Below are 48,767 nucleotides of genomic sequence, written 5' to 3'. Positions count from 1 at the left end.
TGCCAGCCACCATCTGAGTACGGCGACTCGACGGCGTCATCGTCGTCCGGGGCGGCGTGCCGCCCGCCGCCGTCCGCCCGGCGCACCCCGGACTCCAGCGCCCAGCGGGGAAGATAGGCGTAGACCGGCTCGTCCTGGCCGCGCTCGATCGCGCGGCGGCGGCTCGGGGTGCCGTGACGGTCGGATGCGTACCGGTCTGCGGGGAACGGCTCGCCGGGGTCGTCCCACGGGGCGATCGGCTGGCGCTCGCGCGGGCTGCCCTCCCCGCTTCCCCAGTCCCGGTAACTCACGGCCGGAGCGTGACCCTTCTCAACCGAAAGTGCAATCCGCTGTCCAGGTGTAGCCGTTCGCAGAGATAGTACGGGACGAACAGCCCAGAGGCTTCACCCGAAATCTGTCGTCCACAGGGTGGGGATTGCGAAGCAGCAGCTCAGGGTGCTTGTGGACAGAACTGCCCAGCAGTTTTCCACACCTTGTGCACACCCTGCACACATGCCCGGCCCCCGGCGTCCACAGGTTGTCCCGAGGCTCGTCCACCGGCATTGTTGAGGGCCTGAGCTCGGGTTCCGTATCGTGGTCCCTCCGACCGTCCGGGCGGTGGCCCCCGATCGACCGGAGGGCCGCCGAAACCTGTCACACCCCGGCGGTAGAGCTGGATTCGATCCGACGCAGCGAGGGGGGACCCGTGTCGGTCACCGACGACCAGCGGACGGAGCGGACCGGGGGGCCGTCGTCCGCACCGCCGCAGCGGGACGCGCCGTTCGAGAAGACCCCGCCCCAGGACGTGGCCGCCGAGCAGTGCGTCCTCGGCGGCATGCTGCTCTCCAAGGACGCCATCGCCGACGTCGTCGAGATCCTGAAGTCCAACGACTTCTACCGCCCGGTGCACGCCACCGTCTTCGACGCGATCCTCGACATCTACGGCCGAGGCGAGCCCGCCGACCCGATCACCGTCGCGGCGGCCCTGGCCGACTCCGGCGACCTGGCCCGGATCGGTGGCGCACCGTACCTGCATACGCTGATCGCCAGCGTGCCCACCGCCGCCAACGCCGCCTACTACGCGCGCATCGTCGGCGAGCGTGCGGTGCTGCGCCGGCTGGTCGAGGCCGGCACGAAGATCGTCCAGCTCGGGTACGGCACCGGCCAGGGCGGCAGCCGGGACGTCGACGACGTGGTCGACCTGGCCCAGCAGGCCGTCTACGAGGTCACCGAGAAGCGGGTCAGCGAGGACTTCGCCGTGCTGGCCGACATGCTCCAGCCGACGCTGGACGAGATCGAGGCCGTGGGCGCCCAGGGCGGCGTGATGACCGGCGTGCCGACCGGCTTCAGCGACCTCGACCGGCTGCTGAACGGCCTGCACCCGGGCCAACTCATCATCGTGGCAGGCAGGCCTGGTCTGGGAAAATCGACCGCATCTATGGACTTTGCCCGAAATGCGTCGATTCGCTACAACCATGCGTCGGCGATCTTCTCGCTGGAAATGAGCAAGGTCGAGATCGTCATGCGACTCCTCTCGGCCGAGGCCCGCGTGCCGCTGCATGTGCTGCGCAGCGGCCAGCTCTCCGACGACGACTGGACCAAGCTGGCCCGCTGCATGGGCGAGATTAGCGAGGCGCCACTCTTCGTCGACGACACGCCGAGCATGAACCTGATGGAGATCCGGTCCAAGGCGCGGCGGCTCAAGCAGAAGCACGACCTCAAGCTGATCGTGGTCGACTATCTCCAGCTGATGACCTCACCGAAGCGCACCGAGAGCCGGCAGCAGGAGGTCGCCGACCTGTCCCGTGGCCTCAAGCTGCTGGCCAAGGAGGTCGAGTGCCCGGTGATCGCGGTGAGCCAGCTGAACCGCGGTCCCGAGCAACGCACCGACAAGCGCCCGCAGCTGTCCGACCTGCGGGAATCTGGCTCGATTGAGCAAGATGCCGACGTTGTCATCCTTCTCCATCGCGACGACTACTACGACAAGGAGTCGCCGCGTGCCGGAGAGGCGGACTTCATCGTGGCAAAACACCGGAACGGTCCGACCGACACCGTGACCGTGGCCGCCCAGCTGCACCTGTCCCGCTTCGTCGACATGGCCATCGTCTGACCCGTGTCGGGCGATGACTTTCCGGACCGGAAGCCGTCTCAAGGAGGACGACGAGACGGAGGGTGATCCGATGCGGGCGACGGGACGCACCGAGGACGAGGCCGTGGCGGCGGGCGACGAGGTCGCCTTCGCCCGGGTGACCGAGCGGCACCGCGGTGAGCTGCGGGTGCACTGCTACCGGATGCTCGGCTCGTACGACGAGTCGGAGGACCTGGTGCAGGAGACGTTCCTGCGGGCCTGGCGACGGCGGGAGACCTGGCAGGGGCGGGCCTCCCTCCGGGCCTGGCTCTACCGGATCGCCACCAACGCCTGCCTCGACCACCTGGAGCGGCAGTCCCGCCGGCCGGCCGGGTCGGCCGGGGTGCCGCCGCTCGTGGCGGTGCCGTGGTTGCAGCCGTACCCCGACCGGTTGCTGGAGCTGGTGTCGGCGGGGAGCCCGCTGGGCCGGGCGTTGACGGTGGCGGAGGTGGCCGAGGTGGCGGCGTTCCTGGCATCGGACCGGGCGAGCGGAATGACCGGCACGGTGGCCAATGTCAGCGGCGGTGCGGTACCGGACTGACCGGGCAGCAGGAGTCAGCCGAGCAGCGGGAACCAGCCGGCAGCCTCGCCCAGGTCGCGCCGGTCGCGGTCGCTGAGCGGCAGCCGGCCGGTGGCCTTGAGCAGGTATTCCGGGTCGTTCCAGCCGGCCGGTCGGACGGCGTCGTCGCTGAGCAGACCGTCCATGGTGGCCACCGCGACGCGGGTGGCGTCGCTGCTGCCGCCGGCGAAGGCCCGCCAGTAGCTGACGTCGTCCACGTCGGCCGGGCCCTCGGCCGGGCTGGCCAGCGCGACCAGGGCCCGCTGGGCGTCGCAGAGGACGTGGAAGAGGAGGTCGGCGACGAGCCAGCCGCGGCAGCGGGTCGGTCGTTGCAGGTCGGCGTCGTCCAGCCCGCTGACCACGGCGGTGATGCCGTCGTACGCCCCTCGTGCTGCCGGATCTCGGTCGTGGGTGCAGCCTGCCACGGCGGTGCCGGGCGGGCACCACGGTGGGCGGGCCGGGCCGGTGGTCGGCCCGGCCCGCCGCACCGGTCAGTCGAAGAGTTCGCCGAGGAAGCCGTGGTGCTTCTTCCGTCGGTAGTGACCGTGGTAGCCGTAGTGCTGGCCGTGCCCGTAGGCGGGCTGGGCGTAGCCGTGGCCGGGCGGCGGCGGAGGGGGCGGCGGAACGGTGCCGTACCCGGGCTGGTGCGGGGCGGCGGGCGGTGGCGGTGGCGGGGTGTAGCCGCCGGCCGCCTGGGCCCCCTGCGGCGGGCCGGCGTGCTGCTGGTTCCAGTTCGCCTCGGCCTCGAACAGCTTCTCGAGTTCGCCGCGGTCGAGGAAAATGCCGCGGCACTCGCCGCACTGGTCGATGATGACTCCGCTGCGCTCGTACTGGCGCATGTCTCCGTGACACTTCGGGCAGGTGAGCTGCATGGCACCGACGGTACCCGGTGGACTCACGCGGTGGCCTTGAGCGTTTCCGTCACCTCGTTGTCGGAGACCTCGTGGAAGTCCTCGTAGTACGCGCCGACCGCCATGAAGTCGGGCGGGGTCTCCAGGATGACCACCTGGTCGGCCTCGGCGGCGAGCATCTCGTACGCCTCCCGGGAGCCGACCGGCACGGCCACGATGACCCGGGCCGCGCCCAGGTGGCGGGCGACCTGCACGGCGGCCCGGGCGGTGGCACCGGTGGCCAGCCCGTCGTCGACGATGACCGCGGCCCGCCCGGTGAGGTCGAGCGGCGGGCGGCCGGCCCGGTAGAGGCTCTCGCGGCGGTCCAGTTCGGCCTGCTCCCGCTGCCGTACCTGGGTCTTGTCGGCGTCACTGAGCCGGTCGGCGACCATCGCGTTGAGCACCTGCACCCCGCCGGGGCCGAGCGCCCCGTACGCCACCTCGGGTGCGTACGGCACGCCGAGCTTGCGGACCACGAGCACGTCCATGGGCACGCCGAGCCGTTCGGCGATCACCCGGGCGACCTCCACGCCGCCGCGGACCAGGCCGAGAACGATGGCGTCCGGCCGTCCGGTGAGTTCGGTGAGGTGGTCGGCGAGCCGCTGGCCCGCCTCGGCCCGATCGCGGTAGGTGGTCATGTCCTCAGGTGTACGCCCTGCCGGCGGGCCGCGTCCGGGAGTTCCGGAAGCCGGTCGGGCCGGCACCGGCCGGCGGGCGCGGGTTTTCGGCGAGCGCCAGCGCGGGGGCCAGCACCAGCAGGGCGACCGGGTAGAGCAGGTAACCGAACCGGGTCGAGGGCATCAGCAGGATCGCCGCGAGCAGCCCGTACCCGCAGATCAGTGCGGTGGCGGCGGCGGTGCGCGGCGGGCGGCGCAGCAGCCGGACGGCGATCGCCACGCCCACCGCGACCAGCAGCGCGGCGGCGATGACCCGGCCGGCGGGCAGCGCGGCGGCGATCAGGTGACCGGGGAACGGGGACTGGGCGGGGCTGGTCACCAGCCCGTGCCCGAGCGGGAAGCGCAGCACGTTCTCGACCAGGGCGTCCCGGTCGACCAGCAGGACGGGGAGCAGGGCGAGCACCGGCAGGCCGACGGCGCCGAGAGCGGTACGCAGGCCGGCCCGGCGGGTGACCGCCCAGCAGATCAGCACGAGCGCCACCGGCCAGGCGAAGAGCTTCAGCGCGCCGGCCACCCCGACGGCCAGGCCGGCCCGACCGGGCCGACCAGCGGCAGCGAGGGCCAGCCCGAGCAGGCAGAGCGCGAGTACGGGCAGATCGTCGCCGCCGGTGGCCAGGGTGAGCGCGCAGATCGGCAGGACGGTGGCCGCCTGCACGCCGCGCAGCACGGCGGCGTCCCGGCGGGGTGCGTCGGGGGCGGGCGCGGCGCGCAGGGCCGCCACCGCGGCGGCCAGCACCAGCGCGGTGACCAGGGCGAACCAGACCCGGGCGTCGGTCCACCAGGCGTCGGCGGCGGCCCGGGGCAGCCCGAACAGCGCCATCCCCGGCTGGTACGGCGTGTAACCGAGCAGTTGTTCGGCCGGCGGGAGCGCGGCGATCGCGTCATGGCCCAGGTAGGGGGTGCCGTGTTCGACGAGCCGAGCACCGGCGTGCTCGACCACCACCACTTCCTCCTGCGCCCGGTCGGTACGCCCCGCCGCCCGCTGGGCGCTCTGCGTCACGATCGGCAGCAGCGCGGTGGCGGCCCAGGCGAGCCCGGCGACCGCCCACCGGGCGGGCAGCCCGGCCAGGGCCGGACCGAGGTGGCCGCGCCGGGCGAGGAGTTGGCCGGTCACCAGGAGCGCCGCCAGCAGGTAGCCGACGGCGGCGATGGCACCCCAGGCGCGGTGCGGGGTCAAGGTGGAGGTGCCGGCGGTCACTGCGGCGAAGACCGCCGACACGGCGTAGAGGCCCAGGTCGAGGGCGAGGCCGCCGGCGGCGGAATCCACGGCCTGCCAGCGGCGGGTGGCGGGGGCGGGCCGGTCGGGGTCGGCGGTCACGCCGGCCAGTCTGGCAGACGCCGTCCGACCGGCAGCGCGGCGCTCGCTCCCCCGCTCGCGACTCGACCGGGCGTTGGCCGGCCATCCTGGAGAGGTTCCGTGCGCGGCGATTCCGGCGGTGGCGGCCGGTTCAGCGGCGGCGGGGCTCGTCAGCGGTCTGGCCGGCGCCGGAGGTCGGCGTCGCGGCGCGACCGCGCCCGCCGGTGCGGCGGCCGGGCAGGCGGATCACGGCGGCCTCGTCGTGCAGCGGCGCGGCGAGGCTGCCCGGTCGCCCGCCCGCACCCCGCTGGAGGGCGGCGAGCAGCGCGCCCACCGGCAGCGGCCGGGCGAAGAGATGACCCTGCCCGGCGACGCAGCCCAGCTCCCAGAGCGCCCGCCGCTGCGGTTCGTTCTCCACACCTTCGGCGACCACGGTCAGGTCGAGGCTGCGGCCCAGGTCCAGCGTCGAGCGGATCACCGCGGCGGCCTCGGGCGCGCCGTCCATGGCGGCGACGAAGCTGCGGTCGATCTTCAGCTCGTGCACGGGGATGCGCGAGAGCAGGGAGAGCGAGGAGTAGCCGGTGCCGAAGTCGTCCAGGGCCAGTCGTACGCCGGAGTCGCGGAGCCGACTGAGGACCTGGTCGACCACGTCGAGCTGGCTGAGCGTGAGGGTCTCGGTCAGTTCCAGCACCAGCCGGTCGGGCGGCAGGTCGTGCGCCCGCAGCCGGGCCAGCACCGCCCCGGGGAAGCGGGGGTCGAGCAGGCTGCGCGGCGACACGTTCACCGACACCGGCAGGTCGAACCCGGCCGCCCGCCAGGTGCTGGCCGCGATCAGCGCCTGATCGAGGATCGTCTCCGCGAACGCGGGCAGCAGCCCCGAGCGTTCCACCGCCTCCAGGAACCGCAGCGGATCGATCATGCCGTGGGTCGGGTGGTGCCAGCGGGCCAGCGCCTCCGCGCCAATGGCCGCGCCGCTGGCCAGGTCGACGATCGGCTGGAAGGTGACGGTGAACTCGTGGTCGGCCACCGCGCGGGGCAACTCGCCGCCCAGGGTGAGCCGGCCCAGGTCGGCGGTGTCGCGGGTCGGAGCGTACGTGGAGATCCGCTGGCCGGCCCGCTTGGCCTGGTACATCGCCACGTCGGCGCGGCGGAGCAGCTCGGGCATCCCGCCGCTGGCCGGCGCGACGGCGATCCCGCCGCTGGCCTCCACGCTGATCCGCATACCGTCGAGTTCGAGCGGCTCGTGCAGCGCGCCGAGGAGTGACTCGGCGCGGTGCGCCGCGACCGCCGGGGCGGGCAGGCCGCGCAGCAGGACGGCGAACTCGTCGCCGCCGAGCCGGGCCACCAGGTCACCGGGGTTGGCCGCCGCCCGCAACCGGTCGGCGACCTGCGTCAGCACCTGGTCGCCGGCGCCGTGCCCGAGGGTGTCGTTGACCTCCTTGAAGTGGTTGAGGTCGATCAGCACCAGCGCGGTGACCCCGTCGGCGTGCCGGTTGGTGAGCTGCTCGGTGCCCTCGTCGAGCAGATGCCGGCGGTTGGAGAGCCCGGTCAGCGCGTCGTGGGTGGCCGCGTACGCGTGCTCCTCGGCGATCCGGGCCAGCTCGGCGTACGCCTGCGCGTTGCGGACCGCGGTGCACAGCGCCGAGGCGAAGGTACGCAGGGTGTACTGCTCCCGCTCGGAGAGCTGCACCGGGCCGGCGAAGCGCAGCCGCAGCACGCCGAGGTCGACGGTTCGTTCGTGTCCCTCCAGCGCGACCGGGACGATCGTGCCGGTCACCGCGCTGGGCTTCGGGGCCTCTCCGTCGTAGGCGATGCCGCCGGTACCACCGCGGACCGTGCGCGGGCCGTCGCGCAGCTCGATCTCGACCTCGTCGGCGGAGAAGAGCTCGGCGGCCTGGGTGACGGCGGTGGTGAGCACCTGGTCGAGGTCGACGACGTTGAGGGCGTCGGTGGTCCGGGCGAGCCGCTGCCAGGCCTGCTGCTCGGTGCGGGTGCGAAACCGGGTGGAGTAGGCCAGGTGCAGGCTGAGCACCAGCGGTGGCACGGCGAGTAGAAGCCGTGGGTCAGCTCGGAGGATGAGTACGGTGCAGGCTGCCACGACGAACCGGACCGCGAAGCCTGCGATCCGCAGGTCGAGGTTGGTGCGGAACTGCCGGGAGATCGGCGTTCCCGAGGCGAGTGCAATCACCGGCATGGCAAGCAGATCGTCGAGCAACGCTGCGACGAGGTAGACGATTCCTAGGGTGCCGATGAGGGTTCTGACCGACGGGGAGGGCCAGTCGAGGGACCGGGCGACCGCGACCATGGCTCCGGCGATCAGCACGTTCTTGCCGATGCTGAAGACCGTCTTGATGACTGGTAGCCGCAGCATCACGTAGACGATGGCAACGGCTGCGGCGGTGCTGAGAATGACCCACGAGCCTGGCGCAATCGCGACGCCGATGACGATGGCGGTCTCGACCCATGCGATGGCGAGGTTCGTCGACCGGATCCGGACGGAGGTCTTGACGATGCCACCGACCGTGATCATAAAGATCAGCGTGACGAACGTCCCGACGTCGCGAACGGAGCTAGGTGGGTGCCGTGCCAGGGAGACCGCTGCGACGGTGGCCACTGCCGACGCGAGGACGACAGTGAGACCGACGAGCGCCACGAGGCGCCGATCGGTCCCAGCGTCATGTCGTCCGTCGGTTCGGCTCATCCAGCTCCATGGGCTGAACGGCTGACGTCTGCACCAGCGTCAACCAGCACCTGCGATGCCGGCAGCCTACCTCGCCAAATTTGCCTGGTGAAGTCTCCGCGTTCACTGCCACTCGCTGCCGCGCATCATCCGACTCCTTCCCGGCTGTCTTGCAAAACATTCAAGGCGTTCTCGTAACCGCTTGAAAGGCAGCTTAGAAGCAAGATATGCCCAGACAAAAGATATAAATGTCGGTATGCGCAACATTAGGCAACACTGTAGCGATATATGACGTTCTGTTCATCGAGGTTATGCGGAGCGGAGCCGGCCCTATCCTGTTCGTACCCGAGTCGTTGCCGAATGCAGTCACTGGTTCAATGGAAGTTGCATCTGTTGCTAGCCTCGCCAGAGCCGGCACCCTTTTCAACCGTCGCTTTGGTTGGCCCTCAGCAACGGTATGGAGGAGACCTAGGCGCGCCCCTGACGACTCCGATCCATGCCGCCAGGTCACCGGCCTTTGAGAATTATGGGTAATCTTCTGGTGCGATCGATCGCCGCTCATTGAACCGGAGTCGACCCTCGTGGAAATTCGAGTCGTGGGTGGCCTTGCAGTATCGCTTGAGGCAAGGGATCTGCCTCTCGGCACACCGAAGCAGCAGCTTGTACTCGCAATGCTCGCACTGAGGGCCGGTCGGTTGGTCACGGTGGACCAGTTGGTCGACGAGTTGTGGCCCAACTGTCCCCCGCCCTCGGCCATTCCGAACGTCCGTACCTATGCAGCAACCTTGCGGCGGAGCCTGGAACGTGCCCCGGGAGGCTACGCCGCCGTCGTCCGGGAACCGGGTGGCTATCGCCTCCGGATGGACGAGAGCCGAGTCGACGTGATCCGCCTCTCGGCGCAATGGCGCCGTGCTCGCGAGCTGGCTGAGGCCGGTGATCCGATGCAGGCGGCAGATCTCCTCAGCCAGGTGATCGAGGACTGGCAGGGCTCACTGCTCGCCGGGCTTCCGTTGGGGCCATCGCTGCTGGTGCATCGCGACGTGGCGGATCGCGAGCGGCAGTCGGCGGTGGAGTTCCTGGCCGACCTGTACCTGAGGGCCGGCCAGGCCGACCTCGCTCTTCCCCTACTCCGCGCTCACGCATCGCAGCAACCCGTACGGGAGCCCGCCCAGGCGCTGCTCATGCGGGCCCTCATTCAGGTCGACGATCTCAGCGGTGCCCTCACCGTCTACCAGATCACTCGTGATGCGCTCGCTGATCAGTTGGGCGTGCCGCCCGGAACCGAGCTGGAGCAGCTGCGTGGATCGGCGCTGCATGCCCGGTCGAGTCGGAAGACGTTCCCGCCCAGCCGGTCGCAGGCCGCCCCGCCCTTCCCGCCCGGGGAAGCCGGGCCGGCGATCAGTTGGTTGCCGCGCGTGGTGCCGGACTTCGTCGGTAGGCGGGAGATCGTTGGGCAGGTGCTCCACGACATCACCGCCGGCGAGACGGGAAGCCCGGTGATCCGCGTGATCGACGGCATGGCGGGATGCGGTAAGACCACCCTGGCCGTCCATTTCGCCGCGCGCCTCGCCGACCGCTACCCCGACGGACAGTTGTTCATCGATCTCCAGGGACACTCGGACGGCGGCCCGATTCAGCCGGCTGCGGCGCTCGTCACCCTGCTTCGCCAGCTGGGCGTGCCAGCCAGTCGGATTCCGGGGGATCTGACCGAGCGGATGGAGATGTGGCGGAGGGAACTGGCACTCCGCCGAGTTGTCGTGGTGCTCGATAACGCCGCGGACAGCGCCCAGGTCGACCCGCTGCTGCCGACGTCCGGCGAACCGGTCGTCTTCGTGACCAGTCGACGTCGCCTCCTGGCGCTCACCACGCAGCCTCCGGTCTCCCTCTCCGTGCTCTCGGAGCAGGAAGGGCTGAGCCTGCTCACAGCGTTGGCAGGTGAGCAACGAGTAAGAGCTGACGTCGAGAATGCGGCGGAGGTGGTACGTCTCTGTGGCCGGCTACCGCTCGCCATCAGGCTGGCTGGTACCCGACTCGCGCACCGGCCCGCCTGGAGCATGTCCGACATGGTCCGCCGGCTGGCCCGGAAGCCGGCCTTCCTTCCGCAGTTGCGGGCCGAGGCCCGGACCATCGTCGAGGCTTTCGCCGAGTCGTACGAGCCGTTGGGCGATCGGGCCAAGCAGGTGTTCCGGGCGTTCGGGCTGGTCACCGGCAATCATCTCGACCCTGCCATGATCGCGGCGCTCACCGGCCTCTCGTTCGACGAGGCGACCGACGTGGTGGACGAACTCGTCGACCGCCACCTGGTCGAGGAGTTGACCGAAGGACGCTACCGCGTCCACGACCTGATGTGGCAGTACGCGTCCGAGTTGGGAATGCAGACGGACTCCCCGGCCGCCCGGTCCGCAGCCGTCGACGGCCTGCTGGACCACCTCCTGAATTCTGTCGTGAGGATCTGTGCGTCGATCGAGGAACCGCGCCTGGTCGGTCAGCACCTCCGGCTGGCGGCCCCGCGTCGACCGGATCTTCTCGTGGTCCGACAGCCCGGCGACTTGGAGTGGTTGGAGAAACAACGACTCAACCTGAACGCCCTCGTGCGGCAGGCGACGCGACAGGGGCATGAGGAGTTGGCGTGGCGACTGGCCCGCGCCGCCTGGCGCTTCTTCTACCTGCGCAGCTACTTCGACGACATCTCCGCGACCCATCGGGAAGGGTTGACCGCCGCGCTCCGGTCGGGCGATCGCCACGCGGTCGCCGTCATGCACAACTACCTCGCCTCGGCCTGTGTGCGCACCGGGTTCTACCAGGAGGCGTTGGCGCATTTGAATGAAGTCGTGTCGATCCGCGCGGCTCTCGGCGACGCCGAAGGTTCGGACCGGGCACGGGTGAACCTCGGCGTCCTCTACTGGCTCACCGGCCGCCTCCAGGAGTCGCTCGAGATCAACCAGTCGGCACTGCGAGCGGGCGCCTTGGACAGTCTTCCGATCCTGCCCAACCTCGGGCTCACCCTGCGGTTCCTTGGCAGGTACGAGGAGGCCATGGCCGTTCATCGCCTGCATCTTTTCGTCGCCCGCCTCAAGCCGGATTACTTCCACATGTCGAACGCACTCGGCCACCTCGGCGGTGTGCGTTATCGCACGGGGGAGTGTGCACAGGCAGAGCGGCTGCTCCGTGCCTCCCTGGCACTTCGAGACCGCATCGGCCACGGGTACGCCCGGGCCGAAACCCTCAGCGACCTGGCCGGGACCTACCGACAGCTCGGTCGGTACGAGGAAGCCCTGACCCATCACCGGGCGGCCCTCGAAGCCGCAGCCAACGCTGGCGAACGTCACGTGCAGGCGGAGGCGCGCAACGAGTTGGCGCAGACCCTCCGGGCCGTGGGGCGGCACGAGGAATCGGCGGCAACCTACCGGGCAGCACTGCACGTCGCCACCCGCATCTCTCACCCGTTTGAACAGGGGCGGGCGCTCCACGGGCTCGCCCAACACCTGGTCGAGAGCGATCCGGCGGAGGCGCGGAGGTACTGGCACCGGGCGCTGGCGATCTTCGAACGGATGGGTGTCCCCGAGCGGCACGAGGTGCGCCGGAGCCTCGCCGAGACCGTGGGCTGACCAGGCGACTCTTCTTATCGATTTCTTATCGCGGCGTCCGCTACCGTCCCGCACGGTCGGCGATCGGGGGAGGCCCTGCACGGGAGAGGGCCGAGTCGACGAGACGCCCGCCGGCGAGTTCCCCCCAGCGACCTGCCGGCGGGTAGGTGCGGGAGGAGCGCCCGATCGGCACCGTCGGCGGCGCTCCTCCCCACCGGCGTCCGTCGTCTGGTCGTACCCGAGGGATAGGCTCGCGCCGTGACCGAACCCGCGCAGCTCACCCACGTCGACCAGGCCGGGGCGGCCCGGATGGTCGATGTTTCCGCCAAGCCGGTCTCCGGCCGGCTCGCGGTCGCCGCCGGCCGGCTCCGCACCACGGCCGAGGTGGTGGAGCTGCTGCGCCGCGACGGCCTGCCCAAGGGCGACGCGCTCGCCGTCGGCCGGCTCGCCGGGATCATGGGGGCCAAGCGCACGCCCGATCTGATCCCGCTCTGCCACCCGATCGCCCTGCACGGCGTGACCGTCGACCTGCGGCTCACCACCGACACCGTCGAGATCATCGCGACCGCGCGGACCGCCGACCGGACGGGCGTCGAGATGGAGGCGCTCACCGCGGTGGCCGTGGCCGGCCTCGCCCTGGTCGACATGGTCAAGGCCGTTGACCCGGCCGCCTCCGTCGACGCGGTACGTGTGCTCCGCAAGGAGGGCGGCAAGACCGGCGAGTGGGTGCGACCGGAGGACCGGCCGTGATCCGTGCCCGGGTGATCGTCGCGTCCAACCGGGCCGCGGCCGGGGTGTACGCGGACACCAGCGGTCCCCTCCTCGTGGCCGGCCTGCGCGAGCTGGGCTGCGAGGTCGGCGAGCCGGTCGTGGTGCCCGACGGCGAGCCGGTCGGTGCCGCGTTGCGGGCGGCTCGCGACGAGGGTGTCGACGTGGTGCTCACCAGCGGCGGCACCGGCATCACCCCGACCGACCGGACGCCCGACGTGACCCGCGCCCTGCTCGACTACGAGATCCCCGGCATCGCCGAGGCGATCCGGGCGCACAGCCGGGACAAGATTCCCGCTGCTGCCCTGTCCCGGGGGCTGGCCGGCGTGGTCGGCCGGATGCTGGTGGTCAACCTGCCCGGCTCGCGGGGCGGGGCGAAGGACGGGCTGGCCGTGCTCGGGCCGATCCTGACCCACGCGGTCGACCAGCTCCGGGGCGGTGACCACTGACCACGCACGAGCCGCAGGTCGGCGATAGGCTCGCCGGATGAGCACGGAAACCGCAGCCGCCGCGGCGCAGGTCGCCGCGCCGCCGCCGGCCGAATGGGCGGAGGCCCGCTCCCGGGTGTACGCGGTCGGCCTCGCCGCCGCGCTCCCCGCCGTCGACCGGCCACTGGCCGACGTCGACGGGCACACCCTCGCCGAACCGCTCACCACGCGTACCGACCTGCCGGCCTTCCCCACCTCCAGCGTCGACGGCTGGGCGGTGCGCGGGGACGGCCCGTGGCAGGTGGTGGGCCGGGTGCTCGCCGGGCACACCCCGTCCCCGCTGACCGCCGACGGCACCACCGCCGAGATCGCCACCGGCGCGATGGTCCCCGAGGGCACCACCGCGATCCTGCGGATCGAGGAGTCCAGCCGTACCCCCGATGGTCGTGTGGCCGGCACGCCGCGCCCGCAGCCGGAGTGGCGGGAGCCGGGCGACGAGGCGTACGCCGGGGAGGAGCTGCTGCCGGTGGGCACCGCGGTCGACCCGGCGGTGATCGGCCTGGCCGCCTCCTGCGGCCACGACACCCTGCGGGTCCGCCGGCAGCCACGCGCCGCGTTGCTGGTCTTCGGCGACGAACTGCTCACCTCCGGCCCGCCCGGCGCCGGCCGGGTCCGCGACGCCCTCGGCCCGGCGGTGCCGGCCTGGCTGCGCCGGTACGGCTGCCAGGTGCGTCCGGCCGACGTGGTCGGCCCGGTGGCCGACACCCTCTCCGCCCACGTGGCCGCCCTGCGCGGCGCGCTGGCCGACGCCGACCTGGTCTGCACCACCGGCGGCACCATGCACGGCCCGGTCGACCACCTACATCCCACGCTGGCGGCGCTCGGCGCGGACTACGTGGTCAACACCGTCGCGGTCCGGCCGGGCTTCCCGATGCTGCTGGCCCGGCTGGTGGGCGACGACGGTCGGGTCCGCTTCGTGGCCGGCCTGCCGGGCAATCCGCAGTCCGCCATCGTCGCGCTGGTCTCGCTGGTCGCGCCGCTGCTCGCCGGCCTGGCGGGCCGGCCGATGCCGGTGCTGCCGCAGGCCACCCTCGCCGAACCGATCGCCGGCCGGGGCGACTACACCCACCTCGCGCTGGTCCGGGTGGACCGGGCCGCCGGCACCGCCCACCCGTTGCGGCACGTCGGTTCGGCGATGCTGCGCGGATTGGCCGGGGCGGACGGGTTCGCGGTCATCCGGCCAGGCACCACCGGCGAGGTCGGGGCCCGAGTGCCTGTCGTACCGCTGCCGTTGACCCCCGGGGAGCGGGCCTGGTGAGCGCCCCGCAGTCGCGAACGAAGGAGGAACAGTGAGCCTCGTCGATGGGGTCACCGTCGGCGCGGTGACCGACCAGCCGCTCGACCTGGCCGCGCACGAGGCGGCGGTCACCGACCGGCGGGCCGGCGCGGTGGTCTCGTTCCAGGGCGTCGTCCGCGACCACGACCACGGTCGCGGCGTCACCCTGCTCGAGTACGAGGGCCACCCCACCGCCGAGGCCGTGCTCCGCGAGGTCGCCGCCGAGATCGCCGCCGACCCGCAGGTGTACGCGGTGGCCGTGTCGCACCGGATCGGCCGGCTGGAGATCGGCGACGTGGCCCTGGTCGCCGCCGTCAGCACCGCGCACCGGGCGGCGGCCTTCGCGGCCTGTGCCCGGCTCGTCGACGAGGTGAAGGCGCGGCTGCCGATCTGGAAGCGGCAGGTCTTCGCCGACGGCACGGAGGAGTGGGTGAACTGCCCCTGACCGGCCCGCCCGCCCGGTCAGGGCGGGGCGCACCGTCAGCGACGGGCGGTGAGCTGGGCGGTGCGGACCAGCCGGTCGTGGTAGAAGGCGGGTTCGGCGCCGGGCCGCCACGGCAGCGCCGCGACCAGCACGATCAGGGTGATCGCCAGCGAGTTCTCCATCAGGGCGCCGAACAGGCCGTCCCGGTAGTGCGACACCTCGGGCAGTTGGTGCTCGTACGGCCAGATGGGCGAGATCAGGAAGAGCAGGTAGAGCGCGAGCGCGCCGACCCCGTGCCGCATCCCGGTGAGGGTCGGGTACCAGATCGGCGGGCGCAGCGGTGGCACCCCACCGGCCGGCGGAGTCCCGGCGATCCGGATCGACAGCCCACGGCTCGCCTCGCGGCGGCGTACCGCGGCGTCGGCCAGCACGATGATCGCCGGGATCACGAAGACGAGGTGGTGTGACCAGGAGATCGGGCTGATCACGTTGGCGGTCAGCCCGACCAGGGTGAACGCGGTCAGCTCATCGCCGTCGGCCCGGGCGCTGGCCGCGCGGGACAGCCCGAGCGCCAGCATCAGCACCGAGAAGGCCAGCCAGAGCAGGCCGGGCGTCTCGATCGAGTCGTAGAGGCGGGCCAGCAGGCCGGCGAGGGACTGGTTGGCGGTCATGTCCGCCGCGCCGACCCGCTCGGTCTGCCAGAGCACGGAGCTGAAGTACGTCCGCGACTCCTCCCCGCACAACGCGAAGGTCCCGAGGGTCACCGCGACGGTGGTGCCGACGGCGGTCAGCGCCGCCCGCCACTGCCGGGTGATCATCAGGTACGCGATGAACAGTGCCGGGGTCAGCTTGACCGCGGTGGCCAGCCCGATGCCCACCCCCGCCCAGGTGCCGCTGTAGACGAAGCGGGCCGGTGCGGAGTCGGCGCGGTCGTGGTGGGTCCCCCGCTTGGCCCGCCAGCGCAGCCCGACCAGGTCCGCCATGATCAGTGCGAAGAGCAGCAGGTTGACCTGGCCGTAGCCGAGGGTTTCCCGGGACGGCTCGATGGCCAGCGCCATCGGCGTGGCGACGGCGACGGTGAACCAGAGCGGCCAGCCGAGCCGGTCGACGATCGGGCGCAGCAGCGCGGCCAGCACGACGGTGAGCGCGGCGATGCTGGCCAGCGCGTTGAGCCAGCCGGCGGCCTGGACCGGCAGCCAGGACATCGGCAGCATGACCAGCCCGGCGAAGGGCGGGTAGGTGAAGCCCAGGGTCGTCGAGGGGGCGATGAAGTCGTACAGCTCATGGCCGCTCGCCCACCACACCACGGCACCGTGGTAGATCTTCATGTCGAAGAAGTTGTACGGCCGCCCGAAGGTGCCGATGGCGAGCCAAGCGGCGTAAGCGACTGCGGCCACGATGCCGGTCCGTACGACTGTCCTGCGATCGATCCCACGCGTACCGCGACGGACTGGAGCGAGGCGGTCCATCCGTCTACCGACGAGCGCCGGCATGGCGGTGCCACCCCCGTACCAAAGTCGTCCTACCCGTCCAGGTCCCGCACGGAGCCTAGAACGGTGCCTCACGTTGTTGCCTCCCGCGTTATGCGACCGTGTCCGATCCCACACGTGTTTTTGACATTTCCACCGCGTTAACGGGTGTCGGACGGTTCAGGTGATTGATGGCCTTGCGGGGGGTGGTGGGCGTATTGATGCAGGTCAGCCCGGAAGTCGGCGGGCGGTGGCCGCCGAGCGCGCGGCGATCTTCGCCTCGCGGCGGGCGGTCCGGACCGCGCGCTGCACCGAGCGACGCGAGTGATCGATGCGGTGACCGGCGCGCCAGCGCAGCCCGGGCTTACCCTCGGTGTCGGCGGCCGCGAGGAGCAGGCCACCGAAGAGCCCGAGGTTCTTCAGGAAGTGGACCTGGTTGTTGTTCCTCGCCGCCGGGTCGTCGTTGTTCCAGAAGGGATGGCCGGCGGCGGTCACCGGCACCAGGGTGCCGGCCAGGACGAGCGCGGCGGGCCGGGTGAACTTCCCGGTGGCCAGCATCAGCCCGCCGACGAGCTGGGTGGCCGCGTTGGCCCGGATCAGTGCCGCGGTGTCGGTGGGGATCCGAGGGTGCAGGTTCTGGATCAACGGGGCGACCCGGTCGGTGACCGGCTGGGCGGCCTGGACCAGCCGACCCGGGTTCTGCAGACTGCGGGCACCGCTGACCACGAAGATGCCGCTCAACATGACACGGGCGAGGGTACGCACGGGCTTCATGGATCAGTCATACCCCGTCGCGCGGGCCGCTACCCGAGCAACACCCGAAAGGGATCGGCCGACATGGACGTCCGCGCGGGACGATTCGGCGGCCGATTTCAGCGACCGTCGCGGATGGACCGGCCCGGCGCGGTAAGGTCGCGCGGGTGACGACCCTGCGACTCCGACCCGAGGATCCGGCGGACGAGGGGCCGGTCGCCCGAGTGCTGGCCGCTGCCTTCGCCCGCCCGGACGTGGCCACGCCGCCCGAGGTGGCCCTGGTCGAGGAACTCCGGCACAGCGACGCCTGGATCCCCGAGCTGGCCATGGTCGCCGAGTACGGCGGCGAGGTCGTCGGCTACGCGCTGCTGACCCGGGTCCGGGTGTGTACCGATCCTGGCTCGTACCCGGCCCTGGCGCTCGGCCCGGTGGCGGTCGCTCCGAACCGGCAGCGCATCGGGCACGGCACCGCGGTGGTGCAGGCTGCCCTGGACGCCGCGACCGAACTGGAGGAACGGCTGGTGGTGGTGCTCGGCGACCCGGCGTTCTACCGGCGCTTCGGGTTCGGCCGGGCGGACCGGATGGGACTGACCAGCCCGTGGTCCGGGCTCGGGGAGCCGTGGCAGGCGCTGGTGCTGCCGCCGTCCACCGGTGACGAGGCCCCGCCGGCACCCGGCGAGGTGGTCTTTCCGCCGCCCTGGTCGAAGGTGTGACGCCGCCGGTCAGGCTGGCTGGGTCCGCAGGTAGCGGCCGAAGTGCGGGACGGTGAAGGCCACCGTGCCCCGCTCGCCGGAGTAGATCAGCCCCTTCTTGATCAGGGCGTCCCGGGCCGGGGAGAGGCTGGCCGGCTTGCGGCCCAGCGCGCGGGCGATCTCCGCGGTCGGCACCGCCGCGTCCATGTCGTCCCGGCCGGTGTCCTCCCCCTCCACCAGGGAGAGTGTCGCCATCGCCCGCATGTACTCGCGTTCGGCCGGGGTGGCCCGTTCGAACCGGGAGCCGAAGAAGCCCACCGCCAGCTCCGCCTCCGCCTCGGGCGCGGCCACCCGCACGTCGGCGGCGGTGATCGGCGAGCGCGGGGCATGGTCCCAGGTGGCCTTCCCGTACGCCTGGACGAAGTAGGGGTAGCCACCGGACTTCTCGTAGAGCAGGTCGAGCGCCTTCTGCTCGTACTCGACCTCCTCCCGCTCGGCCGGCGCGCAGAGCGCCTGGTCGGCGGCGATCCGGTCGAGGCGGTCGATGCGCTGGTAACGGAAGAGCCGCTCGGAGTACGACTTGGCGGCGCTGAGCACCGCCGGCAGGTGCGGCAGACCCGCGCCCACCACGATCAGCGGCGCGCCGAGCTGGGACAGTTCGTGACAGGCGGCGCAGAGCGCGGAGACGTCCTCCGCGCCGAGGTCCTGCATCTCGTCGATGAAGACCGCGATGCCGGTGCCCACGTCGGTGGCGACCGCCGCCGCGTCGCTGAGCAGCTCGACCAGGTCGATCTCGATGTCTCCGGAGTCGGCCCGGCCGCTGCTGGCCGGCACGTCGATGCCGGGCTGCCAGCGGTCGCGCAGCTTCGGCGCGGCACCGCCCCGGCCGGTGGGGGCGGATCGCTGGGCGAACGCCTTGAGCACGCCGAGGAAGGCGTCGATCCGGTCGGGGGCGCGGTGCCGGGGCGCCAGTTCGCGGACCGCCATGTGCAGTGCGGCCGCGACCGGCCGGCGCAGTGACTGGTCGGGCCGGGCCTCGATCTTGCCGGTGCCCCAGAGGTGGTTGATCGCCTGCGAACGGAGGGTGTTGAGCAGGACCGTCTTGCCGACCCCGCGCAGGCCGGTGAGCATCAGGCTGCGCTCGGGGCGGCCCCGGGCGATCCGCTCCAGCACCACGTCGAAGACGTCCAGCTCGCGCCCCCGCCCGGCGAGTTCGGGCGGGCGCTGGCCGGCGCCCGGGGCGTACGGGTTGCGGACCGGATCCACGAATCGCAGAGTATCGGGCCGTCTAGCTGGGAGGCTAGATATCCGTAGATGAGGCTACCGGCGTGTCGAATCCTTCGAGACAAAACTAGGGCTGTCTAGCGTCCAGGCTAGACAGCCCTAGTTTTAGCTACGGCCGCGTCAGCGCCGCTTCAGGCAGAGCACGAAGTCGAGGGTGTCCAGGTCGCTGTTGTAGAAGAACCAGTCGGTGTAGCCGACCACCTTGGCGCACTTCGCCTCGGCGTCCTGCTCGCCGGTGGTCGGACCGTCGATGCGGCTCAGCACCTCGTACGTCTTCGGGTCGCACTCGGTGATCACCAGCTTCGGCCGGGCCGTGCCCCCGTCGTTGCGGACGCACTGACCCGCCTTCACGAAGCGCGGGTCGGTCGTGGACGCCGGGCCCGCCGTGGTTGCCGGGCCGGCCGGTTCGCTCGCCTCCGCCGTCGGGTCGGCGGCCGCCGTGGTCGGTCCACCGGGCGCGCTCACCGGGCCGGACGCCTCCCGCCGGGAGACCCAGAAGGCCAAGCCGCCGAGCAGGAGCAGCAGCACCACGGCCAGCGCCGCGACCAGAGGACCCCGGCCGCGCCTCGGTCGAGGCGGCTCCGGGTACGGCGGGTCGCCCGGGCCGGGATCCGCCGGGTGAGCCGGCTCTCCGGTCGCCCAGCCGGCCGGCTGCCCGTACCGCTGGGCGGGCGGCTCGTACCGCTGGTCTGTGTTGGGCTGTCCCCAGGTGCCCGGCTGCCCGGTGTACCCGGGGGCACGGCCAGCGGCGGCGGGCGGGTGGGCCTCCCCGGACGGCCCGTCCCACGGGTCCGGTGCGGCGCCCGGTGGTCCGGGGTTCGACATGGCAGGACCTCCTGGATAGGCCGGTGCTGAGAGGCCGGCCACCAACGGGGGACGGCGACGCCCTGGTCACCGTAGCCTGGTCCACCGATGAGCTCACGACCCGCGAGTGCGACACCGCTCGCCCACCCCGCCACCTCCGCCCGGCCTGCGCTGATCTGGACCGGGCTGATCCTCGTGTACCTGCTCTGGGGCTCGACGTACCTGGGCATCCGGGTCGCCGTCGAGTCGCTGCCACCGCTCACCTCCGCGGCGATGCGGTTCGCCGCCGCCGCCGGAGTGCTCGCCCTGGTGCTGCGCCTCCGCCGGGGACCGGGGGCGCTTCGGGTGGATCGGCGGCAGCTCGGATCCGCCGCCCTGATCGGCGTGCTCCTGCTCGCCGGTGGCAACGGGCTGGTGGTGCTCGCCGAGTCCGGCCCGGCCGGGAAGGCGCTGCCCTCCGGCATCGCCGCGCTGCTGGTGGCCACCGTCCCGCTGCTGGTCGTGCTCCTGCGTACGCTCGGCGGCGACCGTCCCCGGATCTGGACGTTCGCCGGTGTGGCCCTCGGCTTCGTCGGCCTCGTCGTGCTCGTGCTGCCCACCGGCGGGCCGGGGACCGTGCCGGTGGTCGGGGCGCTCACCGTGGTCATCGGCGCCACCTGCTGGTCGGTCGGCTCCTACCTCTCCGGGCGCATTCGCATGCCGGCGGACCCGTTCGTGGCCACCGTCTACGAGATGGTCGCCGGGGCGGTGGTGCTCGGCGTGATCGCCGCCGGCCGGGGCGAGCTGCGCGGCTTCTCCCCCGCCGAGGTGACCGGCCGCTCCTGGGCCGCGCTGGCGTACCTGATGGTGGCCGGCTCGCTGGTCGCCTTCACCGCGTACGTCTGGCTGCTGCACCACGCGCCGATCTCCCTGGTCTCGACCTACGCGTACGTGAATCCGGCGGTCGCCGTGGCGCTCGGCGCACTGCTCGCCGCCGAGCCGGTCACCGCCCAGGTGCTGCTCGGCGGCGCGGTCATCGTCGCCGGGGTGGCGGTGGTGGTGAGCACCGAGCGCCCGCGCCGGCCGGTCGACGGGGCAGCCGCCGAGGCGGCCCGCCGGTAGCGTTCCGGCGCGGGTCCCCCCGGGGGGGGCTGGTGACAGGTTGCCCGGTTCGCACCGGGGTCAGCCCGCCCCCCGGCGGGTTCCGTGCTCGGCCGGGTCAGATCAGCCGGAGCTGGCGGTCCTTCGGACGGCGGGCCTCCGGCTCGCCGAACCGCTCGAACAGCCCCTGGTCGATCACGTCGAGGAACGGCGACGGCCGGCACTCGCGTTCCGCGCCGTGCCGGGTACGCCGGGCGGCGTGGCTGACGTACAGCCGGTCCTGGGCCCGGGTGAGCCCGACGAAGAAGAGTCGCCGCTCCTCGGCCACCGCGTCGTCGTCCGGCTCCGACCCGGGCCAGCGCAGCGGCAGCAGCCCGTCCTCGGCCCCGACCAGGAACACCACCGGGAACTCCAGGCCCTTCGCGGCGTGCAGGGTGAGCAGGGTGACCGCCTCGGCGCGCGGGTCGAGGGCGTCCACCTCCGCCCCGGTGGCCAGCTGGGACAGGAACAGTTCCACGTCGTCACCGCAGCGGCGGGCGAGCGGGGTGAGCAGGTCCACCGCCACCCGGACGTCCTCGGGGCGTACCGAGCCGGAACCGTCGAGGGTCGGCACGGCGAAGCGCTCCGCCAGCACCTGCCCGGCCAGCCGGACGCGGCCGGCCAGCGAGCCGTCGAGGCCGGCGTGCCGCAGCTCGCGGGCGATGGCCGTCACCCCGGGACGGTCCCGGAGCCGGTCGTGCGAGCGCTTCTGCACCGGGATGTTCGCCCGGGCCAGGGCGTCCACGATGGGGGCGGCCTGCGAGTCGGTGCGGTAGAGCACAGCGATGTCGGAGAACGACAGCGAGGTCGACCGGCCGTCGATGCGGCCCGAGTCCAGCGATCGGTGGGAGAGGCCGCCGACGAGGTCGTCGATGGTGCGTACCAGGAAATCGGCCTCGTCCGCGACGGAGGCCGCGGCGTAGCGGCCGACCAGCGGCGCCTCCGGGTCGAGCCGGGCCGGGTCGAGCCGGCGGCCGCGCACCAGCGACGACGGCGCGATCGCCTGCACCGCGGCGGCCAGGATCGGGGCCGAGGAGCGGTAGTTGCGGTTGAGCCGGACCAGCCGGGCGTCGGTGAAGTCCTGGGAGAAGCGCAGGAAGTAGCCGACGTCGGCGCCCCGGAACGAGTAGATCGCCTGGTCTGGGTCGCCGATCGCGCAGAGGTTGCCGTCGGCGGGGGAGAGCAGCCGGAGCAGCTCGTACTGGACCGCGTCGACGTCCTGGTACTCGTCGACGAAGATCCACTTCCAGCGTTCGCGGTACTCGCGGACCAGCTTCTTGTCGGCCCTCAGCAGCGCCACCGGCAGGGTGAGCAGCTCGTCCAGGTCGACCAGGTCGCGCTTGCGCAGCAGCCCGGTGTACGCCTCCGGATCGTCACCGGCCTCGGTCCGGGCCGCCGTCCGGTCGGCGTCGTCGGCGATCCGGAAGTCCGCCGGCAGGCCGGCCGCCTCGGCGTTCTCCCGCAGGATGGTCAGCCCCAGCGAGTGGAAGGTGCCGACCGTGACGTCCTCGGCCACCGGGCCGAGCAGCCCGTCGAGGCGGTGCCGCAGCTCCTCGGCCGCCCGCCGGGTGAAGGTGATCGCCAGGCACTGCTCCGGGAAGACGTTCAGCTCGGCGCAGAGGTACGCGATCCGGTGGGTCAACGTCCGGGTCTTGCCGGTGCCGGGACCGGCCACGATGAGCAGCGGTCCGCCCGGCGCGGAGGCGGCCACCCGCTGCATCGCGTCCAGCCGGTCCAGCAGGCCGGTGCCGACCTCCTCCATGCCGGCGAGCATCGGCTCGAACGGTTCGTGTGGGGAGGGCGCCGGCGCGATCGGCGGCCGGGGTGGCGGTGCGGGCTTCCGCTTCGGCTCGGCCTTCACCGCCGTCGGGCGCTTGGCCCGTGGCCTCGGCGCCGGCTCCGCGGGCTTCCGCTGCGCTGGCACGGGTACGTCGAAGAGGGTGTCCTGGGCGGTCCGGCCCCCACCGGAGGCGTCCAGCTCGGCCGGGTCGAAGAGGGTGATGACGCCATACTCGCCGTCGTAGCCGGGGATCCGGTGCACCTCGCCCCGCCGCAGCCGGCCGATCCCCTCGGCGAGCAACTCCCCGCCGACCCGGCCGATCTCGTCCAGCGGGGTGCTGGTCAGGATCTCCAGCTCCGGGCCGAGCGCGGCAATCAGCTCGTTGAGTTTCCCCTCGACCTTCTTCGACCGGGCGCCCACCTTGTTGATCTCGCCGAGGATCTCGGCGAGCGGGACCAGGTGGGTGACCTCCCGGGCGTGCGCCGGCCGGTGCCCCTCGGGTCGGTCCGCCAGCTCCTCGACCCGGCTCAGTACGCCCACCGTCAGCGGCTTGCCGCACTCCGGGCAGCGCCCGCCGGCGTCCCGCGTCCGCTCCGGGGACCAGTTCACCCCGCAGAGCCGGTGGCCGTCGGCGTGGTACTTGCCCTCTTCCGGGAAGAATTCGATGGTGCCGGCCAGCCCGGTTCCGGTGCGCAGCGCCTCCCGGATCGCGAAGTAGTCCCGGGCCGAGGTGAGGACCGTGGCCTCGCGGGCCAGCGCGGGCGGCGAGTGCGCGTCCGAGTTGGATACCAACTGGTAGCGGTCCAGGCTGCCGACCCGCCAGTTCATCTCCGGGTCGGAGGAGAGCCCGGTCTCCACCGCGAAGATGTGCTCGGCCAGGTCGGCGTAACAGTCGGCGATGGCGTCGAAGCCGGACTTCGAGCCGAGCGCCGAGAACCAGGGCGTCCAGATGTGCGCCGGCACCAGATAGCCGTCCGGGCTGGCCTCCAGGGTGATCTCCAGCAGGTCCCGGGAGTCCAGGCCGAGGATCGGCCGGCCGTCCGAGCCGAGGTTGCCGATCCGCCCCAGCGCGGCGTTGAACCGGGCCACCGCGTCCAGGTCCGGCAGGTAGATCAGGTGATGCACCTTCCGGGTCCGGTCGTCCCGCTTGTAGATCGTGGAGATCTCCACGCTGAGCATGAACCGGACCGGATCCGCCTCGGCCACGCTCGCCAGCCGGGGCGGCAGGCGGCGGGCGATGTCCCGCTCCGCGTCGGGGCTGAGCCGGTACAGGCCGGGCTCGGCCGGGTGCAGCGTCTCGCGGAGGTGGTCGTACCAGGCGGGATGGGTGAAGTCGCCGGTGCCGAGCACGCCGATGCCCTTGCGCCGGGCCCACCAGCCCAGGTTCGGCAGGGTCAGGTCGCGGCTGCACGCGCGCGAGTACTTCGAGTGGATGTGCAGATCCGCGACGAACGGCGGGAGGCCACCGGGGGGTGCGGCGCTGAACGGAGGCACGCCGCATCCTGTCACGCCCGGTCCCCCGCCCGCCCGCCGCCACGCGTACGCGTGACCTGAGCAATCCGCCGCTGGACTGTGCGGCCCCGGCGCGCTATTGGGCACGCAGCTCCACCAGGGTCACCTGTGGCGGGGCGCCCACCCGGACCGGCGGACCCCAGAATCCGGCGCCGTTGGTTACGTAGACCTTGGTGCCGTCCACCTCGCCGAGACCGGAGACCACCGGCTGCTGGAGCGGGACCAGCAGGTTGAACGGCGCTATCTGGCCGCCGTGGGTGTGCCCGGACAGCTGCAGGTCGACGCCGAACTTCGCCGCCTCGTGCGCGGCCACCGGCTGGTGGGCCAGCAGCACCACCGGGCGGGTCGGGTCCCGGTCGGCCAGGGCGGCGGCGTAGTCGGCCGGGGCGGCCAGCCCGGTGCCGGCGGCGGTCACGTCGTTCACCCCGGCCAGGTCCAGCACCCCACCCCGGGCGTGGATCTCCTGGCGCTCGTTCTGCAGCACCCGTACGCCGAGCCGGTCCACCTCGTGGACCCAGTCCTCGACGCCGGAGTAGTACTCGTGGTTGCCGGTGACGAAGAAGCTGCCGTGCCGGGAGCGCAGGTCGCGCAGGGGTGCGGCCTGGTCGCCCAACTCGGCCACCGAGCCGTCGACCAGGTCGCCGACGATCGCCACCAGGTCGGCGTCCAGCCGGTTGATCATCGAGACGATCCGCTCGGTGTGCGCACGGCCGGTCAGCGGCCCGAGATGGATGTCCGACACCGTGGCGATCCGCAAGCCGTCCATGCTGCGCGGCAGCTTGGCGAGCGGGATCTGGACGCGGTCCAGCTGCGGTGGACCCAACGCGGTACGGACGCCGTACCCGGTGATGCCGGTGGCGGTGAGCCCGGCGAAGATCGCCGCTCCCCGGGCGAGCAGCAACCGCCGGGACGGGTCGTGGTCGGGCTGACCGGCCGCCGCGGCGGCCGGCGGGTCGACGGGGCGCTCGGCCAGGTCGTCGGTGCCGCCGGCCATTGGGTCGCCGGCACCGACCAGGGCCGGCTCGGGGGCCGCCGCGGTGGGCTCGGCCAGCGCCACCCGGCGCCGCAGCACCAGCCTGGCCACCGCCGTCGGCGCTTCCAGCACCAGCAGCAGCACCAGCAGGTAGAACATCAGGCCGACCCACACGAAGCCGGGCCAGGAGAGGAAGCGGATGCCGGCCCGGTTGGTGCCCATCGTGGCTGGGATCAGCAGCCCGAGCGCCAGCACGACGAACCCGCCGATCCTCCGCGAGCGCCCGGGGACGGTGGTGTCCAGCACCAGCCGCTTCCACAGGTAAAGATGGATCAAGACGATGGCGACCAGCGCGAAGCCGATGAACGTCACCAACGAGAACAACTGGGCCTCCCTCAGCCGCCGGCGAACGGCGGCAGCACGTCGACCGTCACGCCGGCCGGCAGCGGTGCCCGCCGATCGTGACAGGCCAGACCGTCGACCAGGAAACTTGCCGCCTTGAGCACGACGGCCAGCCGCTCGCCGTGCCGGTCGGCCAACTCGTCGACGAGTTCGTCGAGCGACCGGCCGGCGGCCACGGTCTCCTCCGACCGGCCGGCGGCGGCCCGCGCCCCGGCGAAGTACCGGACGGTGAGCTGCATCGGTCAGCCTCCGATCGCCGACATCGGACGGGCGGGCTGCAGGAAGGTCGGGTCGTCGATGCCGTGCCCGGCCCGCTTGCCCCACATCGCCGTACGCCAGCGGCGAGCCAGCTCGGCGTCGTCCGCCCCGGCGCGCAGCGCGCCACGCAGGTCGGACTCCTCGGTCGCGAAGAGGCAGGCCCGGACCTGCCCGTCGGCGGTGAGCCGGGTGCGGTCGCAGTCGCCGCAGAAGGGCCGGGTCACGCTGCCGATCACGCCGACCCGGGCCGGGCCGCCGTCCACCAGCCAGGTCTCGGCGGGCGCCGCACCGCGCTCGGCCGGATCGGGGGTGAGCGCCAACTCGCGACCCAGCGCGGCCAGGATCTCGTCGGCGGTGACCATCGTGCTCCGGTCCCAGCCGTGCTGGGCGTCCAGCGGCATCTGCTCGATGAAGCGCAGCTCGTAGTCGTGGGCCAGGGCGAACCGGAGCAGCGCGGGCGCCTCGTCGTCGTTCACCCCGCGCATCAGCACCGCGTTGATCTTCACCGGGGTCAGCCCGGCCGCCGCCGCGCCGGCCAACCCGGCGAGCACGTCGGCGAGCCGGTCCCGCCGGGTCAGCTTGGCGAATCGGGCCTGGTCCAGGGTGTCCAGCGAGACGTTCACCCGGTCCAGCCCGGCGGCACGCAGGGCGGGCGCGAGGCGTTCCAGCCCGAGGCCGTTGGTGGTCAGCGAGATCCGGGGCCGGGGCTCCAGCGCGGCCACCGCCGACACGATGCCGACCAGCCCGGGCCGGATCAGCGGCTCGCCACCGGTGAAGCGGACCTCGGTGATGCCCAGCCGCTGCACCGCGACGCGGACCAGCCGGACGATCTCGTCGTCGCCGAGCAGCTGCGGGCCGGCCAGCCAGGGCAGCCCCTCCGCCGGCATGCAGTAGGTGCAGCGCAGGTTGCACTTGTCGGTCAGCGAGACCCGCAGGTCCCGGGCGACACGGCCGTACCGGTCGACGAGGACCCCGTCGGTCTTCGGGGCGGCGGTCACCTGTCGACCGTAGCGCGTCCGGCGCCCCGCAGCGCGGCCCGGGCGGCGGATCCCACCGCGTCCCGGTACGCCGCGCCGAACAGGGCGGTGTGCACCAGCAGCAGGTGGAGCTGGTGCAGCGGCACCCGCTCCCGCCAGCCGTCGGCCAGCGGCCATGCCTCCTGGTAGGCGGCCATGATCCGGTCCAGGTGCGGCGCGCCGCCGAAGAGCGCGAGCTGGGCGAGGTCGGTCTCCCGGTGGCCACCGTGCGCGGCCGGGTCGATCAGCCGGACCCGGTCGTCCGCTCCCCAGAGGAGGTTGCCCGGCCAGAGGTCGCCGTGGATCCGGGCCGGTGGCTCGTCGCCGCCGAACTCGCCGATCCGGTCGATCAGCTCCTCCACCGGGCCGGCCTCGGCGGCGGTGAGCGCACCGCCGTCCACCGACATCCGCAGGTACGGCAGGAGCCGGCGGCGCGCGAACCACGCCGACCACGGGCCCGGATCCGGGGTGTTGTCCTGCGGCAGCGCGCCGATGAAGCCGGGCCACTCGGCGCCGAACTCGGGCGCGCCGGCCCGGTGCAGCCCGGCCAGCTCGCGGCCGAACCGCGCGGCCGCCTCGGCGGTCGGCTCGCCCGGATCGACCCAGTCGAGCGCCAGCAGCTCCGGAAGCGCCACCAGCACCTCCGGCACGGCGACCGTGCCCGCGTCACGCAGCCAGCGCAGCCCGGCCGCCTCGGTGGAGAAGAACCCCTCGGGCACCGGCCGGCCGGCCCGCTCCGGCCAGGTCTTGGCGAAGACCGAGTGTCCGTCGTCGAGGGTGAGCCGGGACGCGGCGCAGATGTCCCCGCCGGAGACCGGCGTCTCCCGGATCCGCTGGTGGGTCAGGAAGGTCGGCAGGTGCTCCGGGTGTGCCCTCAGGTACGCCAGGTCCATGAGCGCAAGGTAGCCGGTGGGACCGACGGTCGGGAGCCGTGTGCCGTCCTTGGCCGCTACCGATCGGCGTTCACCTGCACCGATACTCTCCGTATCTGTGGACAACCCGCGTGTCGTCCACAGGGCCTGTCGGGGTGGGGCGGGGTCGCCGCACGCTCCCGGTATGACTCCCACCGACCAGCCCCGGCTCGCCGTCCGCTCGCCCGCCGACCTCATCGCCGCCGTGCCGTACCTGCTCGGCTTCCACCCCGCCGACAGCGTGGTCGTGGTGGCACTGCGCGGTCGCCGGGTCGTCTTCGCCGCCCGGGGCGACCTGCCCGAGCCCGGTGCCGACCCCCGGCCGGCCGCCCGGCACCTGGCGGAGGTGATCGCCCGCCAGGGCACCGAGTCCGCCACCGTGATCGGGTACGGCCCGGCCGGCCGGGTGACCGGGGCGGTCGACGCGGTCGGCGAGGCCCTGGACCGTGCCGGCCTGCTCGTCCTCGACGCGCTCCGGGTGACCGACGGGCGCTGGTGGTCGTACCTCTGCACCGAGCCGGAGTGCTGCCCACCCGACGGCACCCCGTACGACCCGGGGGCCAGCGAGGTCAGCGCGGCGGCCGTCTTCGCCGGTCAGGTCGCCCTGCCCGACCGGGCCGCGCTGACCGCCCAGGTGTCCGCGCTCGACGGGCCGGTCCGGGTGGCCATGCGCCGGGCCACCGTCCGGGCCCGTGGCCGGCTGGCCGCCCTCACGGAGGACGCGGGCGAGACCGCGTTGGTCGGCGGTCGCTCCGTACGCTCCGCCGGGGTGGCGGCCGTCCGTACCGCGTTCCGCCGGCACCGGCGCGGCGAGCGGCTGAGCGACGACGAGGTGGCCTGGCTGAGCGTGCTCCTCACCCAACTTCCGGTACGCGACCACGCCTGGGAACGCACGGACGGGCGGGACGCCGACATCAGCCTCTGGACCGACGTGCTGCGGCGGGCCGAGCCGGAGCTGATCGCCGCCCCCGGCAGCCTGCTCGCCTTCGCGGCCTGGCGGGCCGGATACGGCGCCCTGGCCGCGGTGGCCCTGGAACGGGTGCTCGCCGCCCGCCCCGACTACTCGCTCGCGCTGCTCCTGGACGACCTGCTCCGGTGCGGCCTGCCCCCGTCCGAGCTGGACGGCTGGCCGGCGGTCGGCACCTCGGCGGTGCTACGCCGGCGGCGCCGCCGGCGACCGGGGCGGTGAATGGATCGACGGTGCGGCACCCGGCGCGGTCGGCCGTGCCCGCATCGGACGGTGGATCGCCGACGTGGCGAAGGCGGTCAGCTGACGCGTTCCGCCCCCGCGTAGACGTTCATGGTCCGGCCGCGCAGGAAGCCGACCAGGGTCATCCCGGCCTCCTCGGCCAGTTCGACGGCGAGGGTGCTGGGCGCGGAGACCGCCGCGAGCAACGGCACCCCGGCCATCCACGCCTTCTGCGACAGCTCGAAGCTGGCCCGGCCGGAGACCAGCAGCACGTGCCCGGCCAGTGGCAGGCGGCGCTCCCGGACCGCCCACCCGACCACCTTGTCCACCGCGTTGTGCCGGCCGACGTCCTCGCGCAGCACCACCAGTTCACCGCCGGCCGAGAAGAGCCCCGCCGCGTGCAGACCCCCGGTCCGGTCGAAGGCGCGCTGCGCGGCGCGCAGCCGGTCCGGCAGGTCGGCGAGCACCGTGGCGGGTACCCGCAGCGGGTCGTCGCCTACCGCGAATCGCGATCGGGTCCGCACCGAGTCGATGCTCGCCTTGCCGCACACCCCGCACGAGCTGGTCGTGTAGAAGTTGCGGGCCGGGTCGGTGGTGGGTTCCGGTACGCCGGGGGCGAGCACCACGTCGACCACGTTGTAGGTGTTCGGCGTCTCCGCCCCGGCGCAGAGCTGGGCGGTGTGCACGTCGTCGGCGGATCGGATCAGCCCCTCGGTGAGCAGGAATCCGATCGCCAGGTCCAGGTCGTCGCCGGGGGTGCGCATGGTGACCGCGAGCGGCTTGCGCCGGCCGGGGCCGGCCGGGCCGACCCGGATCTCCAGCGGCTCTTCCACCGCCAGGGTGTCCTGCCGCCGTACCCGGTCGCGCCCGTCGGTCGCCGCGTCGAGGTCGATCCGGAGCACCCCGCGCCGGTCAGTCGCCCGTCCCATCCCGCCATCCTGCCCCGCGAGCCCGCGCACCCGCACGGCGACGCCCGGGCCACCCGGCCCGCCTGGCCGGGCCCGCTTGGCCCGCCCTACCCGATCCGGCCCGCCCTGGCCCGCGGTCCGGGCGGGGAGTCCGGGTCCGGGCGGGGGCGGGCCGGCGCGTTACCGTGGCCGGGTGACGGCGTACGCGGCGGTGGTGCTCTCGGGTGGCGCGGCCCGCCGGATGGGCGGGGTCGACAAGCCGGCACGGCCGGTGGGCGGCCGTCCGATGCTGCACCAGGTGCTCGCGGCGGTCGCCGATGCCGGGACGCGGATCGTGGTGGGCCCGGCCGGCCCGGTGCCGGAGGGCGTACGGGTGACCCGGGAGGAGCCGCCCGGCGGTGGCCCGGTCGCCGCCACGGCCGCCGGACTCGCCCTGCTCGACCCCGGTACGACCACCGTCGCCCTGCTCGCCGGCGACCTGCCGCTGCTGACCGCGGCGGCGGTGGCCGACCTGCGGCACGCGCTGGACGGGTCGACGGCCGACGGCGCCTGCTACGTCGACGACGCCGGGCGCCGGCAGCAGCTCTGCGGGGTGTGGCGGGTCGCCGCGCTGCGGGCCGCGGTCGACCGGCTCGCGGCCGAGCGGGGTGGCACGGTCGACGGGGCCTCGGTACGCGGACTGCTGGCCGGCACGGCCGTGCGGGAGGTGTCCTGGTCGGGCTCCGGGCCGCCGCCCTGGTTCGACTGCGACACTGACGAGGACGTACGCCGGGCCGAGGAGTGGACGCGATGACGGTGATGGACGACTGGGTCACGGCAGCCTGCGCCGAGCTGGGGCTGGACCCGGCCGAGGTGTCGGTGCCCATCGTGCTCGATCTGGCGAAGGACGTGGCCCACCAGGTGCTGCGCCCGGGCGCGCCGGTCACGGCGTACCTCCTCGGGGTGGCCGTGGGGCGGGGGGCGGACCCCACCGCGACGGCCGCGCGGCTCAGCGAGCTGGCCGGTTCCTGGCCGGTCGAGCTGGACGGCACCGCGCCCACGGAGTAGGCCGCTCCGCCGGTCTCCGACCCGGTGTCCGATCTCGGTCCCGAGGTGATTCGACCCCCACCGTCCGTGGGTAGGGTGGCCCCTGACGGACGGAGGCGATCATGACGGCAGACCACCCCTCGCCGGCCACTGAGCCCGCCAGCGGAGGCACCCCGGAGCAGTACGAGCCGATCCTGCTGGACGAGCCCACCACGGCCGATCTCCGGGCCAAGGTGACCGAGGCCTGGCGGGAGTTCGCTCGTGCGCTGGCCGAGCGGCTGCGCGCGCTGCCCACGGGCGCGCACCTGGAGCTGACCCTCGATCCGACCGCCTCCGGAACCGGGGACGCCGTCTACTCGATCAGCGTGGACGCCGGCGACGAGGGCCGGCTGTCGGCGCGGGCGGTCGGCAACGCCACCCTGCCGCAGGGCTACCGGCTGGACCGGGCGGCCGTGGCGGACATGATCGCGCTCGGCTGGTCCCCGCCCGGCGTGGTGGAGGGCTCGGGCGAGCAGTTCGGCCTGGACTGCGCGGTCGAGGAGACCACCCGGCTGGCGGCGGTGCTGTCCCGGACCCTGCGCGACGTCTACGGCGCCCCGCACCCCGCCTTCCTGGTCTACCTGGTGCACGACGCCGAGGGGGAGCCGCTGCCGGTGGAGCCGCTCGGCACCGCCCGCAGCGAGTCCGGCTCGGACCGCGACGTGGAGACCGACCTCGACGAGGCGCTGGCCGCCGCGGCCACCGCGCAGGCCGCCGAGAACGACGTGCTGGCCCTCGAGGAGCGGGTCCGTACGGTCGTCTCGACCATGCTCAAGTCGAAGTCCGACCAGTTGCAGGTCGACTCCGACGGTGACATCAACATCCGGGCCGGTTCGGCGATGGTCTTCGTCCGGGTACGCGACAACCCGCCTCTGGTGGACGTCTTCTCCCCGGTGCTCACCGAGGTCGAGCCGACGGAGCGCCTCTACATGAAGCTGTCCGAGCTGACCAACCGGATGCCGATCGGTCGCCTCTACTGTGCCGACGACACCGTGTGGGCCTCCATCCCGGTCTTCGGCCGCAACTTCCAGGCCACCCACCTGATGCTCGCGGTGCAGGTGATGACCGGCCTGGCCGACGAGTTGGACGACCGGCTGCACGGGGAGTTCGGCGGCAAGCGCTTCTTCGGCGAGGGCGACAAGCCGGCCCGGTCCCAGTCCGAACACCGCACCGGCATGTACCTCTGACGTCGCGCCGTTCCCTCGCCCTCGCCGCCGCCCGCAAGGGCGGTCAGTGGACGTCGAGGAGGGTCTTGCCGACGGTCGCGCGGGACTGCATGGCGGCATGCGCGTCGGCGGCCCGTTCCAGCGGGAAGCGCTGCCCGATCAGCGGGCGGAGTCGCCCGGCCGCGCCCTCGGCCAGCGCCTGTGCGGTGCGGGCGCGCAGTTCTCCGGGTGTGGCGTTCGGGCGGAGGAGGGTCACCCCGCGGGCGGCGGCCGTCTCCTCGGGCACGTCCGCCCAGGCGCCGCCGGCCAGCCCGAAGCTGAGCAACCGGCCGCCCGGGTCGAGCAGGCCGAACGCGGCCCGGGCGACCGGCCCGCCCACCCCGTCGAAGACCACGTCGACCCCGCCGCTGGCGGCGCGCACCCGGTGGGGCCAGTCCGGCTCCCGGTAGTCGACCACCACGTCGAGCCCGCGTTCGCGCAGCAGGGCCACCTTGCGGGGGCCGCCGGCGGCGGCGACCACCCGGGCCCCGGCCGCCGTGGCGAGCTGGGTCAGCAGGCTGCCCACCCCGCCGGCGGCCGCCTCGACCAGGACCCGTTCGCCGGGCCGCAGCCCGGCCGCCCGGACCAGCATGAGGGCGGTACGGCCGTCGGCGAGCAGCGCGACCGCCTCGTCCAGCGGCAGCCCGTCCGGCACCGGGAGGGGCGCGTCGTGGGCGACCACCACGCGCTCGGCGTATCCGCCGGTGCCGCCGGTGGAGGTGACCACCCGACGGCCGATCAGCCCCGGGTCGACGCCCGGGCCGATCCCGGTGATGGTGCCGCCCACGCCGTTGCCGGGGATCAGCGGCAGCGACCTGGCGAACGGCCCGAACCCGGTCGCCCGGAACATGGTCTCGACGAAGGTCAGGTTGGCGTACGCCACCTCGATCAGCACCTGCCCCAGACCGGGCACCGGATCCGGGGCAGGGCCCGGGACGAGCACCTCCGGACCGCCGAACTCCCGCAGCCACACCGCCCGCACGTCGCGCCCTCCCGTCCGGGACCGCCCCGGTGCGGCCCCGGCGTCCAGTGGACGACCTGAAGCGGGGTTGAGGTCAACCGGCGGACGGGCCGACGCCGGGGGACTCGACGAGTCGGGACAGCACGATCGTGCTCCGGGACGAGGTGACGAAGGACTCGGCCCGCAGCCGCTCCAGCGCCTCCTCCAGGTGGGCGATGTCGGCGGCCCGCAGGTGCACCAGCGCGTCCGCCTCCCCGGAGACGGTGTATGCGCCGACCACCTCCGGGTGCCGGCGCGCGGCCGCCCCGATCTGCGCCGGGGTGGTCCGGCCGGCGCAGAACAGCTCGACGAACGCCTCGGTGGTCCACCCCACGGCGGCCGGGTCGACCACCGCGGTGAAGCCCCGGATGACCCCGGCGGCTCGGAGCCGGTCGACCCGACGCTTGACCGCGGGGGCGGAGAGTGACACCCGGGTGCCGATGTCCGCGTACGAGGCGCGGGCATCTGCCACGAGCAACGCAATGATTCGCTGGTCGACCGCGTCTATCTGCAACGTTCCGCCTCTGGGAAGCAATGGTTGTGGCTGTTACCAAAGTTGTACCGTACCTACTCTTGGTGACCGTGAACCAGCAGCGAGTCCCGCGAAAGCGGACATACCTCATGTGCTCGCCCGAGCACTTCGCGGTCGAGTACGCGATCAACCCGTGGATGGACGTGACCGCGCCGGTCGACGCGGAGCTGGCGGTCAAGCAGTGGGACCGCCTGCGGGAGACGCTCGTCGGCCTCGGCCACGCGGTGCACCTGCTCACCCCCGAGCGCGGCCTGCCGGACATGGTCTACGCGGCCAACGGCGCCTTCGTGGTGGACGGCACGGTCTACGGCGCCCAGTTCAAGCACGAGCAGCGGGCCGCCGAGGCCGCCGCGCACCGGGCGTTCTACGAGGAGCACGGCTGGCGGTTCATCGCGCCGAACGAGACCAACGAGGGCGAGGGTGACTTCGCGTACCTGCCGGACGCGCACGGCGGCCTGATCCTCGCCGGCCACGGCTTCCGCACCGAGTTGGCGGCGCACGCCGAGGCCCAGGAGGCGCTGGGCCGCCCGGTGGTCTCGCTGCGCCTGGTCGACCCGCGCTTCTACCACCTGGACGTGGCGCTCGCCTCGATCGACGACGAGAACATCGTCTACTACCCGGGTGCCTTCTCGGCGGCCAGCCAGAAGGTCCTCGCCCAGCTGTTCCCGGACGCGGTGCTCGCGGACGACGAGGACGCGCTGGCCTTCGGGCTGAACCTGGTCAGCGACGGCCGGAACGTGGTGCTGAACAGCGAGGCGACCCGGCTGGCCGGCAAGCTCAAGGCGGCGGGTTACGTCCCGGTCCCGGTCGAGCTGGCCGAGCTGAAGAAGGGCGGCGGCAGCGTGAAGTGCTGCATCGCCGAGCTGCGCCACTGACGCGGACGACCCGCGCCGGATCGGAAACGGGCGGACTCCCTCGCGGGGAGGCCGCCCGTTCGGCGTACGGAGGGCGTCAGCCCAGGGTGGCCAGCTCGTTGACGACGACGTTCGACAGCAGCCGGCCGTCGAGCATGACCCGGCGCAGGTACCACTTCTGCTGCGGGGTGCGCGGCTGGTTGAACTGCCAGGCGCCGCGCGGGCTGTCGATCTGGCCGATCTTGCCGAGCGCCAGGTTGACCGCCTGCGGGGTCGGGTTCGCCCCGACCAGCCGGATCGCCTTGTTCAGCACCTGCGCCGCGTCGTACGAGGCCATCGCGTAGGTGGTCGGGGAGACGCTGTACGTCTTCCGGTAGGCCGAGGCGAACACCCGGTTCGCGGTGTTGTTGAGGTCGGGTGAGTAGTTCAGGGCGGTCTCGATGCCGTGCTTGAGGATGCGCGTGCGCTGCTCGCCGTCCTCACCGTCGTCGAGCTGGCTCAGCACGTTGCCCTCGGTGAGGAAGCCGGGAGCGTAGAGCTTGCCCTCGTAGCCCTCGTCGTAGAGCTGCTTGATGAACTGGACCGCGGCGGTGCCGGAGTAGTTGCAGAAGACCGCGTCGGGCCGCTTGGCGAGCGCCTTGCGGATCACCCCGGAGAACGCGTTCTTGCCCGGATTGGGGTCGTCGTTGGTCAGTACCGGGTCCTCGGTGAGCCGGCGGCCCTCCTGCTCGTAGCCGCGCCGGAAGCCGTCGATGACGTCCCGACTGCTCGTCCCCTTCGTCGCGAAGATCGCGATGCGCCCGGAGACGCCCAGCTGCCGCAGGTAGGCGCCGAGCGCCTCGCCCGGCTCGTCGAGCACGTACGAGGTCCGCCAGATGTAGACGACGCTCTGCAGGCTGGTGGGCGAGGCGTTGGACCCGATCAGCGGGACCCGGGCCTGCTCGACGGTGTCCCGGATGTCCGACATCGCCGTGGAGCTGACCACGCCGGTGAGCGCGAGAACGCCCTCCTTGACCAGCCGATCAACGGCGCCCTGGCTGGCCTTGGCGCTGTCGCCCTCCTCGGCCGTGACCAGGGTCACCGGGTGGCCGCCGAGCTGCTGGTCGTTGAGGCTCAGGAAGAGCTGGAAACCGTTGGTGATGTCGTCACCGATGGCCTTGTTCGGGCCGGTGCTCGGGACGATGAGCCCGATCTTGATCGGGCTGCCGGGGCTGGCCGCCCCCTCGGTGTCGGTGTCGGAGCCGCAGCCCGCCGCCAGCCCGGTGGTACCCAGCGCGGCCAGCAGTTGAAGTGCCCGCCTGCGGTTCATCTGCGACACCGATTTCCTTCCCGATAGGGCTGCCGGGCGCAGACCCCATCGGCGTTCTACCTGCTCGGCGACGCTGCGTCAATGGTCGGAAGATCATCGTGCAGGGACCGCAATGCAGCCACCACCTGGGGCCAGGCCGCCGAAGCCGGGGAGATCAACCCGAAATGCTCGCATTCTGGCAGCTCGATCAGCAGGGCAGGGCTGCCGGCGGCGCGCGCCGTGCCCACCCAGGAGCGACTGATCGCGATCGGAACCTGCTGGTCCAGGGCACCATGCATGACTACGCTGCGTACGCGAGTCGGCACTAATGCCGATGGATCAGCTGCGGCGTACCGGTCGGGGAACTCCGCCGGGCCGCCGCCGAGCAGGGCGGCCACCGCCCCGCCGTCCAGGTCCAGCCGGTACGCCTCGGCCAGGTCGGCGACCGGAGCCAGCGCGAGCACCCCGCCGACGCCGGCCGGAGCCTGCGCGGCCGCGTAGAGCACGAGGTGGCCGCCCGCCGAGTGGCCGACCAGGATCGGCGGCCCGGGCGCCACCTGACCGGGCAGAGCGGCGGCCGCCAGGGCGGGCAGCGCGGCCACCCCGGTGAGCACGTCGGTGAGGGTGTTCGGCCAGCCGCCGTCCGGCTGCCCGGTGCGCCGGTACTCCAGTTGGGCGACCGGATGGCCCAGCGCGGCCAGTGCGGTGGCCATCGGGCCGGTGTGGCCGCGGTCGTACTCGGCCCGCCAGAAGCCGCCGTGCACCACGATCACCAGCGGCCGGGCCGGGCCGGCGCCGGCCGGACGGCGCAGATCGGCGAGCTGGTCCGGGTGGTCGCCGTAGGCGACCGTGGCGTCCGGCGGCGGGGACGGCTGGGTGAGCACGTCGCGTGGGTCAGCGGGCATGCCGGCGACGGTAGCGCGTGCCGCCGGTTGGCCCGCCCGGGTGGTTCGGGGGCGTCGAGCCGGTCCCGCCGCGCGCGGGTGGCGGGGGCTGGGTAAAGATGGGTGCCATGACCGAAGCGCGTTCCGCGGGACAGAACGACGAGCAGGACAAGGACAGCATCCCCGGCACGGTGGTGGTGGTCGGGCCGGACGGCCGGCCGGTCGGCACGGTGCAGACCGACGAGGGCCAGGGCGAGGACCCGACCCGGCTGGTCGAGCAGCCCGCCAAGGTGATGCGGATCGGCAGCATGATCAAGCAGCTGCTGGAGGAGGTCAAGGCGGCCCCCCTCGATGACGCCAGCCGGCACCGGATGCGCGAGATCCACGAGCGGTCCATCGTCGAGCTGAAGGAGGGCCTCGCCCCCGAGCTGCGCGAGGAGCTGGAGCGGATCTCGCTGCCATTCACCGAGGACAAGGCGCCCAGCGAGAGCGAGCTGCGGATCGCCCACGCCCAGCTGGTCGGCTGGCTGGAAGGGCTGTTCCACGGCATCCAGGCCGCCCTGGTCGCCCAGCAGATGGCCGCCCGCGTCCAACTCGAGCAGATGCGCTCCGGCCGGGCGGCGCTGCCCAGCGGCCCCGGCGGGATGGCCCCCGGCATGCCGGGCATGCCGCAGACCAACGAGGGGCACGCCCCCGGCCAGTACCTCTGACGGCCTGGCCGCCAGGTGCGGCCTACCGCTGACCGGCCGGGCGTGGGCACGCCCGGCCGGTCAGGCCACCCCGAAGACCTGCTCCAGGTACGCGGCCACGCCGTCCTCCTCGTTCGACCCGGTCACCTCGTCGGCGATCTCCAGCACCGCCGGGTGCGCGTTGGCGACGGCCACCGCCCGGCCGGCCCAGGTCAGCATCGGCACGTCGTTGGGCATGTCCCCGAAGGCCAGCACGTCCCGCTCTTCGATGCCCAGCCGGGCGGCGTACCAGGCCAGGCCCGCCGCCTTGGTCACTCCGGCGGCGGAGATCTCCACCAGCCCGCTGTACGAGGAGTGGGTGGCCTCGGCCAGCCCCTGCAGCGCCCCGGCGACCACCCGGACGAAAGCGTCGGGGTCCTGCTCGCCGGCCCGGGCCAGCAGCTTCACCGCAGGCGCGGCGAGCAGCTCCTCCGGGGACTCGACCGCCCGGATCGCCTCGAGGTCGGCGTCCCAGCGCAGCGGGTAGTGCGACTCGTGCCGCATCTGCCGGCTGTCCACGATCTCCACCGCGAAGCTCACCCCGGGTACCTCGGCCCGCAGCCGGCGGGCCACCTCGGCCAGCAGTTCGGGCGCGAGCGGATCGGCCCGCAGCACCTCGTCGGTGACCGGGTCGTACACCACCGCGCCGTTCGCGCAGATCGCCGGCAGCGGCTCGGCGAGTTGCTCGTACACGAGCGGGAGCCAGCGGATGGGACGGCCGGTGACGAGCACGGCCGGCGTGCCCGCGTCGGCGATCCGGGCCAGCACGGCCGAGGTACGCGGGCTCAGGGTCCGGTCGTCCCGGAGCAGCGTGCCGTCGATGTCGGTGGCGACCAGGCGAGGTTGATCTCCCATCACCGGGAGAGTAGTCGGTCCAGGTAGACCGCGACGCCGTCGTCGTCGTTGCGCAGGGTGATCTCGTCGGCCGCCGCCCGGACCTCCGGGTGGGCGTTCGCGACCGCGACCCGTGACCAACCGGCCCAGCCGAACATCGGCAGGTCGTTGGGCTGGTCGCCGAAGACCAGCACCTCCGCCGGGTCGACGCCGAGCCGCTCGGCGACCACGCTCAGCCCGGTGGACTTGTCCACCCCGGGCGGGCAGATCTCGATGAAGCCGAGGCCGGCCTGGGTGAGCGTGGCCAGCTCCGGCGGGACGATCGTGCGGGCCACGGCCAGCAGTTCGTCCACGTGGTGGTCGGCGGTCCGGGCAAACGCCTTGATCACGTCGCAGGAGAGGCACTCCTCGCGGCTGCGCGCCTCGAACCGGTCCTGGTACGGCCAGCTCGCGTGGTAGTCGCCCCACAGCGGCGCGTCGTGCTCGTCCGACGCCTCCACCATCACGGTCAGCGGGCCGACCTCGGCCTCCAGGTCGGCGAGGAGCCGGGCCAGCACCGCGCCGGAGAGCCGCTCGTCCCGCAGCACCAGCGGCCCGTCCGGGTCGCTCTGGTCGACCACCCGCCCGCCGCCAGCCATCACCAGGAAATCCGCGGCGCGGATGTCGTTGCGGGTCAGTTCGGTCAGGCGCGGTCCGCGTCCGGTCGCGCCGACCACCGGAATCCCGGCGGCCCGTACCCGGTCGAGCACCTCATGCGTGTACGTGGAGACGGTGTCGTCGCTACGCACGAGCGTGCCGTCGAGGTCGGTGGCGATCAGCTTGGGCAGCCCCGGGCGGGTCATGGTTCCTCCTTCGCCCGCCGCCGTCGTGCCAGCCATCCTGGTCCTCGGTGCCTGGGCCCACGAACGGCGGGCAGCAACCGTATCTCGCGGAACAGGCCGCAACCACGGCTTTTCGGCGAATCGGACACCAATCCGCGGTGACCGCCCGGTGTCCGATCGCGCAGCTCAGCGCGGCTGCTCGGGGCGGGCGAACGGCGCCGTGGGCGCCACCGTCAGGTCGGCCGGCGCGGGCGGCAGAGGGTCCTCGCGGGACCGGCGTCGGGCCGGTACGGGCTGTCCGTTCTCCGCCGCGACGGGCTCGCCGTCCGACTCCGGTGCCGGGTCGACCGCCCGGCCGGAGAGGTGGAGCGCGGCGGCGAGCAGCCCCGTCGCGACGAAGGCACTGACCAGGCCGCGCCCGTACTCGACCCGGAACCCGTCCTGGGCGGAGAAGAAGAGGGTGTGCTGGCCGGTGTCGTCCAGCGAGAAGGCGGCGGCGGTGAGCACCGCCAGCATCGCCAGGGCGAGACCGAGTCCGGCCACCCGGGCGTTGTGCCGGATGGCGGCGCTGCCCCGCAGCGCGAGGGCCACGGCACCGGCCAGGCCGAGCAGACCCACCAGGTACGCGACGCCGAAGCCGCCGACCTCCGCAACCCCACCGGGCACCCGGACCGCGGTGTTGCCCTCCGGGCCGCCGTTCGGCACCGTCATCACCAGCCACTCGCCGACCAGCGAGGCGATCGCGGCCACCGCGCCGAGCCCGACCAGCACCGGCGGCAGGCGGTGGTCCCGGGCGAAAGCGGCGAGGGAGCGGCCGGCGCGACCGGCCGGGGCCGGGTCGGTGTCGCCCCACTCCACAACGGTGGTGCCGTCGGACCGGTCCTGTCTGGGGATGGGGATGGGGAGATCCTGGGACATCGGCCACCCTTCCGCTCGCGCGGGCCTGCGTCGAATCATGACACAGCCGGCAGCCGGTGACAGGGATCGCAAGTGCGTCGGGCCGGTGCGGGGCCGCCCGCTTTCGGATAGCGTCATGCCATGCCTATCCGTACCGCTTCCGCACGTTGGCAGGGCAACCTCACCGAGGGCGCCGGCACCGTCCGCACCGGCAAGGGCGGGCTCACCGGCAACTACTCCTTCAAGTCCCGCTTCGAGGAGGGTGAGGGGACCAACCCCGAGGAGCTGATCGGCGCCGCGCACGCCGGCTGCTTCTCGATGGCCCTCTCCAAGCAGCTCGCCGACGCGGGCGCCACCGACACCTCGGTCGAGACCACGGCCAAGGTGCATTTCGACAAGACCGACGCGGGCATGACCGTGACCCGGATCGACCTGGAGACCGTGGGCCAGGTCCCGGGAATGGACGAGGCCCAGTTCACCAAGCTGGCCGAGGCGGCCAAGGAGAACTGCCCGATCTCGCGGCTGCTCTCCCCGGGCGCCCAGATCACCCTCAACGCCCGCCTGGCCTGACTCCGGCCGTACGCGACGCGTGGCCGGCCGCGCGTGAGGCGTGGCCGCACTTTCACGGAAAGAGTGCCCATCGGGCTGCCGATGGCCACTCTTTCCGTGAATTTGTGCCGACCAGGAAGGAGCGAGCGGGCGGCGTGGCGGTGGAGATGAGCCGGGAGCGGTTCGAGGAACTGGTCGGGGAGGCCCTCGACGAGGTGCCCGAGGAACTGCTCGGGCTGATGAGCAACGTGGTCATTCTGGTCGAGGACGACCCGCCTCCGGGCGAGGACCTGCTCGGCATCTACGAGGGGCACGCGCTCACCGAACGGGGCTGGGACTACTCCGGGGTCCTCCCGGACCGCATCCTCATCTACCGGAACCCGATCCTGGGGATCTGCGACACCGAGGACGACGTCATCGACGAGGTGGCGATCACGGTGGTGCACGAGATCGCCCACCACTTCGGCATCGACGACGAACGGCTGCACGCTCTCGGCTGGGGCTGACCGGGCCCACTCCGCGCCCCGCTCGGCCGATCCCCCGCCTTGCGCGGTTCCCCTAACCTGCGGGCAGGCACACCCCGATCCAGGAGGAAGAAGCCCATGCGCAGCGCGCTGTTCTCCGCGGAGAACCTTGAGAAGGAGTCCCAGCAGCCGGGCATGCGGCTGCAGAACTCCAAGATGCTGAAGATCGAGCTGAACGGCGAGGCGATGGCCCGCGTCGGGTCCATGGTCGCGTACCAGGGGCAGGTGCAGTTCCAGGCGCTCGGCTCGGGCGGCATCGGCAAGTTCATCAAGCAGCGGCTCACCGGTGAGGGCGTCCCGCTGATGAAGCTCAGCGGCCGGGGCGACGTGTTCCTCGCCGACCTCGCCAAGGACGTGCACATCATCGACCTGGAGCCCGGCGACGCCCTGTCCATCAACGGGTCCAGCGTGCTCGCCTTCGACTCCACGCTGACCTACGACATCAAGATGGTCAGCGGCATGGGCTTCGCCGCCTCCGGCCTGTTCAACTGCGTGTTCACCGGCCACGGCCGGATCGCGGTCACCACCAAGGGCACCCCGGTGGTGCTCAACGTGGATGCCCCGACCTACGTCGACCCGCAGGCCGCGGTCTGCTGGTCGGCCAACCTGCAGACCGGCTACCACCGGGCCGAGCAGCTCGGCCTCGGCACGCTGATCGGCCGGACCACCGGCGAGGCGTTCACGATGAGCTTCGCCGGCCAGGGCTTCGTCGTGGTCCAGCCGTCGGAGGAGGCGCCGGTCCAGGGGAGCGGGGCCCAGCAACAGCAGGGTGGCCTGCTCGGCGGCCTGCTCCAGTGACCGCCGGGCGTGCGGGGCGCCGGTCCGGGCGTCCCGCGCGCCCTCAGCTCAGCTCGCCGGCGCGCAGCCGGGCCAGCCAGGCCGCCGCGTCGGCGTAGTCGGCGTCAGAGAGGCCCGCCGGTGCGGGGACCGGCCGGTCGTTCGCCGCCGGGCTCCAGCGGTGCCGGGGGTACGACCCGAGAAAGCGCACGTCCGCGCAGACCCGGCGCAGCCCCTGCAACGCCTCGCCGAGGCGGACGTCGGCGACGTGCCCGGTGCAGTCGAGGAAGAAGACGTACCGGCCGAGCGCCTCGCCGGTCGGGCGGGACTCGATCCGGGTCAGGTTCACGCCGCGGACGGCCAGCTCCATCAGCACGGACAGCAGCGCGCCCACCCGATCGTGGGCGATGTAGACCGCCAGCGAGGTCACGTCGTCCCCGGTGGGCGGCGGCGGTGGGCCCGGGCGGGAGACCAGCGCGAACCGGGTCACCGCGTCCGGGTGGTCGGCGATCTTGTCGGCGAGCACCGCCAGCCGGTGCCGGGTCGCGCCGATCGGGGCACAGATGGCCGCGTCGTACTCGCCCGTTGCCGCGCCCGCCGCGGCCGCGCCGTTGGAGAGCACGTCCACCACCGTCGCGTCGGGCAGGTGGTCGCGGAGCCAGTTGCGGCACTGGGTGGACGCCTGCGGATGCGCGGCCAGGCTCCGGACCTCGGTGAGCGAGGTGCCCGGGCGGGCGGCGAGCACGAACTCCACCGGCAGGATCACCTCCCGGGTGATCACCAGCGGCTCCCCCTCGGCCAGCTCGTCGAGGGTCACTCCGACCGCGCCGCCGATGGAGTTCTCCAGCGGCACCAGAGCGGCGTCCGCCTCCCCGGCCCGTACGGCGTCCAGCGCCTCACCGACGCTGCGGGCCGGCGTGCGGCTGCCCCGTTCGGCGGCCGGCACGGTACGCAGTGCCTGCTCGGCGAAGGTGCCCTCGGGCCCCAGGTACACGAAGCGGGTCGGTGGTGTTCCCGGCATGGTGACCAGCCTACGCACCCGGGGTGCCGCCGCAGGCCAAGGTCCGGATGCCGGGTGGCCCGGCGGCGCGTACCTCGACGGAGCAGACGTCGGTCCCCGCCGTCACCAGCTCCAGGGCGGTGGGCTTGCCCCGGGTGACCACCTGCAGCTCCTCGTGCCCGCTCACCGCCAGCACGGTGTACTGCCAGCCGTCCGCGCACAGCGGCCCGGACCGGACGGTGACCCGTACGTCCCGGGGCAGCACCCGGGCCCGGCCGCGGAGCAGCGACACCACCCGGTCCCCGGCGGGGCCGGCCGAACAGGCTGTAGCGGCCACGTCCGACGGGGTGGGTACGGGCGCCGGCGCGGTGGGTGTGGACGGTGCGGTGAGCGTCCCGCTCGGGGTGGGGGTCGGGGCGGCCGAGGCGCTGCCGGCCGGGGTGGCCGACTGGCGCAGCTCGGGTGGGACCCCGCAGCCGGCGAGGGCCAGCAGGGCGGCCAGCGAAGCCGTGCGGATCCGGCGGCGGGGGGCGGGGCGGGGTGGGGTGGTTGACACGGTCCGATCCTCGGCATCGACGTATGTCGTTAAGCTGACTGGCCGAGCTCATCGTAGGAGGATCGCCCGATCGAGTGAAGGTCACCCGCGGATCCGGTGCCCCGCCCGCTCCAGTGCGGTTGTCGCCTCGGCCAACCGGACGGCCGGCACCAGCACGTGGTCGGTGTCGTACGTGGAGAACGCCACCACGTCCACCCGTGCCTGGGCGAGCGGGTCGACCAGGGCGGCCAGGGTGCCGGTCAGCGGCAGGTCCAGCGGACCGACGATGCGCAGGCAGCGCCAGTCGGTCTCGACGACCGCCTGCTCGGGGACCCGTGTGGTCGGGCAGATCAGCGAGACCCCGTCCGCGGTCCAGCTCACCGTCACCACGTCCCGGTCGCCGAGCTCGTGCCACATCCGCGGCGGCAGGACGGAGCCGGCCGGCAGTCGGCACACGGCGTACTCGCCCGGCAGCAGTGCGACATCGAGCATGAGGGCACCCTACGGCCTCGGCGAGGGCCCGCTCCACAAGCGCCCGGTGCGGCGAACGGTGGACGTTGTCGCAGGTCAGACCCGGGAGAAGAAGGTGAGCGAGCCGGCGACCTCGCCCTCGGTCAGCACCGGGGTGGAGATGGCGTCGACCGTGGTCCCGGCGTCGTCGCCCGGCCCTTGGACCCGGAGCAGCCCGCGGGCGAGCCGGCCGGAGTACAGGGCGAGCAGTGGCGGGATCTTGTCGGACTCCTGCTCGGTCAGCTCGCTCGGCTGAGCGGTGAAGTCGACCAGGCGCAGCCCGCCCTCCAGCAGCGGCCGGCCGATCACGTCCTCGGGTGCGCCGAGGCAGAGCAGCTCGCAGCCGGACGCGGAGATCGCCACCACGGTCGTGTCGCCGTCGATCAGCAGGCATGGCTCGGCGGCCCGGGAGACCGTCCCCGACCACTGCCCGAAGTTGTCGGACTCCGGCTCGGTCGAGCTCCCCGCCGCACGGGGGAACACTTCCGAGAGCGAGAGTTCGACGTGGGCCACCGCGCCTCCTATGTACACCGACCGTCTGTCCACGCTAGCCGGTCGTCACGACGACCGCCCGACCGCGCTCGGTCCATCGGCCGCCGTGCCGCCCGGGAAACCGGGGGCGTCAGCGGGACGGGGACGGGTGTCGGTGCGAGGGGTGCCCGGTGTCGGGCGGCCGGCGACGGCGCAGCCGACGGAACCACCGGGGGCGGATCCGTGGACCGCGTGGCGTCGCCGGAGACGTTACCGCCGCGCCGCCCGCTTGTCAGCGGCCGTTCGGCCCTCGTCGTACCACCGGTAGTCGGCCGCGTGACGGTACGTGCCGTTGAGCCAGGTGGCGGGATGCTGGGCGACCCGCGAGAGCTTCTCGGCGGTCGCCGGGCTGATCCGGTTGCCTCCGGCGATGAGCAGGCGGTCCAGCTCGCGATGGGTGGCCATCAGACAGTCCTTGGGCAGGCCGTACACGCTGATCACCCCGGAGCCGACGAAGGTCAGCACCGGGGTGACCGGGATCGGCAGGCCCACCGCGTCGGAGAGAGCCTTGCTGGCCCGTTTGGCGTCCCGGCGGGCCTCGGCCACATAGGGCGGGCGCTTGCCGTTGATCTGCACCACGTCGCCGGCGACGAGCACCCGGGCGCGGCCGTGGTCGGCGATGGTTACCGCGAAGAGACCGCTCGGCCCGATGGCGAGGAACCCGGCCCGCTCGTCCTCACCAGGGTTGAGGAGAGCGTCCGCGGCGTCCGTACGGGGCCACTCGATGACGTGCCAGGCGGGCCCGAGGTGGTCGAGCTGGCCGAGGGCACGAGCCCCGGCCGCCTCCAGTCGACGGGCGCCCCGCTCGGCCCGGCGACGGCGGGCCCACTCGAGGGGCGTCGGTCGGGCCGGTTCGAGCACCGAGGTGGACTCCACCCGAGGGTGGGGCATTGCGACGGTCGGCAGTGCCCGGGCGGGTACGGCTCGACGAGCGGGAAAGACAGTCATCGCGACCTCCGGCAAAAGGTCTCTCGAAGTTATGTCTCCACTACCCTACGTTGCCTACCCGGGGGCTCGGCAAGGTGGAGCGCCGGAATGAGTGTGGATGAATGCCATATTCATTCACACTTCTTTTCCCGGATGGTGCGGAAGCCTGCCCTACGCTGCGAGGGTGACCCACTATGTGGACAGCGAGGTCGGTCGGCTCGGCACCGTGCTGCTGCACCGCCCGGGGCCGGAACTCGCCCGCCTCACGCCACGCAACAACGACTCGTTGCTCTTCGACGCTATCCCATGGGTGGGACGGGCGCAGGAGGAGCATGACGCCTTTGCCGCCGCGCTGCGCGACCGGGGGGTGGAGGTGCTCTACCTCGCCACCCTGCTGGCCGAGACGCTCGCCGTGCCGGACGCCCGGGCCGAGCTGACCGAGCTGGTGCTCCGCTCGCCCCGGCTGGGCGACACGTTGCGCCGACGGATCGCCGACCACCTCGCGTACCTCGACCCGGCCGCCCTCGCCGACGTCTTCGTCGCCGGGCTGGCCCACGAGGAGCTGCGGATCGGCCGGGACCGGCCGGGCGGTCTGGTCTGGACGCTCATGGACCGGCACGACTTCGTCATCGACCCGCTGCCGAACCTGCTCTTCACCCGGGACTCGTCGGTATGGATCGGGGACCGGGTCGGGGTGACCAGCCTGGCCATGACCGCCCGGCGGCGCGAGACCAGCCTCACCGACACGATCTACCGCCACCATCCGCGCTTCGCCGGCACCGAGTTCGTCTACCACTCAGAGCTGGAGCACCTGGAGGGCGGCGACGTGCTGCTGCTCTCGCCGGGCGTGCTCGCCGTCGGGGTGGGCGAGCGGACCACCCCGGCCGGCGCGGAACGGCTCGCCCGACAGGTGTTCGCCGCCGGCCTGGCGCACACCATCCTGGTGGTGCCGATCGCGCAGGAGCGGGCCACCATGCACCTGGACACGGTCTGCACGATGGTCGACGTGGACGCCGTGCTGATGTACCCGAACATCGCCAGCACGCTGTCGGCGTACACGGTCATCGCCGGGGTGGACGGCGACGAGCCCCGGGTGGACGGGCCGGCGCGGTTCCTGCGCGCCGCCGCCGACGCGATGGACCTGGACCAGCTCCGGGTGATCGACACCGGCCTCGACCCGGTCACCGCCGAACGCGAGCAGTGGGACGACGGCAACAACACCCTCGCCCTGGCGCCCCGGCTCTGCGTGGGCTACGAGCGCAACGTGGAAACCAACGCTCAGCTGGAACGGGCCGGCATCGAGGTGATCGCGATCGCCGGCTCGGAGCTGGGCTCGGGCCGGGGCGGCCCGCGCTGCATGTCCTGCCCGTTGGTCCGCGAGCCGCTCCGCCCCTGAGTAAGGAGGGGCCCCTTTTTAACAGACGTCTGTTAAAAAGGGGCCCCTCCTTACACCTCAGCGCAGCGTGAGCTGGCGGCCGAGAAGCCCCTGCCGGGCTCGCCGCCCGGCGGCGTCCAGCGGCTCCTTCTCCTCCAGCGCCTCGGCGTACCGCTTGGCGAACTCGGTCACCGGCTCCTCCCAGTCGGTGGCCGGTACGTCCTCGGGCAGGTCCCAGACCGGCACCAGGCGGCCGTGCGCCCGGAACATGCCGGCGAAGCGGGTCTGCTCGCCGAGCGCCAGCGTGCCGGCCGCGCTGAGCCGGGACAGCGCGTCCAGCGCCACGTCCTCGTCGTCGGGGAGCACCCAGCGCACGTGCGCCTTCTCCGGCACCTGGCACCAGTACGCGGCCCGGGCCGCCGCCAGCTTGACGGTCGGGTAGATCGCCGCGTTCGCCCGCTCCAGGGACGCCTGCACGGTCGGGTCGTCGGCGGCGCCCGGGTCCAGCCAGAACTCGAAACCTTCGTGCATGGTGATCTCCAGCGGGCCGTCCACCAGGACGTCCTGGAGGCGTGGGCCCGGGCCGGGCAGCGGCGGCACGCTCACCTGGCCACCCGGCTCGGTACGCAGGGCGCAGAGCAGCGCGTCGGCCAGGTCCCGGGAGACGTCGCCGGACTGCTGGTGGCGCTGGAGGCCGATGAAGACCCGCCCGTCCGGCTTGGTCATCGCGGGGGCCGCCATCGGCAGCACGGTGGCCAGGGTGACCGGGCGGTCGCCGTACTCCTCGACCAGCTCGGGGGCCAGCCGCAGCGGCGCGGAGGCGGCCGGGACCAGCTCGCGCAGGGCGATCCACTCCGGCTCGTCCACCAGGCCCTCGAATGGTCGGGGCACGAAGACGTCGCGCACCTTCTCCCGCTTCGGGGTGGCTTCGGCGGTCCGCTGGCTCTTGCGACGCTTGCTCATGCGGTCGCCTCGCTCCGCTCGGCGGCCGCATGAGGCTCCACGGCACAGAGCCTGATGATTCGCTCGCTGCGCTCGCTCATGGCGACACAGCCTAGATGCCGGGGCGGACCCGGGTGGGCGGTACCCGCCCCCGGACGCTCGTCAACCGGCCACCAACAGGTCGGGCCGGGGCGAACCGGTCGGGTCGAACTCGGCCCAGACGCTCTGGCCGAGACCGTCCCGCTCGACCCCCCAGCGGCTGGCCAGGCCGGACACGATGTGCAGCCCGCGCCCGTCGATCGAGTCGGGGGTCGACGGCCGCATCAGCGGGCCCGAGGCCGAACCGCCGTCGGTCACCCGGAGCTGGACGGTCTGCCCGTCGGCACCGGACCGTAGCCGCCAGGCCACCCGGACCACGCCGCCGGGCAGCGGGTCCGCATGGCGTACGGCGTTGCCGACCAACTCGGCGAGGACCGCGACCAGGTCCGCCAGCAGCACCGGGGGTACGACGTCGGCCAACTCGTCGGCGAGCCGGTGCCGGGCGAGGCGCGCGCCGGTCGCGTGGTGGGGCACCACCACACACCACGATCGTTCGGCCGAACCCGTTGCCACCGTCGTTCCTTCCACCCCATGAGTGCCCAGGTCATGCCCGCGGCAGCCGCACCTCTGCGACCGTACCCCCACCGGCTCTCGGTCGGAGGGATACCCATCCATTCTGCTGTTCAACGATCTGGCGGACGAGATAGAGGCCCAGTCCCGCCCCGGGATAGCGCCGGCGGTCGCCGGACTCGCCCTGCCAGAACCGGTCGAACGCCCGCTCCACGTGCTCGGGACGGATGCCGATGCCCCGGTCGGCGACCCGGAAGGAGACGGTCCGCTCGTTCGCCTCGGCGGTGACCTCGATCGGGGTGTCCGGCAGGGAGTACTTCCCGGCGTTGGTGCTCAGCTCGGTGAGCACGGTGGCGAGGCTGTGCCGGTCGCCCAGCGCCTTGGGCAGGTCGGCGGGGAGGTCGAGGACGATCCGGTGCCGGACGTCCGCCGGCAGATCGATCACCGCGGCCCGCAGCGCGTCGCCGAGGTCGAACGGGGCGGCCGGCTCGCCGCCGGGCCGGTGCTCGGTGGCGGCGGTGAGCAGCCGGTCGACCAGCCGGGCGAGCTCGTTGGCG

49 protein-coding genes and 1 pseudogene are annotated in these 48,767 nt (G+C 73.1%); 19 read left to right on the top strand and 31 right to left on the bottom strand.

The window, feature by feature from the left end; translation table 11 throughout:
• A pseudogene (locus ONA70_RS09340) lies at window positions 1-290 on the bottom strand (hypothetical protein); the annotation flags it as partial.
• Window positions 291-685: 395 nt separating this feature from the next.
• Here ONA70_RS09340 and dnaB point away from each other — a divergent pair.
• Window positions 686-2,089: a replicative DNA helicase gene (gene dnaB, locus ONA70_RS09335; protein WP_265005951.1), complete on the top strand. Its 1,404-nt coding sequence runs from the start codon at window positions 686-688 to the stop codon at window positions 2,087-2,089.
• Window positions 2,090-2,159: 70 nt separating this feature from the next.
• A complete protein-coding gene (locus tag ONA70_RS09330) occupies window positions 2,160-2,648 on the top strand; it encodes an SDR family oxidoreductase (protein ID WP_265005950.1) in 489 nt (162 codons plus the stop codon).
• A 14-nt stretch (window positions 2,649-2,662) separates the two neighbouring features.
• On the opposite strand, the gene ONA70_RS09325 is transcribed toward ONA70_RS09330, so the two are convergent.
• The 5 genes from ONA70_RS09325 to ONA70_RS09305 form a co-directional block, all read right to left on the bottom strand.
• On the bottom strand, window positions 2,663-3,154 hold the full coding sequence (locus ONA70_RS09325) for a maleylpyruvate isomerase N-terminal domain-containing protein (protein WP_265005949.1): 492 nt from the start codon (window positions 3,152-3,154) through the stop codon (window positions 2,663-2,665).
• A 3-nt stretch (window positions 3,155-3,157) separates the two neighbouring features.
• On the bottom strand, window positions 3,158-3,538 hold the full coding sequence (locus ONA70_RS09320) for a TFIIB-type zinc ribbon-containing protein (protein WP_265005948.1): 381 nt from the start codon (window positions 3,536-3,538) through the stop codon (window positions 3,158-3,160).
• 23 nt (window positions 3,539-3,561) lie between these two features.
• On the bottom strand, window positions 3,562-4,194 hold the full coding sequence (locus ONA70_RS09315; protein ID WP_265005947.1) for a phosphoribosyltransferase: 633 nt from the start codon (window positions 4,192-4,194) through the stop codon (window positions 3,562-3,564).
• 4 nt (window positions 4,195-4,198) lie between these two features.
• On the bottom strand, window positions 4,199-5,551 hold the full coding sequence (locus ONA70_RS09310; RefSeq protein WP_265005946.1) for a glycosyltransferase 87 family protein: 1,353 nt from the start codon (window positions 5,549-5,551) through the stop codon (window positions 4,199-4,201).
• Between the two features lie 130 nt (window positions 5,552-5,681).
• The gene (locus ONA70_RS09305; RefSeq protein ID WP_265005945.1) at window positions 5,682-8,231 is read right to left on the bottom strand and encodes a putative bifunctional diguanylate cyclase/phosphodiesterase; all 2,550 of its coding nucleotides are present in this window, start codon (window positions 8,229-8,231) and stop codon (window positions 5,682-5,684) included.
• A 560-nt stretch (window positions 8,232-8,791) separates the two neighbouring features.
• Here ONA70_RS09305 and ONA70_RS09300 point away from each other — a divergent pair.
• From ONA70_RS09300 to ONA70_RS09280, 5 genes are all read left to right on the top strand, one after another.
• On the top strand, window positions 8,792-11,818 hold the full coding sequence (locus tag ONA70_RS09300; protein WP_265005944.1) for an AfsR/SARP family transcriptional regulator: 3,027 nt from the start codon (window positions 8,792-8,794) through the stop codon (window positions 11,816-11,818).
• Between the two features lie 237 nt (window positions 11,819-12,055).
• A complete protein-coding gene (gene moaC, locus ONA70_RS09295) occupies window positions 12,056-12,547 on the top strand; it encodes a cyclic pyranopterin monophosphate synthase MoaC (protein WP_265005943.1) in 492 nt (163 codons plus the stop codon).
• Complete coding sequence (locus ONA70_RS09290) at window positions 12,544-13,014, top strand: MogA/MoaB family molybdenum cofactor biosynthesis protein (RefSeq protein ID WP_265005942.1); 471 nt, start codon at window positions 12,544-12,546, stop codon at window positions 13,012-13,014. The genes moaC and ONA70_RS09290 overlap by 4 nt, the downstream gene beginning before the upstream one ends.
• A gap of 37 nt (window positions 13,015-13,051) precedes the next feature.
• Window positions 13,052-14,311: a molybdopterin molybdotransferase MoeA gene (locus tag ONA70_RS09285; protein ID WP_265005941.1), complete on the top strand. Its 1,260-nt coding sequence runs from the start codon at window positions 13,052-13,054 to the stop codon at window positions 14,309-14,311.
• Window positions 14,312-14,342: 31 nt separating this feature from the next.
• Window positions 14,343-14,774, top strand: coding sequence for a molybdenum cofactor biosynthesis protein MoaE (locus ONA70_RS09280; protein WP_265005940.1), 432 nt, complete (start codon window positions 14,343-14,345; stop codon window positions 14,772-14,774).
• A 35-nt stretch (window positions 14,775-14,809) separates the two neighbouring features.
• On the opposite strand, the gene ONA70_RS09275 is transcribed toward ONA70_RS09280, so the two are convergent.
• Window positions 14,810-16,246 (bottom strand): glycosyltransferase 87 family protein, encoded by a 1,437-nt coding sequence (locus ONA70_RS09275; RefSeq protein ID WP_265005939.1) that lies wholly within the window; start codon window positions 16,244-16,246, stop codon window positions 14,810-14,812.
• Between the two features lie 204 nt (window positions 16,247-16,450).
• Window positions 16,451-16,996, bottom strand: a complete 546-nt coding sequence (locus tag ONA70_RS09270; RefSeq protein WP_265005938.1) for a DoxX family protein — start codon at window positions 16,994-16,996, stop codon at window positions 16,451-16,453.
• A gap of 146 nt (window positions 16,997-17,142) precedes the next feature.
• Between ONA70_RS09270 and ONA70_RS09265 the strand changes: the two genes are divergently transcribed.
• Window positions 17,143-17,688, top strand: a complete 546-nt coding sequence (locus ONA70_RS09265; protein ID WP_265005937.1) for a GNAT family N-acetyltransferase — start codon at window positions 17,143-17,145, stop codon at window positions 17,686-17,688.
• Between the two features lie 9 nt (window positions 17,689-17,697).
• Here ONA70_RS09265 and ONA70_RS09260 read toward each other — a convergent pair whose 3' ends face one another.
• Complete coding sequence (locus ONA70_RS09260; RefSeq protein ID WP_265005936.1) at window positions 17,698-18,933, bottom strand: ATP-binding protein; 1,236 nt, start codon at window positions 18,931-18,933, stop codon at window positions 17,698-17,700.
• 138 nt (window positions 18,934-19,071) lie between these two features.
• Window positions 19,072-19,776 (bottom strand): LppU/SCO3897 family protein, encoded by a 705-nt coding sequence (locus ONA70_RS09255; protein ID WP_265005935.1) that lies wholly within the window; start codon window positions 19,774-19,776, stop codon window positions 19,072-19,074.
• A gap of 87 nt (window positions 19,777-19,863) precedes the next feature.
• Between ONA70_RS09255 and ONA70_RS09250 the strand changes: the two genes are divergently transcribed.
• Complete coding sequence (locus tag ONA70_RS09250) at window positions 19,864-20,856, top strand: EamA family transporter (RefSeq protein WP_265005934.1); 993 nt, start codon at window positions 19,864-19,866, stop codon at window positions 20,854-20,856.
• A gap of 97 nt (window positions 20,857-20,953) precedes the next feature.
• On the opposite strand, the gene ONA70_RS09245 is transcribed toward ONA70_RS09250, so the two are convergent.
• From ONA70_RS09245 to ONA70_RS09225, 5 genes are all read right to left on the bottom strand, one after another.
• Window positions 20,954-24,148, bottom strand: a complete 3,195-nt coding sequence (locus tag ONA70_RS09245) for a UvrD-helicase domain-containing protein (protein ID WP_265005933.1) — start codon at window positions 24,146-24,148, stop codon at window positions 20,954-20,956.
• A 94-nt stretch (window positions 24,149-24,242) separates the two neighbouring features.
• Window positions 24,243-25,523: a metallophosphoesterase gene (locus ONA70_RS09240; protein ID WP_265005932.1), complete on the bottom strand. Its 1,281-nt coding sequence runs from the start codon at window positions 25,521-25,523 to the stop codon at window positions 24,243-24,245.
• 11 nt (window positions 25,524-25,534) lie between these two features.
• The gene (locus ONA70_RS09235; RefSeq protein ID WP_265005931.1) at window positions 25,535-25,780 is read right to left on the bottom strand and encodes a MoaD/ThiS family protein; all 246 of its coding nucleotides are present in this window, start codon (window positions 25,778-25,780) and stop codon (window positions 25,535-25,537) included.
• Between the two features lie 3 nt (window positions 25,781-25,783).
• Entirely contained in the window at window positions 25,784-26,797 is a 1,014-nt protein-coding gene (gene moaA, locus ONA70_RS09230) for a GTP 3',8-cyclase MoaA (RefSeq protein WP_265005930.1), read from the bottom strand.
• Window positions 26,794-27,708: a fructosamine kinase family protein gene (locus ONA70_RS09225; RefSeq protein ID WP_265005929.1), complete on the bottom strand. Its 915-nt coding sequence runs from the start codon at window positions 27,706-27,708 to the stop codon at window positions 26,794-26,796. Before ONA70_RS09225 ends, moaA begins: the two co-directional genes overlap by 4 nt.
• 163 nt (window positions 27,709-27,871) lie before the next feature.
• Between ONA70_RS09225 and ONA70_RS09220 the strand changes: the two genes are divergently transcribed.
• Window positions 27,872-28,915 (top strand): DUF4192 domain-containing protein, encoded by a 1,044-nt coding sequence (locus ONA70_RS09220; protein WP_265005928.1) that lies wholly within the window; start codon window positions 27,872-27,874, stop codon window positions 28,913-28,915.
• Window positions 28,916-28,992: 77 nt separating this feature from the next.
• On the opposite strand, the gene fdhD is transcribed toward ONA70_RS09220, so the two are convergent.
• Window positions 28,993-29,844 (bottom strand): formate dehydrogenase accessory sulfurtransferase FdhD, encoded by an 852-nt coding sequence (gene fdhD, locus ONA70_RS09215; RefSeq protein WP_265005927.1) that lies wholly within the window; start codon window positions 29,842-29,844, stop codon window positions 28,993-28,995.
• 172 nt (window positions 29,845-30,016) lie between these two features.
• Between fdhD and mobA the strand changes: the two genes are divergently transcribed.
• From mobA to ONA70_RS09200, 3 genes are all read left to right on the top strand, one after another.
• The gene (gene mobA, locus ONA70_RS09210; RefSeq protein ID WP_265005926.1) at window positions 30,017-30,616 is read left to right on the top strand and encodes a molybdenum cofactor guanylyltransferase; all 600 of its coding nucleotides are present in this window, start codon (window positions 30,017-30,019) and stop codon (window positions 30,614-30,616) included.
• Window positions 30,613-30,870 (top strand): DUF6457 domain-containing protein, encoded by a 258-nt coding sequence (locus ONA70_RS09205; protein ID WP_265005925.1) that lies wholly within the window; start codon window positions 30,613-30,615, stop codon window positions 30,868-30,870. The genes mobA and ONA70_RS09205 overlap by 4 nt, the downstream gene beginning before the upstream one ends.
• Window positions 30,871-30,971: 101 nt before the next feature.
• The gene (locus ONA70_RS09200) at window positions 30,972-32,075 is read left to right on the top strand and encodes a YbjN domain-containing protein (protein WP_265005924.1); all 1,104 of its coding nucleotides are present in this window, start codon (window positions 30,972-30,974) and stop codon (window positions 32,073-32,075) included.
• 43 nt (window positions 32,076-32,118) lie between these two features.
• On the opposite strand, the gene ONA70_RS09195 is transcribed toward ONA70_RS09200, so the two are convergent.
• Together ONA70_RS09195 and ONA70_RS09190 are read right to left on the bottom strand one after the other, a co-directional pair.
• A complete protein-coding gene (locus ONA70_RS09195; protein WP_265005923.1) occupies window positions 32,119-33,075 on the bottom strand; it encodes a zinc-binding dehydrogenase in 957 nt (318 codons plus the stop codon).
• 73 nt (window positions 33,076-33,148) lie between these two features.
• Window positions 33,149-33,607 carry an Lrp/AsnC family transcriptional regulator gene (locus tag ONA70_RS09190; protein WP_265005922.1) on the bottom strand — a complete coding sequence of 153 codons (459 nt, stop codon included), beginning with the start codon at window positions 33,605-33,607 and terminating at the stop codon, window positions 33,149-33,151.
• Window positions 33,608-33,666: 59 nt separating this feature from the next.
• Between ONA70_RS09190 and ddaH the strand changes: the two genes are divergently transcribed.
• Entirely contained in the window at window positions 33,667-34,500 is an 834-nt protein-coding gene (gene ddaH / locus ONA70_RS09185) for a dimethylargininase (RefSeq protein WP_406601174.1), read from the top strand.
• Between the two features lie 76 nt (window positions 34,501-34,576).
• On the opposite strand, the gene ONA70_RS09180 is transcribed toward ddaH, so the two are convergent.
• Both ONA70_RS09180 and ONA70_RS09175 read right to left on the bottom strand, forming a co-directional pair.
• Window positions 34,577-35,797, bottom strand: coding sequence for an ABC transporter substrate-binding protein (locus tag ONA70_RS09180; RefSeq protein WP_265005921.1), 1,221 nt, complete (start codon window positions 35,795-35,797; stop codon window positions 34,577-34,579).
• A gap of 47 nt (window positions 35,798-35,844) precedes the next feature.
• Window positions 35,845-36,672 (bottom strand): alpha/beta hydrolase family protein, encoded by an 828-nt coding sequence (locus ONA70_RS09175; RefSeq protein WP_265005920.1) that lies wholly within the window; start codon window positions 36,670-36,672, stop codon window positions 35,845-35,847.
• A gap of 98 nt (window positions 36,673-36,770) precedes the next feature.
• On the opposite strand from ONA70_RS09175, the gene ONA70_RS09170 reads away from it, so the two are divergent.
• Window positions 36,771-37,361 carry a bacterial proteasome activator family protein gene (locus tag ONA70_RS09170; RefSeq protein WP_265005919.1) on the top strand — a complete coding sequence of 197 codons (591 nt, stop codon included), beginning with the start codon at window positions 36,771-36,773 and terminating at the stop codon, window positions 37,359-37,361.
• 60 nt (window positions 37,362-37,421) lie between these two features.
• Here the strand turns inward: ONA70_RS09170 and ONA70_RS09165 are convergent, their stop codons facing one another.
• From ONA70_RS09165 to ONA70_RS09155, 3 genes are all read right to left on the bottom strand, one after another.
• Window positions 37,422-38,234 (bottom strand): HAD family hydrolase, encoded by an 813-nt coding sequence (locus tag ONA70_RS09165; protein ID WP_265005918.1) that lies wholly within the window; start codon window positions 38,232-38,234, stop codon window positions 37,422-37,424.
• Window positions 38,234-39,055: an HAD family hydrolase gene (locus tag ONA70_RS09160; protein ID WP_265005917.1), complete on the bottom strand. Its 822-nt coding sequence runs from the start codon at window positions 39,053-39,055 to the stop codon at window positions 38,234-38,236. Before ONA70_RS09160 ends, ONA70_RS09165 begins: the two co-directional genes overlap by 1 nt.
• 165 nt (window positions 39,056-39,220) lie before the next feature.
• The gene (locus tag ONA70_RS09155; RefSeq protein ID WP_265005916.1) at window positions 39,221-39,952 is read right to left on the bottom strand and encodes a hypothetical protein; all 732 of its coding nucleotides are present in this window, start codon (window positions 39,950-39,952) and stop codon (window positions 39,221-39,223) included.
• A 120-nt stretch (window positions 39,953-40,072) separates the two neighbouring features.
• Between ONA70_RS09155 and ONA70_RS09150 the strand changes: the two genes are divergently transcribed.
• The 3 genes from ONA70_RS09150 to ONA70_RS09140 all read left to right on the top strand — a co-directional run bounded on the left by ONA70_RS09150 (window position 40,073) and on the right by ONA70_RS09140 (window position 41,802).
• The gene (locus tag ONA70_RS09150; RefSeq protein ID WP_148797965.1) at window positions 40,073-40,501 is read left to right on the top strand and encodes an OsmC family protein; all 429 of its coding nucleotides are present in this window, start codon (window positions 40,073-40,075) and stop codon (window positions 40,499-40,501) included.
• Between the two features lie 140 nt (window positions 40,502-40,641).
• Entirely contained in the window at window positions 40,642-40,986 is a 345-nt protein-coding gene (locus ONA70_RS09145; RefSeq protein WP_265005953.1) for a metallopeptidase family protein, read from the top strand.
• A 96-nt stretch (window positions 40,987-41,082) separates the two neighbouring features.
• Window positions 41,083-41,802, top strand: coding sequence for an AIM24 family protein (locus tag ONA70_RS09140; RefSeq protein WP_265005915.1), 720 nt, complete (start codon window positions 41,083-41,085; stop codon window positions 41,800-41,802).
• A gap of 43 nt (window positions 41,803-41,845) precedes the next feature.
• On the opposite strand, the gene pheA is transcribed toward ONA70_RS09140, so the two are convergent.
• The 5 genes from pheA to ONA70_RS09115 form a co-directional block, all read right to left on the bottom strand.
• The gene (gene pheA, locus ONA70_RS09135; RefSeq protein WP_265005914.1) at window positions 41,846-42,802 is read right to left on the bottom strand and encodes a prephenate dehydratase; all 957 of its coding nucleotides are present in this window, start codon (window positions 42,800-42,802) and stop codon (window positions 41,846-41,848) included.
• 10 nt (window positions 42,803-42,812) lie between these two features.
• Window positions 42,813-43,337 (bottom strand): hypothetical protein, encoded by a 525-nt coding sequence (locus ONA70_RS09130; protein ID WP_265005913.1) that lies wholly within the window; start codon window positions 43,335-43,337, stop codon window positions 42,813-42,815.
• A gap of 81 nt (window positions 43,338-43,418) precedes the next feature.
• Entirely contained in the window at window positions 43,419-43,808 is a 390-nt protein-coding gene (locus ONA70_RS09125; RefSeq protein ID WP_265005912.1) for an ACT domain-containing protein, read from the bottom strand.
• 75 nt (window positions 43,809-43,883) lie between these two features.
• Window positions 43,884-44,339 (bottom strand): hypothetical protein, encoded by a 456-nt coding sequence (locus tag ONA70_RS09120; RefSeq protein ID WP_265005911.1) that lies wholly within the window; start codon window positions 44,337-44,339, stop codon window positions 43,884-43,886.
• 228 nt (window positions 44,340-44,567) lie between these two features.
• Window positions 44,568-45,305: a hypothetical protein gene (locus tag ONA70_RS09115; protein ID WP_265005910.1), complete on the bottom strand. Its 738-nt coding sequence runs from the start codon at window positions 45,303-45,305 to the stop codon at window positions 44,568-44,570.
• Window positions 45,306-45,468: 163 nt separating this feature from the next.
• Here ONA70_RS09115 and ONA70_RS09110 point away from each other — a divergent pair, with 163 nt between their 5' ends.
• A complete protein-coding gene (locus ONA70_RS09110; RefSeq protein ID WP_265005909.1) occupies window positions 45,469-46,680 on the top strand; it encodes an arginine deiminase in 1,212 nt (403 codons plus the stop codon).
• A 57-nt stretch (window positions 46,681-46,737) separates the two neighbouring features.
• Here ONA70_RS09110 and ONA70_RS09105 read toward each other — a convergent pair whose 3' ends face one another.
• The 3 genes from ONA70_RS09105 to ONA70_RS09095 all read right to left on the bottom strand — a co-directional run.
• Window positions 46,738-47,622 carry a DUF5926 family protein gene (locus ONA70_RS09105; RefSeq protein ID WP_265005908.1) on the bottom strand — a complete coding sequence of 295 codons (885 nt, stop codon included), beginning with the start codon at window positions 47,620-47,622 and terminating at the stop codon, window positions 46,738-46,740.
• A 141-nt stretch (window positions 47,623-47,763) separates the two neighbouring features.
• Window positions 47,764-48,180: an ATP-binding protein gene (locus tag ONA70_RS09100; RefSeq protein ID WP_265005952.1), complete on the bottom strand. Its 417-nt coding sequence runs from the start codon at window positions 48,178-48,180 to the stop codon at window positions 47,764-47,766.
• 64 nt (window positions 48,181-48,244) lie between these two features.
• On the bottom strand, window positions 48,245-48,767 hold a 523-nt coding region (locus ONA70_RS09095; RefSeq protein ID WP_265005907.1), incomplete at its 5' end, for a sensor histidine kinase.

Origin of the sequence: Micromonospora yasonensis (assembly GCF_026013475.1) — a bacterium.
Lineage (GTDB): Bacteria > Actinomycetota > Actinomycetes > Mycobacteriales > Micromonosporaceae > Micromonospora > Micromonospora yasonensis.
This window is presented reverse-complemented; position numbering and strand designations above follow the sequence as displayed.

Bases quoted from the DNA above. Each gene is read 5' to 3' on its own strand.
- ONA70_RS09330 (WP_265005950.1), top strand. From the start codon at position 2,160: ATGCGGGCGACGGGACGCACCGAGGACGAGGCCGTGGCGGCGGGCGAC.
- ONA70_RS09320 (WP_265005948.1), bottom strand. From the start codon at position 3,538: ATGCAGCTCACCTGCCCGAAGTGTCACGGAGACATGCGCCAGTACGAG.
- ONA70_RS09315 (WP_265005947.1), bottom strand. From the start codon at position 4,194: ATGACCACCTACCGCGATCGGGCCGAGGCGGGCCAGCGGCTCGCCGAC.
- ONA70_RS09305 (WP_265005945.1), bottom strand. From the start codon at position 8,231: ATGAGCCGAACCGACGGACGACATGACGCTGGGACCGATCGGCGCCTC.
- ONA70_RS09285 (WP_265005941.1), top strand. From the start codon at position 13,052: ATGAGCACGGAAACCGCAGCCGCCGCGGCGCAGGTCGCCGCGCCGCCG.
- ONA70_RS09275 (WP_265005939.1), bottom strand. From the start codon at position 16,246: ATGCCGGCGCTCGTCGGTAGACGGATGGACCGCCTCGCTCCAGTCCGT.
- ONA70_RS09270 (WP_265005938.1), bottom strand. From the start codon at position 16,996: ATGAAGCCCGTGCGTACCCTCGCCCGTGTCATGTTGAGCGGCATCTTC.
- ONA70_RS09255 (WP_265005935.1), bottom strand. From the start codon at position 19,776: ATGTCGAACCCCGGACCACCGGGCGCCGCACCGGACCCGTGGGACGGG.
- ONA70_RS09250 (WP_265005934.1), top strand. From the start codon at position 19,864: ATGAGCTCACGACCCGCGAGTGCGACACCGCTCGCCCACCCCGCCACC.
- ONA70_RS09235 (WP_265005931.1), bottom strand. From the start codon at position 25,780: ATGCAGCTCACCGTCCGGTACTTCGCCGGGGCGCGGGCCGCCGCCGGC.
- ONA70_RS09225 (WP_265005929.1), bottom strand. From the start codon at position 27,708: ATGGACCTGGCGTACCTGAGGGCACACCCGGAGCACCTGCCGACCTTC.
- ONA70_RS09220 (WP_265005928.1), top strand. From the start codon at position 27,872: ATGACTCCCACCGACCAGCCCCGGCTCGCCGTCCGCTCGCCCGCCGAC.
- fdhD (WP_265005927.1), bottom strand. From the start codon at position 29,844: ATGGGACGGGCGACTGACCGGCGCGGGGTGCTCCGGATCGACCTCGAC.
- ONA70_RS09205 (WP_265005925.1), top strand. From the start codon at position 30,613: ATGACGGTGATGGACGACTGGGTCACGGCAGCCTGCGCCGAGCTGGGG.
- ONA70_RS09200 (WP_265005924.1), top strand. From the start codon at position 30,972: ATGACGGCAGACCACCCCTCGCCGGCCACTGAGCCCGCCAGCGGAGGC.
- ONA70_RS09175 (WP_265005920.1), bottom strand. From the start codon at position 36,672: ATGCCCGCTGACCCACGCGACGTGCTCACCCAGCCGTCCCCGCCGCCG.
- ONA70_RS09170 (WP_265005919.1), top strand. From the start codon at position 36,771: ATGGGTGCCATGACCGAAGCGCGTTCCGCGGGACAGAACGACGAGCAG.
- ONA70_RS09165 (WP_265005918.1), bottom strand. From the start codon at position 38,234: ATGGGAGATCAACCTCGCCTGGTCGCCACCGACATCGACGGCACGCTG.
- ONA70_RS09160 (WP_265005917.1), bottom strand. From the start codon at position 39,055: ATGACCCGCCCGGGGCTGCCCAAGCTGATCGCCACCGACCTCGACGGC.
- ONA70_RS09155 (WP_265005916.1), bottom strand. From the start codon at position 39,952: ATGTCCCAGGATCTCCCCATCCCCATCCCCAGACAGGACCGGTCCGAC.
- ONA70_RS09150 (WP_148797965.1), top strand. From the start codon at position 40,073: ATGCCTATCCGTACCGCTTCCGCACGTTGGCAGGGCAACCTCACCGAG.
- ONA70_RS09140 (WP_265005915.1), top strand. From the start codon at position 41,083: ATGCGCAGCGCGCTGTTCTCCGCGGAGAACCTTGAGAAGGAGTCCCAG.
- pheA (WP_265005914.1), bottom strand. From the start codon at position 42,802: ATGCCGGGAACACCACCGACCCGCTTCGTGTACCTGGGGCCCGAGGGC.
- ONA70_RS09125 (WP_265005912.1), bottom strand. From the start codon at position 43,808: ATGCTCGATGTCGCACTGCTGCCGGGCGAGTACGCCGTGTGCCGACTG.
- ONA70_RS09115 (WP_265005910.1), bottom strand. From the start codon at position 45,305: ATGACTGTCTTTCCCGCTCGTCGAGCCGTACCCGCCCGGGCACTGCCG.
- ONA70_RS09105 (WP_265005908.1), bottom strand. From the start codon at position 47,622: ATGAGCAAGCGTCGCAAGAGCCAGCGGACCGCCGAAGCCACCCCGAAG.